General features: G+C 59.2%; 45 protein-coding genes, 4 rRNA genes, 4 pseudogenes and 1 riboswitch (2 of these 54 cut by a window edge). Of the genes and pseudogenes, 37 read left to right on the forward strand and 16 right to left on the reverse strand.

The genetic code is table 11. From position 1 onward, the window contains the following. The 3 genes in view from DXT74_RS12395 to DXT74_RS12405 are tightly spaced (each overlapping or abutting the next) and all read left to right on the forward strand, a layout consistent with a single transcriptional unit that may run on beyond the window. On the forward strand, positions 1–1,566 hold the 3' portion of the coding sequence (locus tag DXT74_RS12395; RefSeq protein WP_194426104.1) for a Mu transposase C-terminal domain-containing protein. Its footprint begins 465 nt before the window's first position; the window shows 1,566 of its 2,031 coding nt (coding positions 466–2,031); its start codon lies off the left edge, out of view; its stop codon occupies positions 1,564–1,566. Further along, positions 1,559–2,545: a TniB family NTP-binding protein gene (locus DXT74_RS12400; protein WP_194426105.1), complete on the forward strand. Its 987-nt coding sequence runs from the start codon at positions 1,559–1,561 to the stop codon at positions 2,543–2,545. The genes DXT74_RS12395 and DXT74_RS12400 overlap by 8 nt, the downstream gene beginning before the upstream one ends. Beyond that, positions 2,542–4,803 carry a TniQ family protein gene (locus DXT74_RS12405; RefSeq protein ID WP_194426106.1) on the forward strand — a complete coding sequence of 754 codons (2,262 nt, stop codon included), beginning with the start codon at positions 2,542–2,544 and terminating at the stop codon, positions 4,801–4,803. The genes DXT74_RS12400 and DXT74_RS12405 overlap by 4 nt, the downstream gene beginning before the upstream one ends. A 65-nt stretch (positions 4,804–4,868) precedes the next feature. Here DXT74_RS12405 and DXT74_RS12410 read toward each other — a convergent pair whose 3' ends face one another. Together DXT74_RS12410 and DXT74_RS12415 are read right to left on the reverse strand one after the other, a co-directional pair. Then, positions 4,869–5,693: a hypothetical protein gene (locus DXT74_RS12410; RefSeq protein ID WP_194426107.1), complete on the reverse strand. Its 825-nt coding sequence runs from the start codon at positions 5,691–5,693 to the stop codon at positions 4,869–4,871. A gap of 249 nt (positions 5,694–5,942) precedes the next feature. Beyond that, a pseudogene (locus DXT74_RS12415) lies at positions 5,943–7,077 on the reverse strand (IS3 family transposase). A 141-nt stretch (positions 7,078–7,218) separates the two neighbouring features. Between DXT74_RS12415 and DXT74_RS12420 the strand changes: the two are divergent. The 4 genes and pseudogenes from DXT74_RS12420 to DXT74_RS12440 all read left to right on the forward strand — a co-directional run. Beyond that, a complete protein-coding gene (locus DXT74_RS12420) occupies positions 7,219–7,476 on the forward strand; it encodes a hypothetical protein (protein WP_194426108.1) in 258 nt (85 codons plus the stop codon). Between the two features lie 87 nt (positions 7,477–7,563). Beyond that, positions 7,564–8,246: pseudogene (locus tag DXT74_RS22875) on the forward strand (IS3 family transposase); the annotation flags it as partial. Between the two features lie 514 nt (positions 8,247–8,760). Beyond that, positions 8,761–10,002 (forward strand): group II intron reverse transcriptase/maturase, encoded by a 1,242-nt coding sequence (gene ltrA, locus DXT74_RS12435; RefSeq protein ID WP_194426111.1) that lies wholly within the window; start codon positions 8,761–8,763, stop codon positions 10,000–10,002. A gap of 79 nt (positions 10,003–10,081) precedes the next feature. Beyond that, a pseudogene (locus tag DXT74_RS12440) lies at positions 10,082–10,534 on the forward strand (IS3 family transposase); the annotation flags it as partial. A 987-nt stretch (positions 10,535–11,521) separates the two neighbouring features. On the opposite strand, the gene DXT74_RS12445 reads toward DXT74_RS12440, so the two are convergent. From DXT74_RS12445 to DXT74_RS12460, 4 genes are all read right to left on the reverse strand, one after another. Next, positions 11,522–12,400, reverse strand: coding sequence for a hypothetical protein (locus DXT74_RS12445; RefSeq protein WP_194426112.1), 879 nt, complete (start codon positions 12,398–12,400; stop codon positions 11,522–11,524). A gap of 267 nt (positions 12,401–12,667) precedes the next feature. Beyond that, a complete protein-coding gene (locus DXT74_RS12450; protein ID WP_081556785.1) occupies positions 12,668–13,690 on the reverse strand; it encodes a magnesium transporter in 1,023 nt (340 codons plus the stop codon). Between the two features lie 82 nt (positions 13,691–13,772). Continuing rightward, positions 13,773–13,946, reverse strand: a riboswitch (M-box (ykoK) riboswitch). A 551-nt stretch (positions 13,947–14,497) separates the two neighbouring features. Next, on the reverse strand, positions 14,498–16,084 hold the full coding sequence (locus DXT74_RS12455; protein ID WP_194426113.1) for a PAS domain-containing methyl-accepting chemotaxis protein: 1,587 nt from the start codon (positions 16,082–16,084) through the stop codon (positions 14,498–14,500). Between the two features lie 97 nt (positions 16,085–16,181). Further along, entirely contained in the window at positions 16,182–16,343 is a 162-nt protein-coding gene (locus DXT74_RS12460; protein WP_194426114.1) for a hypothetical protein, read from the reverse strand. Between the two features lie 80 nt (positions 16,344–16,423). Between DXT74_RS12460 and DXT74_RS12465 the strand changes: the two genes are divergently transcribed. Then, the gene (locus DXT74_RS12465) at positions 16,424–17,629 is read left to right on the forward strand and encodes an EAL domain-containing protein (RefSeq protein ID WP_194426115.1); all 1,206 of its coding nucleotides are present in this window, start codon (positions 16,424–16,426) and stop codon (positions 17,627–17,629) included. A gap of 9 nt (positions 17,630–17,638) precedes the next feature. On the opposite strand, the gene DXT74_RS12470 is transcribed toward DXT74_RS12465, so the two are convergent. Beyond that, positions 17,639–18,838: an NnrS family protein gene (locus DXT74_RS12470; protein ID WP_194426116.1), complete on the reverse strand. Its 1,200-nt coding sequence runs from the start codon at positions 18,836–18,838 to the stop codon at positions 17,639–17,641. Between the two features lie 84 nt (positions 18,839–18,922). Then, positions 18,923–20,251: a PAS domain-containing methyl-accepting chemotaxis protein gene (locus DXT74_RS12475; RefSeq protein WP_043639012.1), complete on the reverse strand. Its 1,329-nt coding sequence runs from the start codon at positions 20,249–20,251 to the stop codon at positions 18,923–18,925. 270 nt (positions 20,252–20,521) lie between these two features. Between DXT74_RS12475 and DXT74_RS12480 the strand changes: the two genes are divergently transcribed. Continuing rightward, positions 20,522–21,226: a glutathione S-transferase N-terminal domain-containing protein gene (locus tag DXT74_RS12480; RefSeq protein WP_194426117.1), complete on the forward strand. Its 705-nt coding sequence runs from the start codon at positions 20,522–20,524 to the stop codon at positions 21,224–21,226. 61 nt (positions 21,227–21,287) lie between these two features. On the opposite strand, the gene flgA is transcribed toward DXT74_RS12480, so the two are convergent. Next, a complete protein-coding gene (gene flgA / locus DXT74_RS12485; protein WP_194426118.1) occupies positions 21,288–22,004 on the reverse strand; it encodes a flagellar basal body P-ring formation chaperone FlgA in 717 nt (238 codons plus the stop codon). Positions 22,005–22,139: 135 nt separating this feature from the next. Here flgA and flgB point away from each other — a divergent pair, with 135 nt between their 5' ends. The 17 genes from flgB to rrf (DXT74_RS12570) all read left to right on the forward strand — a co-directional run bounded on the left by flgB (position 22,140) and on the right by rrf (DXT74_RS12570) (position 38,579). Next, the gene (gene flgB / locus DXT74_RS12490; protein ID WP_039755772.1) at positions 22,140–22,499 is read left to right on the forward strand and encodes a flagellar basal body rod protein FlgB; all 360 of its coding nucleotides are present in this window, start codon (positions 22,140–22,142) and stop codon (positions 22,497–22,499) included. A 3-nt stretch (positions 22,500–22,502) separates the two neighbouring features. Beyond that, a complete protein-coding gene (gene flgC, locus DXT74_RS12495; protein WP_194426119.1) occupies positions 22,503–22,928 on the forward strand; it encodes a flagellar basal body rod protein FlgC in 426 nt (141 codons plus the stop codon). Further along, complete coding sequence (locus tag DXT74_RS12500; protein WP_114154373.1) at positions 22,925–23,611, forward strand: flagellar hook capping FlgD N-terminal domain-containing protein; 687 nt, start codon at positions 22,925–22,927, stop codon at positions 23,609–23,611. The genes flgC and DXT74_RS12500 overlap by 4 nt, the downstream gene beginning before the upstream one ends. A gap of 37 nt (positions 23,612–23,648) precedes the next feature. Beyond that, positions 23,649–24,827, forward strand: coding sequence for a flagellar hook protein FlgE (locus DXT74_RS12505; RefSeq protein WP_043638901.1), 1,179 nt, complete (start codon positions 23,649–23,651; stop codon positions 24,825–24,827). A 16-nt stretch (positions 24,828–24,843) separates the two neighbouring features. Continuing rightward, entirely contained in the window at positions 24,844–25,575 is a 732-nt protein-coding gene (locus DXT74_RS12510) for a flagellar basal body rod protein FlgF (protein WP_043638898.1), read from the forward strand. Between the two features lie 64 nt (positions 25,576–25,639). Continuing rightward, positions 25,640–26,428 carry a flagellar basal-body rod protein FlgG gene (flgG, locus tag DXT74_RS12515; protein ID WP_081556778.1) on the forward strand — a complete coding sequence of 263 codons (789 nt, stop codon included), beginning with the start codon at positions 25,640–25,642 and terminating at the stop codon, positions 26,426–26,428. After that, positions 26,425–27,075, forward strand: a complete 651-nt coding sequence (flgH, locus tag DXT74_RS12520; RefSeq protein ID WP_043638891.1) for a flagellar basal body L-ring protein FlgH — start codon at positions 26,425–26,427, stop codon at positions 27,073–27,075. Before flgG ends, flgH begins: the two co-directional genes overlap by 4 nt. Before the next feature lie 119 nt (positions 27,076–27,194). Beyond that, positions 27,195–28,295: a flagellar basal body P-ring protein FlgI gene (locus DXT74_RS12525; RefSeq protein ID WP_194426120.1), complete on the forward strand. Its 1,101-nt coding sequence runs from the start codon at positions 27,195–27,197 to the stop codon at positions 28,293–28,295. After that, a complete protein-coding gene (locus DXT74_RS12530; RefSeq protein WP_194426121.1) occupies positions 28,295–28,741 on the forward strand; it encodes a flagellar biosynthesis protein FlgJ in 447 nt (148 codons plus the stop codon). Before DXT74_RS12525 ends, DXT74_RS12530 begins: the two co-directional genes overlap by 1 nt. An 8-nt stretch (positions 28,742–28,749) precedes the next feature. Further along, positions 28,750–30,117, forward strand: coding sequence for a flagellar hook-associated protein FlgK (gene flgK, locus DXT74_RS12535; protein ID WP_043638888.1), 1,368 nt, complete (start codon positions 28,750–28,752; stop codon positions 30,115–30,117). Positions 30,118–30,127: 10 nt separating this feature from the next. Then, positions 30,128–31,036 carry a flagellar hook-associated protein FlgL gene (flgL, locus tag DXT74_RS12540; protein WP_194426123.1) on the forward strand — a complete coding sequence of 303 codons (909 nt, stop codon included), beginning with the start codon at positions 30,128–30,130 and terminating at the stop codon, positions 31,034–31,036. A gap of 11 nt (positions 31,037–31,047) precedes the next feature. Next, entirely contained in the window at positions 31,048–32,085 is a 1,038-nt protein-coding gene (locus DXT74_RS12545) for a hypothetical protein (RefSeq protein WP_194426124.1), read from the forward strand. A 156-nt stretch (positions 32,086–32,241) separates the two neighbouring features. Then, complete coding sequence (locus DXT74_RS12550) at positions 32,242–33,147, forward strand: ion channel (protein ID WP_043638877.1); 906 nt, start codon at positions 32,242–32,244, stop codon at positions 33,145–33,147. Between the two features lie 285 nt (positions 33,148–33,432). Next, positions 33,433–34,968 (forward strand): 16S ribosomal RNA (locus DXT74_RS12555). Between the two features lie 302 nt (positions 34,969–35,270). Beyond that, positions 35,271–38,159: ribosomal RNA gene (locus DXT74_RS12560) — 23S ribosomal RNA — on the forward strand. 122 nt (positions 38,160–38,281) lie between these two features. Continuing rightward, positions 38,282–38,396, forward strand: a 5S ribosomal RNA gene (gene rrf / locus DXT74_RS12565). A 68-nt stretch (positions 38,397–38,464) separates the two neighbouring features. Further along, positions 38,465–38,579, forward strand: a 5S ribosomal RNA gene (gene rrf / locus DXT74_RS12570). The 16S, 23S and 5S rRNA genes sit together here, the layout of an rRNA operon. Before the next feature lie 62 nt (positions 38,580–38,641). Here rrf (DXT74_RS12570) and DXT74_RS12575 read toward each other — a convergent pair. Further along, entirely contained in the window at positions 38,642–38,995 is a 354-nt protein-coding gene (locus tag DXT74_RS12575) for a DsrE/DsrF/TusD sulfur relay family protein (protein ID WP_194426125.1), read from the reverse strand. A gap of 307 nt (positions 38,996–39,302) precedes the next feature. Here DXT74_RS12575 and putA point away from each other — a divergent pair, with 307 nt between their 5' ends. Both putA and DXT74_RS12585 read left to right on the forward strand, forming a co-directional pair. After that, complete coding sequence (gene putA / locus DXT74_RS12580) at positions 39,303–42,905, forward strand: trifunctional transcriptional regulator/proline dehydrogenase/L-glutamate gamma-semialdehyde dehydrogenase (protein WP_194426126.1); 3,603 nt, start codon at positions 39,303–39,305, stop codon at positions 42,903–42,905. A gap of 390 nt (positions 42,906–43,295) precedes the next feature. Next, complete coding sequence (locus DXT74_RS12585; RefSeq protein WP_043641487.1) at positions 43,296–44,519, forward strand: branched-chain amino acid ABC transporter substrate-binding protein; 1,224 nt, start codon at positions 43,296–43,298, stop codon at positions 44,517–44,519. Between the two features lie 59 nt (positions 44,520–44,578). On the opposite strand, the gene DXT74_RS12590 is transcribed toward DXT74_RS12585, so the two are convergent. After that, positions 44,579–44,839 (reverse strand): GlsB/YeaQ/YmgE family stress response membrane protein, encoded by a 261-nt coding sequence (locus DXT74_RS12590; RefSeq protein ID WP_043641489.1) that lies wholly within the window; start codon positions 44,837–44,839, stop codon positions 44,579–44,581. Positions 44,840–44,979: 140 nt separating this feature from the next. Continuing rightward, positions 44,980–46,128: a branched-chain amino acid ABC transporter substrate-binding protein gene (locus tag DXT74_RS12595; RefSeq protein ID WP_081557054.1), complete on the reverse strand. Its 1,149-nt coding sequence runs from the start codon at positions 46,126–46,128 to the stop codon at positions 44,980–44,982. 177 nt (positions 46,129–46,305) lie between these two features. On the opposite strand from DXT74_RS12595, the gene DXT74_RS12600 reads away from it, so the two are divergent. From DXT74_RS12600 to DXT74_RS12615, 4 genes are all read left to right on the forward strand, one after another. Beyond that, complete coding sequence (locus DXT74_RS12600) at positions 46,306–46,680, forward strand: cysteine-rich CWC family protein (protein ID WP_081557053.1); 375 nt, start codon at positions 46,306–46,308, stop codon at positions 46,678–46,680. A gap of 151 nt (positions 46,681–46,831) precedes the next feature. Further along, entirely contained in the window at positions 46,832–48,028 is a 1,197-nt protein-coding gene (macA, locus tag DXT74_RS12605) for a macrolide transporter subunit MacA (RefSeq protein WP_231138173.1), read from the forward strand. Next, on the forward strand, positions 48,025–49,962 hold the full coding sequence (macB, locus tag DXT74_RS12610) for a macrolide ABC transporter ATP-binding protein/permease MacB (protein WP_194426128.1): 1,938 nt from the start codon (positions 48,025–48,027) through the stop codon (positions 49,960–49,962). The genes macA and macB overlap by 4 nt, the downstream gene beginning before the upstream one ends. A 4-nt stretch (positions 49,963–49,966) precedes the next feature. Next, positions 49,967–51,340 (forward strand): efflux transporter outer membrane subunit, encoded by a 1,374-nt coding sequence (locus tag DXT74_RS12615; protein ID WP_194426129.1) that lies wholly within the window; start codon positions 49,967–49,969, stop codon positions 51,338–51,340. Between the two features lie 37 nt (positions 51,341–51,377). On the opposite strand, the gene DXT74_RS12620 is transcribed toward DXT74_RS12615, so the two are convergent. After that, positions 51,378–52,223 (reverse strand): hypothetical protein, encoded by an 846-nt coding sequence (locus tag DXT74_RS12620; protein ID WP_194426130.1) that lies wholly within the window; start codon positions 52,221–52,223, stop codon positions 51,378–51,380. 26 nt (positions 52,224–52,249) lie between these two features. Beyond that, positions 52,250–53,074 carry a hypothetical protein gene (locus DXT74_RS12625; protein ID WP_043641499.1) on the reverse strand — a complete coding sequence of 275 codons (825 nt, stop codon included), beginning with the start codon at positions 53,072–53,074 and terminating at the stop codon, positions 52,250–52,252. A 273-nt stretch (positions 53,075–53,347) separates the two neighbouring features. Here DXT74_RS12625 and DXT74_RS12630 point away from each other — a divergent pair. Continuing rightward, positions 53,348–53,518 (forward strand): annotated as a pseudogene (locus DXT74_RS12630) (transposase); the annotation flags it as partial. Beyond that, positions 53,497–53,799, forward strand: coding sequence for an ankyrin repeat domain-containing protein (locus tag DXT74_RS12635; protein WP_194426131.1), 303 nt, complete (start codon positions 53,497–53,499; stop codon positions 53,797–53,799). The pseudogene DXT74_RS12630 and the gene DXT74_RS12635, both read left to right, overlap by 22 nt. Before the next feature lie 78 nt (positions 53,800–53,877). Here DXT74_RS12635 and DXT74_RS12640 read toward each other — a convergent pair whose 3' ends face one another. Continuing rightward, the gene (locus DXT74_RS12640) at positions 53,878–54,711 is read right to left on the reverse strand and encodes a hypothetical protein (RefSeq protein WP_194426132.1); all 834 of its coding nucleotides are present in this window, start codon (positions 54,709–54,711) and stop codon (positions 53,878–53,880) included. Positions 54,712–54,828: 117 nt separating this feature from the next. After that, positions 54,829–55,608, reverse strand: a complete 780-nt coding sequence (locus DXT74_RS12645; RefSeq protein ID WP_043641501.1) for a helix-turn-helix transcriptional regulator — start codon at positions 55,606–55,608, stop codon at positions 54,829–54,831. Positions 55,609–55,777: 169 nt separating this feature from the next. On the opposite strand from DXT74_RS12645, the gene leuC reads away from it, so the two are divergent. The 3 genes from leuC to leuD all read left to right on the forward strand — a co-directional run. Further along, positions 55,778–57,184, forward strand: a complete 1,407-nt coding sequence (gene leuC, locus DXT74_RS12650; RefSeq protein WP_043641503.1) for a 3-isopropylmalate dehydratase large subunit — start codon at positions 55,778–55,780, stop codon at positions 57,182–57,184. 19 nt (positions 57,185–57,203) lie between these two features. Further along, positions 57,204–57,341 carry an entericidin A/B family lipoprotein gene (locus DXT74_RS12655; protein ID WP_081544472.1) on the forward strand — a complete coding sequence of 46 codons (138 nt, stop codon included), beginning with the start codon at positions 57,204–57,206 and terminating at the stop codon, positions 57,339–57,341. A gap of 92 nt (positions 57,342–57,433) precedes the next feature. Beyond that, positions 57,434–57,671: the 5' portion of a 3-isopropylmalate dehydratase small subunit gene (gene leuD / locus DXT74_RS12660; protein ID WP_194426133.1), read on the forward strand. Its footprint extends 401 nt past the window's final position; only the first 238 of its 639 coding nucleotides appear in the window; its start codon is at positions 57,434–57,436; its stop codon lies beyond the right edge, outside the window.

Genomic DNA, 57,671 nt, shown 5'->3' on the forward strand with positions numbered 1-57,671 from the left:
AAAGGAAACCGGGAGCGACGATTTCCGGAGGAGGTAATTAGTATTGCTAATGACTCTATAGATATAACTTACTTAACATCGGAGCGGAAAACCCAGCAGGACGCACTTGATCATGCCGAAAATATTGTCAGGCAAGAGAATAAACTGAGGCCTATCAGTAGACAGCTTCCAATTCCAACGCGGCGACTCATACGGTCGTTAATCAGTGAAATACCCGCCTATGATCGTTGTGTCGCTCGCTATGGCAGGGAAATTGCGACCAAGTTATTTCGATCAGTGGAGGCTCATCGAACAACACTTCTTCCTTTGGAACGTGCCGAAATTGATCATACGCGGCTGGATATTATGGTCGTAGATGACGAAACCGGCATGCCACTTGGTCGTCCCTGGCTATCTCTCTGTGTAGATGATTTCACCCGTTGCATCCTTGGGATTCATGTCAGTTTCTCTCCGCCCAGCTACCTGAGCGTAGCCAAGTGTATGCAGCATGCTTTGATGCCAAAAGCAGGATTGAAAGAGCTATACCCCTCTGTTAGCCAAGACTGGTTTTGCTTTGGATTAATGAGGGAGTTAGTGGTTGATAACGGCACTGAGTTTCATAGCAAAAGCCTAGAGTCAGCATGCTTGATGTTTGGCATTGAAATTCATTACTCACCACGAAAGACGCCATGGTTTAAAGGAAAGGTTGAACGAGTTCTTGGGACGCTAAACAGGGGAGTCGCCCACGGTAACCCAGGAACGACTTTCAGTAACATATTTGAAAAGGGGGATTATGATCCCGAGAAACATGCTGTCGCACGACTAAGCGCTCTGCAGGAAGCCATTCATATCTGGGTTGTCGATCACTACCACCAAAAGGAACATCGAATACTAAAAACTCCACCGAAGTTGGCCTGGGAAAATGGGATCGCAGTTGAAGATATTCGTCTCCCTGATAATCCAGACCTTTTCGATGCAATTGTTGGTAAGGCATATCCACGCCGTTTGACTCACAAGGGTATTGAATATAACGGCTTGTTTTACAATTCACCTGAGCTTGCCAATCTACGGCGTAGGCATGGCGAGAAGTTGGATGTTGAAATTCGTGTCAATCCTGAAGACATTGGTTCTATTCATGTTATTTCTCCAGACAAGAGGCAGCTTTTTAAAGTCAATGCAATTGCGAGAGAGTATGCACAAGGGCTGACTGAGTGGCAGCATGAGCTTTGTAAGAAGTATACGGCTCGTCAACTTCACAAAGCACCCGACCCATCGATATGGCTGGAGGCAAAGGAAAAAATCCGCCTGATCTTCGACGCAGAGAAAAAATGGAAGAAAAAGGTTGTGCGCCAACAGCGAGCTTCTGAAAAGAAAGCTCGTAATAGCATTAATGCCCAAGTAGTCAATGCTGAACCAAAGATTTTCCAGGCTGCCCCCCTTCCGCTGGAGATTACCCCGGAGGGTACTCCGGATATCGCTGTCGAACAGAGAGTGGTGAGAGCTAAGCCTATTAAACGATTTTCCCCTATTCAGCAAAATAGAAGCGAAATTACGCTTGCCAAAGAAAGGAATAGTCATAATGAATAATGTAAAAACTATTGTTGAGAACACTCTTGTTCCGCATACGGCTTTTGCCAATGCGACTACACAATTGGAGCAGTGTTTTCTTTATGCCGAAAATGCAATCGAACCTATTTGTATTCCAATTCTTGGCGAATCCCGTACAGGGAAATCTCGCTCCCTTGAGAGTTTTATGATGGAACATGAGAAATCTAGAAGTGAGAATGGTGCAATTATTCCAATCTTTGCAGTAAGAACACCGGCTAAGCCTACAGTAAAGGGATTGGCAGGGATGATGCTACGAGCCCTTGGCGACCCCAAATTTGACAGTGGTACTGAGCAATGGAAAACCCACCGTTTACAAAAATTGATGTCTGAGTGTGGTACTCGCATGGTGATTATCGACGAATTCCAGCACTTTGTGGATAAGGGGTCCGCTAAAATTAGCTACCATGTTGCGGATTGGCTCAAAATACTGATTGACGAATCAAAAGTGGCACTTGTGGTCGCAGGTCTTCCTTCATGTATACAGGTTTTGGAGTCAAATGAACAACTTGGAGGGAGGTTTCTCGCTCCTATTATGATGCCTAGGTTTGACTGGAGGAATGAAGAGCACCGTGAAGAATTTATCGCGATCCTAGATGCCTTTGAGAATAGTTTGTCCTCTCACTTTGATTTCCCCCAGTTTACTTCCGATGAGATGGCATTTCGCCTCCATTGTGCTAGTGGTGGATTGATCGGTTATCTTGCAAAAATATTGCGCACCGCAGTATGGCAGGCGGTTGATGGTGCGAAAAAAATAATCTCTATTGCTGATCTGCAAGTGGCTTTTCATAAGTCTGTCTTAACCAATTCTCTAAACTCAGGCATTCCGGATCCATTCGCAAGTAACTTTTCTGTCCAGCCCACTAGTGAGATTCTTGATTGCTTTGCCAAGTTAGGAACTCGTACTGAACAAGCCACTAATCGGCGTGTTACCTCTCGCCGTAAGAAGGTAAATGAATGAAATTACTTCTTGTAACTCCTGCCCCGAACGTTACTGAAAGTCTTTTGGGGTACGTTCTGCGTCTTTCGGAGCGAAATGGTTATGATACGCCTTGGCATATCCTATCATTTGCCGGATTTAATCAAAGTGAGATGAAAACCGCCGGGTTCCCAATTCAGAAGCTTGCTTCGGTATTGGGACGTAGCACTGCAGAGCTGGAGCCATTGTCCTATCGTGTCCAAGATGGCTCCAAGTCATTCAAGCTGCTTGGGCAGCCATTGGGGGGCTCACTGACGTATCGGCCGCTACGCCTGAGCATGCCGGCATTCTGCCCTGCATGTGTGGATGAACTGGGATTTATTGATGCATTTTGGGATTTGAGAGCTGCAGTAGCTTGCCCAAGACATGGCCACCGATTGCTGGAATCCTGCTCGGTATGTGCTAATCCCATCACGTGGTACCGCCCTGGTTTGTTCCAATGCAAATGCGGAGCAGACCTCCGTGATGTTCCGCTTGAGCCTGTCGAACCTGCGGTAGTGGAGATGATGCAGATCATCGTTTCTAAGGTGCATGGCCATACACAGCTGCCAAATCTTATTAGCCGATTGCCCGTTACAGCGCTGTGGAAGCTTTCCCTTAGATCATTACTGGATTTACTGAACACATTAGGTAACTACGCGATTGCTGGAAATAATTTAGATAAGCTATCTGGTACTTGCATAGTGAGTGCTGCTGTTGCTGTGTTAGACAATTGGCCATTGAATTTCCATACGTTCTTACGTAAATTGGATCAGTCACAGGTGTCGGGTATTGCCAAGCTGACTCTTAGGAAAAGATTTGAGGTGTTTTATGTTTCCATGTTCAAAAAGCGAAAGAGTGCGGTAGATTTCACGTTCCTAAAGAAAGAGTTCATTCATTTTGGCGCTACTGAATGGGGTGAAGGGATCGTCGATCAACGAATGATTGATGGTATGGAAACCAAGCAGCGCTTCATGTCAAAAAGCAAATTGGCTGAGTTTGTTGGTGTCGATAAAAGAACGCTCACTACTTGGGCGAGCCAAGGGAAAATTCAAATTAAATCAGTAAATGTAGGTGGCCAAACGCGTTACATCGCCGATGCCGCGCCACTTGCGTCCCCTTCAATAGTTGAAGGGCGCTACCTTGATGAACGCGCCGCGGCAAAATTTTTGGGGTTACCGGTAACGGCCCTGTCGTACCTGAAGGCCTCGGGGCGCTATGTGGTTCGGCATATGCCGGTGTTCAAGCGTGGCTATCATCAGGCTGATTTGATGTCTTTCCAGGAGGAGCTGTGCAGTAAGAGTGTACTGATTGCACCCATGTCATTGGGGGAAGACACCCTCTCCCTCGAATATGTTATGCAGGAAATCAGGTTTTGGTCGAGAGACGGTAAGGGGGCCTTTATCGCGGCTTATCTTGATGGGGAGATATCATCTCCAGGGCGAACAGGGGATGGTATCGGGACAATCTGTTTTTTGAAAATAGATGTTGTGGCTTTTGCCTCCCTGTTCAGGATGCAGGCCTCTAAGGGGGCCATTTCCCTTCAGGAGGCCGCAAAGATCATCGGTTGTACTTCTCAGGCTGTGAAAGACCTCATTGGGAAAGAGTACTTGGAAAGCAGCCCAGCCCCGGCAGGGTTGCGAGTTACCCGTGAGTCCGTGATGCGTTTTGTAGGAAAATATGCTTGTCTTCATGGCATGGCAGGTGAACACCGTACCACAGTAGCTCGTCTGAAACGGCTCTGTGATCAGTCAGACCTGGATGTGCTCAGTATTGAATGTCAAAATACTAGTCCCTCCTTTTATGTGTTCAAGGGGGGCTGTGCGCAGCTCGAGAATTTGTTGAGCAATGATCGGCCTAAAAAGCAGGTCTCAGCGGTTGAGTCGCTCAAACGTTATTTGGAGAACCTTCAAAAAGATGATGTTTTGCTTCCAAGGAGAGCCGGGTCTCCTAATTTGAAGGCCATTGCAGCCGCATGCAATTTTGAGCGCAGTGTTTTTTATAAAAATCTTGATGCTCAATCAATGTTGTTGGAATTTTCCAAAGGTGAGGCACTGCGTCATCGAATTCGCTTGCAGTGCAGGCCCATTGACGCACTCAAAGCATATCTTGCTAATCTAACGATGACAGGCACACCGCTGCCAAGGCGCGGAGCTCGGCCAAACATGCGTCTTATTGCTGAAGGCTGTGGATTCAAGCGCGATTTACTCTACTCGTCAAGTGAAATGCAAGCGCTGATTGAGGAGTATAGCGGTGATTGATATATGTAGTGGATTTTTTGGGGAAAATTTATTATTTTATTTTCCATCATTTTTGATGGTAATTCTTAAGGATATAAATGTCCTTCCCGAACTGTAACGCCAGTGTATTGGGGATTGGAACCCGGTTTGATGAGGTAGGCTTTTCCACTCGTGGCTAGTTCATAAGGTGCGCCATGCCAAAAAAAGGTAGCCTTGTTGCCAAGATGCTCAAGGAGATGATTGGTTGTGGTTGCGCTCTTCTTGATGTCCAAGCGAACCGGTATGTGTTGATCATCATGAGAAAATGTTTTCTTTGATGTTACAAAAATGTATTGCTTCCCATCACCAATACTTGCCGCACCAAATATAATTTTTCCTTGGTAGTCGAGCTGTGTTACATCATCACTTGCATTAGCAAGAAAGCTGAATGCAGTTTGGTAGGTCAGGCGCTGGTGACCAATCTGAAGCGGGTGCATGGATCGCTCAGGTGATGTCATGGCTACCCATGCACTGATGACTTCTTCAAGGGTGCCTGGGTGCATCAATGGTAATGATTTGGCCTGCCTTGCCAGCGTAAGGAGATCCGCTTTTGTCGGTGTGCTTTTTTGTCGTAAAACTGGCCCGGGGCCAAGAAGTGTTGGAACAGGATCTACTGGTGAGGGGGGGGGCTTGGGCTTGGAAACTTCTGGAACTGGCGATGATTCAACTTTCTCTCCTTCATTCATACAATCAGGCTCATGCCGAGTAGGCGCATAGAAATAAACATTCTTTAGCTTCTTTGGCCGAACTTCAACAAGGCAATTCTCGTCTGGGCAGAAAAAAGTTAGATGCTGTGCCTTATGAGCATATATAGCAGAAATTTTTGCATCTAATTCCCAGCATAGTGCTTCAGTTATGAGTTCTTCGTGCATTTTATTGGCCCGTAGAAATTTTCTATAAGGTTTTAGAGGAAGTCCTGATCGTGACTGCTTTATGCCAAAAGTTTACCCGGAATGATGGACCCTATGACTTGTTGAGTAGGGCCCATCATTGTACTGTAGGGAGTCAGGTTACTATCGAAAGAGCTTCCGCGTGATGTATTGAATTATTACAGAGGCCCCTCAATGACAAGCCACTCTGATCTGCCCCCTCCAGCCATACCAGCGATAAGGAGAGAAGTCCTAGGTTTGCATGGTAGTGGTACTGCTTGATAGTTCGGTGGTCCGCTGCTGGCGATAGCGTGCCGCAAACACTGCTGGTGGTATGCGGCCAATCGAACCGTGGGGCGCACCTGGTTGTAGTCGTCCCGCCAAGCCGCAATGATCTGCCGCGCTTCTGCCAACGAATCGAAGACATGTTCATTCAGGCACTCATCGCGGAATCTGGCGTTGAAACTTTCAACGTAACCATTCTGCATCGGTCGACCCGGCTGAATCAGAATGTGCCGGATACCATGCGTTCGCGCCCACCCCATAAACACACGACTGGTGAACCCTGGCCCATTATCCGTCCTGACTGCCAACGGATAGCCGCGAAATTGCGCCACCTGATCCAGCATGCGCGTGACGTATTGGCCAGACATCGAGAAATCTACCGCAACCTGCACCGCCTCGTGGCTGAAGTCATCGGCTACCGTCAGGCATTTCAAGCGTCGGCCACAGGCTAACTGGTCGCTGACAAAATCCATGCTCCACACCTCGTTCAACTGCGTGGCCGCCTGCAGTGGCGTACGCACGCCAGTGAGCTTGCGCCGGCGGTTGCGTCGCCTGATGGCCAGGCCTTGCTCGCGGTACAAGCGGTAAACCCGTTTGTGATTGATGCCAGGGAATTCGTGACGCAGCAGATCATGTACCCGCCGGTAGCCAAAACGGCGGCGTGTCTGCGCGATCTCGACGATGCGAGCCGTCAGCTGACACGTCAGCGCATCCGCCTGTGGCGGATGTCGCCAGGCATCTCGGGAGAGCCCCACAAGCCGGCAGGCGCGGCGCTCTGAGAGCGCTAATCCACTGCTCAACATCACGCTAATGGCCTGCCGCTTAGCCTGCGGGGCTAACGCTTTACCCCGAAGGCGACCTTGAGGGCTTCGATGTCGAGATGGGCCTCGGCCAGCAACTTCTTGAGACGGGCGTTCTCGGCCTCCAGATCTCGGGCGCGCTGAAGCTCGGCGACATTCATGCCGCCGTATTTACTGCGCCACTTATAGAAGGTGGCCTCGGAGAAACCGCCCTGCCGGCAGACCTCTTTGATGGCCATGCCCAGTTCGGCCTGCTTGAGAAAGCCAATGATCTGTTCTTCGGTGAATCTGCTCTTCTTCATGTCCGTCATTCTCCTTCAGTGACGGACTTCTCTCTACTTTTGATTGGTAAGGCCTAAGGGGAGCAGATCATTGGGAAGAAATTCAATCTTCATGGCTTAAAAAAATACGAGAGTCGTAAAAGAGAAAATCATGAAACAATGATGGAACAGGTTGAACAGGTGTTTGAAGGGAAAATCCCTCCTGCAACCCCGGACAGGGATGCCTATTTTTGTTCAGAGTTTGTAGTGTCTGCCTTTATTCGCATTGGCCTCATAGGGAAAGAGGCAACAGTAGCATTTAGGCCTGAAACATTATCACCAGAAGACATGGCCAAAGATAAGGTTTTTGGTTTTTTTTGTGGCTATATCATCCCATATGCTGGCTATAAAATTCCGGAAGACGACTATGGACTGACCTGACAACGGTAGACACTTCCGGCTTATGAATGGACTGACCTGGCTCCTGTAGGCATTCCTGCCTTATGATTTGAGCATAGGAGGATGTCCATGAGCACACCGCGTTTCACCCCAGAATTCAAAGAGGAAGCCGTCAAACAAGTCACCGAGCGTGGCTACTCCGTGGCCGAGGTTTCCGCTCGGCTTGGGGTTTCTAGCCATAGCCTGTACAAGTGGGTGAAAGCAGTCAGCCCGGATAACTCGGAGAAACAGGCTGCCGAGCTGATCGAGGCCAAGAGCGAAATCCTTCGCCTGAAGGCGCAACTGCGGCGCACAGAAGAAGAGCGCGATATTCTAAAAAAAGCCGCGCGGTACTTTGCCAGGGAGTCCGAGTAAGGTACCGCTTCATGAACGAGCATCGACATACCTGGCCGCTGACGACCATGTGCCGTTTGTTGCAAGTTGCGCGCGCCGGCTTCTATCAATGGCTACACCGCCCAGAATCTGATCACGCCAAGGAAGATGCCAGATTGCTGGCGTTGATTCGCGACTCCTGGCGAGTCAGTGGTGGGGTGTATGGGTCGCGTCGAGTTCTGGGTGACCTGCGCGAGATCGGTGAGGCATGCGGCAAACACCGTGTTGCCCGAATCATGCGGCAACACAATATCAAGGCTCAGCGCGGTTATAAGGCACCACGGCCTATTGCTGGTCGCCCTTCCTTGTTGGCCCCCAACCATCTGAACCGCGAATTCACGACATCACAGCCTGACCAAGCCTGGGTCACGGACATTAGTGTGCCGCAGCAAGCGGCGTAGGAGATGAGGGTATGGCCCCTCGCCATCGGCTTGCAGGAGCGGGTGGCAAACCACCATGAGCGGCTTGGGTCAAAAGCCCCGGTCGTGAGCGTCATGGAAAAGGCGTCGTAAAGACGTCAGGTATGGATTATGGAAGACGAACAACCGTGAACTGCTGTTCAAGTGTCGAAAGTACTCAGATGACATCAAAACCGGGGAGTGATGTTGCCCCGCGATCAGCCAAGACGATACCTGCTTACGGTCCTGGCGGTGTCCGGCATAGAGGCAGCGTCAGCCTGATCCGGGCTCTTACGTTGAACTGCGGGAACCTTCGGTGGCGATGCCAAGCGAAAGGCACAAGCCCTAAAGGCGAGGCCGACAGTAGCGATGTGCCACCAAGGGGCGGAGCAGCTCGTAGTAGTGTTGAAGCCGCTGTAATGGTGGTGGAGCGAAGGGGCTGCGTCATCCCGGTCTGTAGTCGTGTCAACTGCGTGAGCAGGAGGAACACGGCCGCATGACCAAACCGTTTGACATTCCTAAAGCGTTAATCTGGAAAGCATTCCAATGTGTCAAAGCGAACGGCGGCGCCGCAGGCGTCGACCGTGAATCGATCGAGCAATTCGAAAGTCGCTTGGGCGACAACCTGTACAAGCTATGGAATCGACTCTGTTCCGGCAGCTACTTACCGCCGCCGGTCAAAGGGGTCCCCATTCCGAAGAAGTCAGGTGGTGTGCGTATGTTGGGCGTGCCCACGGTTGCTGACCGGGTGGCGCAGACGGCGGTCAAGCTCCTGCTGGAGCCGCAGATCGACCCGATGTTCCATCCAAACTCCTATGGCTATCGACCTGGGCGCTCTGCCCATGACGCGATTGCCTTGGTGAGACGGCGAAGCTGGAAGTACGACTGGGTTGTGGAGTTCGATATCAAGGGTCTTTTTGACAATATCGACCATGATCTGCTCATGCGCGCGCTTAAGAAGCACTGCCAGACCCCATGGGTTCTCCTGTACGTGGAACGCTGGCTGAAAGCGCCAATGCAGACTGCGGACGGGGCTCTTCTGGAACGGACGCGCGGCACGCCGCAAGGCGGCGTCGTGAGCCCGTTGCTGGCCAACCTGTTCCTGCACTACGCCTTTGATGTTTGGGTCGCTCGCAATCTCAGAAGCGTACGGTTCTGTCGCTATGCTGATGACGGAGTGGTCCATTGCAAGAGCTTGGCTCAGGCCAAGCTGGCGTTAGACAGGATCGGCGAGCGGTTCCGCGAATGCGGCCTCGAATTGCATCCGGGCAAGACAAGGATCGTCTACTGTCGGGACGTCAATCGGCGGGCAGCGCATCCTGATGTCCAGTTCACCTTCCTGGGATACACCTTCCGGCCGCGAAAAGCGGTGGACAAGTATCAGCGGGTCTACGTGAACTTCGCCCCGGCGGTTAGCCGTGACGCCCTCAAGGCAATGCGGCAGACTATCCGGGGATGGCATCTGCAACTGATGTGTGACCGCGAATTGGGCGATCTGGCGGCCATGTTCAATCCGATTCTGAGGGGGTGGCAGCAGTACTACGGTCGCTTCCATGGTTCGGCGATGTCGGTGATCTGGAAACACATGAATGACTACCTGGTGCGCTGGATGATGCGCAAGTACAAGACCCTCGCTCGCCATAAAACGCGAGCGAGACACACCCTCGGGCGGCTTGCGCGTCGATTCCCGACTGCCTTTGTGCATTGGGGAATGGGATGTCTTCCTGCGGTTGGATGATGGGAGCCGGATGAGTCGAGAGGCTCACGTCCGGTTCTGCGAGAGGCTGGGGGTGAAATTCCCCCGGCCTACTCACCCGTATATCCGCACACATGAGGGGTGGCTGTACTTGGCGGTGGTGATCGACTTGTTCTCACGCAAGGTGGTGGGCTGGTCAATGAAGCCTACGTTGAACCGCGAACTGGCGTTGGATGCCCTGCTGATGGCGCTGTTGCGGCGCAAGCCTACTGGTCGTGTGCTGGTCCATTCAGATCAGGGCTCGCAATATGGCAGTGATGATTGGCGCCGATTCTGCCTCTCCCACAACCTTGAAACCAGCATGAGTCGACGTGGTAATTGCTGGGATAATGCCGTGGCAGAGTCTTTCTTCAGCAGCCTGAAGAAGGAACGAATTCGCAAGCGAATTTACAAAACCCGCGACTTGGCCAAGTCAGATGTATTCGATTACATCGAAGCTTTTTACAATCGAACCCGCCGCCATAGTCACCTGGGCGGCATCAGTCCCGAGGCCTTTGAGCGGGCCTCGGCGTGAGGCGGGAGTTTGTCTACTGCACCCGGGACAGTCCAGAATCGCCCCTCGTTTGCTAAATACTTATGTGGCTGCTTCCAATGCGAAAGTAGCCATCTTTCATCTGGCATGCGAAGGACCGCTTTGGCCGAGTTGCACGAGTAGGCCGTTAGGCAGTTTTCCTATGAGTTCCGGCGCTGGCGTCGGAGCTGGTCATGTACGGTCCAACGTCAGTGCAGGAGAGACCATCTGATTCGGATGCAAACTGTTCCATTGCTGTGCAGCCAGAGCTTCTAACTCGTGATCTTGCATCCCCATCCGCCTAACTACACCAGGCGCACGGCCACAGTTGTCATGTTGAACGTATGCCGTCCCTGGGTGCGTGCAGAGAGCAAAACCGCTCTTTACGCCGCGGCGAGGACACGGCCCGAGTGAATCCAAAATTTCGCGATTAGTAGACATGACATATGGCTCTTTTCCGGCTATTGGATGATCGGGTAGGTGCGCAACTTTTCTTAATTGAATTTCCGGTTCGGCATAGCATCTAACGATGATGTCATAAAACCCTGTCTTGCCACCTTGGTATGATCCCATCAACATACCTCATTGCTTGCTTGCTTGCTTGGCGAATCTATTGCCTTCATCACAATCACCTGCGCATCAGCTCCCCAACCAAACGACTTGCTTTGTCTTTGTCGATGCACCGTATTACCTCCACCCGTTATCGCTAGTGACTAGAGTCCAAAACTGATATCGACATTTTTGCTAAATTTTTTATTTTAAATCATATGGTTATTGTATTTTTTTGGCAAAAGGATATTTCCCATGGGGAAAATCGCAACTTATGCGTAAATTGCAGGAGAAAATCGCAGCTTTTGCCGGCAGTTGGTAGCAGATTATGCTGACAGGGATGAGAATAAGTTATTGATTTTAATGGATACCTGGTAGCAGCTTATGCTGTCACCCACAGGCCCCGGCGTTTGCCGGGGCCATTGTCGTTTGGAGCAAGCGTCAATACAGCCCGTGTTGAACCGCCTTGCTCCGGCACAGCACATAGGGCAGGCCGTTGGGTTTTCCCGGGAAGGGATAGCTTTCGCCCACCTTGCTCAACATCGCCGCGCTGCTGCTTTTGCGCTGGGTTTTCTTGATCGCGCTCTTGATGGCGGCGGCGTCGCCGTCCACGAACAGGGCCAGGAAACCGCCGTCCGCCTCGGACAACTGCGCCGAGCGAATCGGCAAATCGCCGTAGTCATAGCCGCTGGGCAAGGCCAGCTCATGTTCCCATACCTGGTTGGGCGTTGAGCCGGTGGCGGCGGCCAGCAGTTTGGCGACGCCGTTGTCGCTCAGATTGAGATTGTGGCAGCTCAGCTGCGCCGCCAGGGCCTTGTTCTTGCCGGCGCCGGCTTGGGCGCCAGCGGCAGTTTTGGCCTGGCGATAAACGCCGTCGAAGGGCACATCGCCAAAGGTGCTGGCGCAGCGGTCCATCTGCACTTGCACTGCGGCTGTTTGGGGCTGCACGCTCATCGTGCAGATGCCCTCGCTATAGCGCCACTGCCCGCCATTGGCCTGCAATTGCCCCCTGCCGGAACCGGAGCGCAGTTGGCCGGGTTTGCCTTTTTGCATGACTTCCAGTTCGAACTTGCCGTTGGGGCGTATGGTCAGCGTGCGTTCGAACTGTTTGTCGGAGCCGTCGTAGACACCGGGGGTAAGCGGGGCGGCGGCGCCGTCCGCGGCGGGGTCTTTCTGCAGCGCCTTCTTGATGCCGTCCTTGAGGATGGCGCCCAGGTCGAAGGTTTCGGCGTGGACCGCCAGCGGCAGCGCGGCAGCCAGCGGCAGCGCGGCAGCCAGCGCCAGCGCGGCGGCGAAGCGGTTACGGTTTGAATGGGTCATGAAAGAGGCCGTTTAAGTGGCGTTGCGATGAAATGAGGTGCTGGCGTATGCCTTGATTATTTAAATTTATCAGGACACTAGCATGCTGAATCGCTAAGAACAACTTGGCGGCAGCGTGATAAAAACCACGAAGCGGACAAACTGGCCTAAGTGCGTGTTCAAAGTCTCGCGCACATACGGTGCGCGCCCGGCAAGTCCTCATCCAGAGGATGGGCTTGGCGGGCGCGGTTTGCGGCGGCGCGTGGTAGCGCGCCGGAAGGGGGGCGCTTAGGCCAGGTCGGAAATCACCAACATGGCGATGTTGAAGTAAATCACCAGACCGGTGCCGTCGATGAAGGTGGCGATGAAAGGCGCCGACACCACGGCCGGGTCGATGCGCATTTTCTTCAGCAACATCGGAATAATGGAGGAGACGATGGCGCTCCAGATGGTGATGGCGATTAGCGTCAGACACACCACCAAGGCCACTTCGTTGCCCACCCCCAGCATCCAGGCCCGTATCCAGGCCACTATGCCGATGGCCAGCGCGATCATGAAGGACGTGGTCACCTCTTTGCGCAATACCGTGCCGATGTTGCGCAGGCTGACTTCGCCCATCGCCATCGCGCGCACCAGGGTGGAGGTGATCTGGGTACCGCTGTTGCCGCCGGTGCCGATCAGTAGCGGGATGAAGAAGGCCAGCGCGATGGCGGCTTCCAGCTGTTCTTCAAACACTTGCAGGATGGTGCTGGTGTAGGCTTCCGCGAAGAACAGCAGCAACAGCCAGGGCAGGCGCTTTTTCCACAAGCTCCATGGGGAGCTTTCCAGGTAGGAGGTTTCCAGCGGCAGGCTGGCGCCCTGGCGTTGAGCGTCGTCGGTGCCTTCGTCGCGGATCAGCGCGGCGATTTCCTTTTCGTAGAGGGCGCCCAGCAGTTTGCCGCCGCTGACCACCGGCGCGAGATCCACGCCCTTGTCTATCAGTTCCGGCACAATGTCGCGGCGCTGTTGGTTAGGCTCGACGACAAAGGAGGTGGGGCCCATCAGCGCGGAAACCGACAGATTCAGGTCCGTTTCGGTCAGCAGGCGCTTGACCGAGAGCTGACCATGCAGGAAGCGGCTGCCGTCTATGACGAAAATCTGGGCGGGAATGTCTTCGTCGCGCAGCTGTTTGAGCATGTGCTCGCGCGCTTCGCTGACTTTCATGTCGCGGCTGAGGGTGATCAGCGAGTCGCTCATGTAGGAGGCGACGGTTTCTTTCAGATTGACTTCGTTTGCCTGAGCGGTAGGCAGGGTGATGCTTGCAAAAGACATTTTGAGGTATTCCCCGTTAGCTGTTTTATAACCACAAACAGTTGTCACAATGGGGGCGTAAACCAGAAGAGAGAGTGCAGAAAAGCTATCTCCGCGTCTAAGTTTTGGCACTATGCAACGTATCCCGCTTGCATGCGGGAAGTCACTTTGGGCTATACCTTAATCCGATAAAGCCTGTCCTAACCTTGGGCGTCTCTCGACGTCGTCAGATCAGTGACCTGTGTTTGCATAGGAGCCTCGCCGAACGAGACACTGCATCTGAGAACCGTTGATTTTTGCCCGCAGGCCGTGTGGCGGCTTGGGCTGGATCATGTATGCGGCTCTGAATGGAAGGCCGGGCTTGCTGCCGGGCGGTTCCTGCGCCGGACTCGACACCGCTCTAGTGGCGGCGCGTCGCGTTGGGCGCGGTTTTACTGGATGATCACCTCCCTGTTTTGTAGAACCACGGTTTAGAACCTGTTCAATGCCAGCCGCGCTTCGTGAGACATGGCACGGTGAGTGCAGTACCGAAATGCAGATGTACCGCATGTGCATTCCGCTTTTTCAGCCACATCGCCTTATCTCGTTCCTGCTCAAGAGACTTTGAACACGCTTTATAGGGAGCGCGGGCGGGCGGCGTGCGCCGCCTGCCTGCGCCGTCTTCGTCGCGACGGGTGTCATGGTGCAGTGCAATAGCGCCGCGACGAATAACGGTTATGAAAGAATGGTTATCAAGTAGTTCCGTAATTTTTCACAGTTTGTGTAATAAAACTGGTTTGCATGGAAATTTTCCACAAACATGCCATGCGGCCGCAGGTCTGATGCCAATTACATGTGTTTTTCAAATTGGCTGACCAGGCGGCGCAGATCGCTGGCGGTGGTCTGCAGCTTCTGCGCCACCTGCAGGGTAGCGGCAATGCTGTGGCTGTTTTGTTCGGTGAGCGTGCTCATGGTTTCCATGTTCTGAGCCACTTCGGTGGAAGCGGATGACTGCTGTTGCAGCATATTGGCCACGCTGGAGGACGACTCCGCCACCTTCTCATTGGCGTTGCGGATTGCCTCCAGCCCTTGGGCGGCGGCTTGTATGGTTTCCTCGGCGGTGTGGACTTTGTTCACCGCGGCCTTCACTTCTTCCAGCGCCTCCTGCGAGCGTTCGCGCAGGAAGGACACCGATTGTTCGATCTCCAGCGTGTTGCCGGCGGTGCGTTCCGCCAGCTTGCGTACTTCGTCGGCCACCACGGCGAAACCGCGGCCTTGCTCGCCGGCGCGCGCCGCTTCTATCGCCGCGTTCAAGGCTAATAGATTGGTCTGGTTGGCGATGTCCTTGATCACGCCGGTGACGGTGTTGATCGATTCCACCGATTGCTCCAGCTTGATGATGATGTCGCGCGTGCAGGACACCTCGCTGACCACCGCCTGAGCCGCCTGACGGGTGTCGCTCATCTGAGCTTCGCCCTGGCTGGCCAGCTCGGTTGCTTGGTCTGCGAACTCGGCGCCGGTGCGGGTGGACTGCGAAATCTCGTTGACCGACACGGACAGCTGCTGCAAGGCGGCCGCCACCCGGGTGATGCCCTCCAAAGTGGTTTCACCGCGGGCGTTCAACGATTCGGCTTCGGCGTGGGTGGCTGTGGCGGCCTCGCTGACGTCCTCGGCGCCGGCGACGACATCGGCGAGAATGGCGCGCAAATGGATGCGCAAGGTTTCCATTTCATCCAGCACCGCGCGGGGTTCGCGCGGGCCGGAGGCCGGTATCTGGGTACTGAAGTCGCCTTCGGCTAGCCGCATCAGCGCGTGCCGCGCCGCGTCTATCGGCCGTGCCAGCCAACGCCCGGCCAAGTAGGCGGCGGCCAAGGTCCATGCCGCCGCCAGCGCCAGCAGCGTCAGGCGCAAGGCGCCGTCGCTAGCCGCGCCGCTCAGGATCAGGGCCGCTGAGGGCAATTGCGCGCATAGTAAAAGCCAGGCGGTTGCCGGCGGGGCGGCGTGACGAGTTTCCGGAAACGCTTGGCGGCGCTCGCGGACACGGGCGTAAAGTTGTTCGGCGTCGATGGTCTGTTGTTTGGACGGCGCGCTGCGCACCGACATATAACCCACCGGCCGGCCGCCTTCGCAGATCGGCGTGACGTAAGCTTCCACCCAGTAGAAATGCCCTTGCTTGGTGCGGTTCTTGACCAGTCCCTTCCATGGGCGGCCGGACTTGATGGTGGTCCATAGGTCGTCGAAAGCGGCTTGCGGCATGTCCGGGTGGCGCACGATATTGTGCGGCTGCCCAATCAGCTCTTCTTCGCTGAAACCGCTAATGTCGATGAAGGCGCGATTGGCGTAAGTGATCTGGCCTTTTAGATCGGTCTTGGTGACGATGGGGCGGTGGGGCAGCAAGAATACCTCGGTGCCATCCACGGGAAGGTTGTTTCTCATTGCCGGACCTCCTGCTTGACGTAGCCGGAAAACGGCGCGGGAGGCGGATCGGCGTGACGGTCCGCCAGCGGCGCCGGTGGTGATCATTCAATTCGGGTCAACCCAGGCGAAATCCGTTGTTTGCCGCGCTATTTGATTGATTGAGATGAAGTTTCGCCTTGGCGGCCCCCAATGGTGATATAGAACAAAAGCGCAGCGTCATGCGGCAAAGTTTGATGCGGTTTTGATAAAAGTGAAAATCCATGTCTGAAAATTTCATGGCAGATTCAGCATCTTCCTATTTCTTTCGCTGGAGCCGGCTGAGGAGAATAGCGCTCCAACTGGGACAGAGAACATGCCATGGAATCTATAAGCTCCAAACCCGGCCCGGCGCCGATGCGGGTCTTGATCGTGGACGATCACGACGTGCAACGCTGCGCCCTGAGCCAGGCTTTGCGCCATGTGGGAATCGAGCGCATCGATGAGGCGTGCGACGGCGCCGGCGCGCTCGAACAGCTCAAGCGGCATCGCTATGATTTGATGATCAGCGACCTCAACATGCCGGGAATGGACGGCATCCTGCTGCTGCGTCATCTGGCCGACTTGCAAGCGGTGCCGCCCATCGTGTTCAACAGCTCGCTGTCCAAGGACATGCTGATGGGCGCTTATCGCGTGGCGGCGTTTCACAATCTGCCGGTGATAGGCAGCTTGAACACCCCTTTGTCCATGGAGCAATTATGCAAGCTGTGGCTGACGGTGGCGCGGAAGCCTGCATGGGACGGCGTTACGCCGAGGTTTGACCGGCAGGAGCTGGAGCGGGCGCTGCGGCGTGGAGAAATCCTGCCCTGGTATCAGCCGCAGGCGGACCCGGGTTTGTTGAGAGTGATGGGGGTGGAGGCGTTGGCGCGCTGGCATCATCCCGAGTTGGGCTTGCTGGAGCCGTCCGCGTTTTTGCCCGGTCTGGAGCATTATGGCCTGGACGAGGACTTGTTTTTCGCTATTTTCCGCTTGGCGGCGGAAGATTATCGTCGTTGGAGCGGGCAAATGGCCTTGTCCGGTTTGAGGGTCTCGATCAACCTCACCGCCAGCCAGTTCTGTAACCCTGAACTACCGTCCAGCCTGGCCGAGGCGGCGGAAGAATTGGGCATGGCCCCGGCCCTGTTGACCTTGGAGCTGACTGAAACCCAGCGGCTCAAAAACATCTATCAGGCGCTGGAAAACGTGATACGGCTGCGCATGGCCGGTTTTCGCGTTTCCTTGGACGATGTGGGCTGCGGTTACAACGGTTTGGAATATCTGCGCGAGCTGCCGGTCAGCACGATCAAGATAGACCGCGCGCTGGTGGCCGGCGCTGCCGGCGACAGCGTGGCGAGAGAAATCCTTGAATCCACCATCCGGCTGGCCAAGGACCGCAATATCCAAGTTGTGGCGGAAGGCATTGGCGAAGAGACGGATTTGCGATTGATGCTGCGCTTGGGGGTGGATTACGTACAGGGCTATCTGCTGGGCTGGCCGATGCCGGCAGACGAAGTGCCCGAGTATTTGCGTCGACGCGGACAAGGTTAGTTCAGAGGATCAACCCGGTTTGCCGTCGGCTCGCCGCCGCCAGTAGCTGGGCATGAAAGCGCGGCCCCAGGCCGCCAGCGTCAACAGCCAGCCCATGGCCGCCGCGCCGTACAGCCAGCCGGACCAGACGCCGGGCAGCATTTCAGTGGCTACCCGGGTCAGCGCCAACCAGTGCGCGGCCAGGTAGAGCCGCCACAAGCCGGGGCCGGCTTGCAAAGGCTGGCCGGAGTGGCCCAGCGTCACTCGCGACACAAAGGCGATCATCATGGTCAGAAAGAAGCCGACGGTGACGGCGTGCAACGCCGCCAGCGCCAGGCGCGGGGAAGCCAGCCAGCCGTTGAGCGCGTACAGGCCGAAAGCGATAGGCAGCCAGGCGAAAGCCAGATGCAACATGCCCAGCAGCCGCACCCGCAGCGCGGCCGCCAGCCGCCAACGCCAGCTGACATAGGCGAACAGTACGGCCAGCGCCGCGTCCAGCGGCCAACTGGGCAGGCCGAAGCCGTCCAGCAGGCCATGGCCCAGGGAGCCGGCCAGCATGGCGGCTAGCAGCCAGCCCGGCCGCCAGGGCTGATACTGCGGCAACGCGTTGGCGGAGAAGAAGGGCAGCATGCGGTGGCAGACGGTGAGGAACACGGGCAACAGAAAACCCCACAAGGCCAGATTGCGCATCCACAGCCAGGCCTGACCATCCTGAAAGATCAGCCAGTAAGCGCCGGCCAGCAACGCCAGGGTGCCGCAGAGCAGGGCGGCCAGCACCGCGCAGGCGTGGCGGCGGTCCTGCTGCGGGCTGGCCAGCAGCAGGCAAGCGAAAGTCAGCGCCAGGCCGCTGAAGCCCAGTGTGTACAAGGCGTGCCCGGTCAGCGTCCAGGCCATGCCCCGCCACAGTCCGGCCAACCACAACAGCAGCCCGCCGACCATCAGCGCCGGCACGCCGACGAAGACGATGCGGCCGGGCGGTTCCACGCCCAGCCAGCGCGGGCCGGCGGTGAATAGAAAACCCGTCATGAACAGCGGGAAGAAACCGAACAGCATCAGGAAGCCGTGGGCAAGCGAAGAGGGCACCGCCAGCGCGGCGTGGACGCCGAGCAGGCGGCTGACCAGTTCGGCGCTCCAGGCGGCCAACAGCAGGATGGCGAACAGCATGCCGGGCAGGAAGGCGGCGCGATGCGGCGCCTGAACCAGCATCGCCGCGGGGCGGGGGTGTTTCATCGCGAACTCGGGAAAGGTGTGGGCGCCTCAGTATCGCCGCGCCGGGGCCGGCGCGGACATGATTTGGATCAAGGCTTTCCCGGCTCAAGCCCGCTGCTGCAGCAGCTCCGATACATCGCGCACCACTTGCACCACTTCCTTGGCGCCGGCTCGGATCTCGGCGATGGAATCGCGCGCCTGCTCGGACAACTGCAGGCTGGTGTCGGCCAGGCCGCGCACCTGTTGCATGGAGGAAATGGCGGACTTGGAGTCCTCCTGGATGCTGCGCACGATGCCGGATATCTCGCCGGTGGATTGGCTGGTGCGCTCGGCCAGCTTGCGCACCTCATCGGCCACCACGGCGAAGCCGCGGCCCATCTCGCCGGCGCGCGCCGCCTCGATCGCCGCGTTCAAGGCCAAGAGATTGGTTTGGTCGGCGATCTCGCTGATGGTGCTGATGATGGTGCCGATCTGACCGGAGCTGTCGCCCAGCTTGGTGATGATGATGGAGGAGCTTTCCACGCTGGACGCCACTTTGGTGATTTCGGTGGCGGCCTGCTCCAGCACCGCGCTGCCCTTGACCGATAGTTGTTCAGTGTTGACCGAGACTTCCACCGCCGATTGAGCGTTTTCCGCCTGGGCCTGCAACTGCTGTACCCGACGGGTGATGTCCTGGGCGAACTTGACCACCCGCACCGGCTTGCCGTTAAGGTCGTATACCGGGTTGTAAGTCGCCTCCAGCCAGATGGTTTGCCCGTTTTTGCTCAGGCGCTTGAACTGGCCCTGGAAAAACTTGCCCTGGCGCAGCTGGCGCCAGAACTCCGCGTAGTCGGGGCTGGCGGCGTAGTCGGCGTCGCAGAGCATGCGGTGGTGCCTGCCGCGGATTTCAGCCAGCGTATAACCGAAGGTGTTGAGGAAATTCTCGTTGGCGTCCTGGATGTTGCCGTCCAGATCAAACTCGATCTGAGCCATGGAGCGGCTGATGGCCAGGCGGATGGCCTGATCGTTCTGCTCTCTGTGCACTTGTTCGGAGATATCGGACGCCACCTTGACCACGCCGCAGACCTGGCCGTCGCTGGATAGTATCGGTGTGTAGCTGGCTTCCAGCCAGATTTCCTCGCCGTTCTTCGCAAAGCGGCTGAAGCGGCCGTTGACCGGTTCGCCGCGCTTCAGTTTTTGCCAGAACTCGGCGTAAGCGGGACTGGATACGTAGTTCTTGTCGCAGAATATCCGATGGTGCTTGCCGATGACTTCCTCGCGCTGGTAAGCCATGGTGCGCAGGAAGTTCTCGTTGACGTTGGTGACGATGCCGTCGGGAGTGAACTGTATCATCGCCATCGAACGGTCGATGGCGGACAGCATGCCGCGCAGGTCGTCCAGCTGGCCGGTCAGCTCGTTGAGCTGCTCCTTGAGTTTTCCAGAAAAAAAGGGCATGGCTGCCTCCATAGTAATTGCCATCCAGGAGTGCCAGTGGAGCACGCCAAGCTCATTTCAAACTAATACATTCCATATCATTTGGAAGGGAAATTTATTTTTGCATGAATGTTTTATCGCTGGGCGGTGTTAGCCATGGACACGGATGAACGGTGTATCCAGCCGTGGCGTCAACAAGGTCTCGCCATTGATTAATGGCTGATTTAAGACAAATGCAAAAACCGGGCTTATCATGGGCGCGCAAGCCACCCGCCAACTCATGGAGCGCGTATGAGTGATTTATCCGCCTTTCCCATTACCCGAAAATGGCCGGCGCAATATCCGGACCGTATCCAACTGTATTCGCTGACCACGCCCAACGGAGTCAAGGCGTCCATCATGCTGGAAGAAACCGGCCTGCCTTACGAGGCGCATCTGGTCAGCTTCGACAGCAACGATCAGTTGTCGCCGGAATTCCTGTCGCTGAACCCCAATAACAAGATTCCCGCCATTCTCGATCCGGCCGGCCCGGGCGGAAAGCCGCTAGCCTTGTTCGAATCCGGCGCCATCCTGCTGTATCTGGCGGAGAAGAGCGCCCGGCTGTTGCCATCCGATCCCGCCGCGCGCTACGAGGCCATACAGTGGCTGATGTTCCAGATGGGCGGAATTGGTCCGATGTTTGGACAAGTGGGCTTCTTCCATAAGTTCGCCGGCAAGGATTACGAAGACAAACGTCCGCGCGACCGTTACGTGAACGAGGCGCGCCGCCTGCTGGCGGTGCTGGATCAACGCTTGAGCGGCCGCCAGTGGGTGATGGGCGAGGAGTACGGCATCGCCGACATCGCCATCTTCCCCTGGGTGCGCAATCTGGTTGGTTTTTACGAGGCCGGCGAACTGGTGTCGATTGCGGACTTCCCGCAGGTAACGCGCGTATTGGACGCCTTCCTGGCGCGGCCGGCGGTGCAGCGCGGGCTGACGATTCCTGCAAGATCGTAAGCCGTTTCCAGGGGCGTTCGCCCTCCCAAGAAAAAGCCCCTGTTTGGGGCTTTTCGCGTGTTTAGTCCACCGGGTTGACCTCGCCCGGCTGGCTGGCGCGGGCGCGGATCACCTTGCCGGTGGCGCTGTTGCGCACGCGGATGATTTCGCCCTGGCGGCCGTTGCCCAGCGCCTCGCCGGCGGCGACTACCTCGATGCCGCTATGGCGCGCCACGATGCGCACTTCCTCGCCGCGCTTGACCAGCAGGCTGGCTTCCAGCGCCTTGAGCCGCAGCGGCTGGCCCTGGCGCAGCGCGGTGCGGTTGCTCAAGCCTTCCAGCTTGGTCTTGGCGCCCACCATGTCGGCGGGGTCCAGCACCGGGCGCTCCTGCCATTCTATGTCGCCGGCGTCCAGCAGGCTGCGCGCCGGGATGTCGCGCGCCGCCACCGCCACGCGGGCGCTGATCTCGGCGCGGACGATGAATTCCGCGTCCCAGCCGGCGGCGTCGCAGCGCGCCTGCAGCCGCATGCGGCTGGGCGCGCGTTCATCCAGCGCGGCGACGCGCACCGGTTCGGGGCAGGGCGGGGCGTTGAAGCCGCGCGGCGGCAGCGCTTTGACGTTGACGCGAGCCGCTTCCAGGCCGGCTTTTTCCAGTTTTTTCAGCAGCAGCGCGCGCGCGGTCTGCTCCACCGCGGCGGCGGCCGGATAGGGGGTCGCCAGCGCCGGAACGCTGGTCAGAATGAGCAGCGCAGCCAATAGCGGCGCGGCTTGATGCCGAGAGGGTGTGAAAATTCCCATTAAAGATGACTTGGTAATTATCCCGTATACGCGAGAGGGTGCGGTTATTAGTATCGCTTTTCAATCGAGCGGCCATTTAATGTGAATTAGATAGCCGATGTTTAAACATGGTAGAGAACCGCATGGGTCTAGGCAATGGGTTTGCACCTTGATAAGGCATTGAGCGTCCACCCTGCTGCCTTGCAGTTGAGGGCGGAGCGCACCCGCATTCTGGCGTCCAACATCGCCAACGAGAACACGCCCGGCTATCAGGCGCGAGACATCGACTTCAAAACAGCCTTGGCCGCTTCGGCGGACGACGCGGCGTTTCCGCTGGATTCGCCGTCCGGTGAATTGCAATACCGGCTGCCCAACCATCCCGCGCGCGACGGCAATACCGTGGAACTGGGCGTGGAGCAGGCCGAGTTCGCGCAGAACGTTTCCGAATTCCAGACCAGCCTCGCCTTCCTGAACATGAAGTTCCGCGGGCTGGCCAAAGTGATAGCAGGTCAGTAAGCCATGTCCTTTCGCGATATTTCCCGCATCGCCGGCTCCGCCATGACGGCGCAGACGGTGCGTCTCAACACGGTGGCCAGCAACCTGGCCAACGCAGACACCGCCGCCAGCAGCGAGCAGGCCGCCTATCGTTCCCGCAAGCCGGTTTTCGCCACTCAGTACCGCGGTGGCGACGGCTTCGACGGCTGGCGAGGCGCCAGCGTGGGGGTGTTGGACGTGGTGCAGAACCAGGAGCCGGTGCGCAAGGCGCACGAACCGGGCAATCCGCTGGCCGACGCCGACGGCAATGTTTTCTATTCCAATGTGAACGCGGTGGAAGAGATGACCGACATGCTGTCGGCCTCGCGCGCGTTCCAGACCAATGTGGAAGTGCTGGCCCGAGTCAAGGGCATGCAGCAGGACCTGCTGAAACTGGGAGACAACGCATGAGCGTGAACGCCGCGCAAAACGGACAGCAGAACCAGTCCGCCGCCTCCAACGGCGCCAATCCTCCGGGCGTGGCGCCGGCCGCCGGACAAAATCCCGGCATGGACGATATGTTCATGAAGCTGCTGCTGGCTCAGATCCAGAACCAGAACCCGCTGGACCCCACCGACGCTTCGCAGTTCGTCAGCCAACTGGCGCAGATGAGCCAGATGAAGAGCTCCGCCGACATGCTCAAGCAATTGCAGGGCAACGCGCTGATGTTGCGCGAGCTGCAGGGCGTGTCGCTGGGCTCGCAAGTGGGACGCCAGGTGCTGGTGCAGGCCGATCAGGCGCACCTGAGCGGCAAGGATGCCTTGTCCGGCCGCGTGACTCTGTCCGGCGAAGAGCAGCAGGTGTCGCTGGTGCTGACCGATGCGGGGGGCAAGGAGACCGTGATCGAGCTGGGCAAGCGTCCTGCAGGCGAGTTCGATTTCAGCGTGGACCCAAGCAAGCACGGCCTGGTGGAAGGCGATTACAAACTGGAAGTGCGCACTGCGTCCAAGTCCAAGGCCGGACTTGAAATGCAGGCTACCGTGTCCGGCGTGCGCCTGCCCATCAACGGCGGCGAGCCTACGCTGACACTGGCCGGCCTGGGCGAATTCCCCGCTTCAGCCATTACTCGTTTGCTGGGCAAGACCCAGGCCTGAAGCGCCGATTCAAGACACCTAAAACTTTGGAGCGACCATGAGTTTCGACATTGCTTTGTCCGGCATCAACGCCGTCAACAACCAACTGGGCAATATCAGTAACAACATCGCCAACACCGGCACCTACGGCTTCAAGTCCAGCCGCACCAGTTTTTCCGCGGCCTACGCCGGCGCCCAGCCGATGGGGGTGGAAGTGGTCGGCCACAGTCAGAACATGGCGCGCAACGGCAACACCGTGCGCACCGGCCGTCCGTTGGACGCCGCCATCGACGGCCGCGGCTTCTTCGTCAGCCGCGATCTGAACGGCGGCATGGCTTATTCGCGCGTCGGCATCTTCACCGCGGATAAGGATGGCTACCTGGTGGACGGATTCAACCGTCGCGTACAGGGCTACGGCAAGGCCGACGGCAACGCGCTGGGCGCCTTTGGGGACATCAAGATCCCCAACGGCAACATCCCGGCCAAGGCCAGCGACAAGCTGCAATACGTCGGCAATATGTCGGCCGGTTGGAGTGTGCAGACCGTGCCGTTCGACAAGTCGCAGAACACCTTCAACAGCTCGGCGGTGTCCACGGTTTACGATTCCCTGGGCAACAAGCTCAACCTGACCCAGTACTTCTGCAAGACCGGGCCGAACACCATCACCGTGCACTACACGCTGGACGGCAAGGATCAGCCCACCACCGCAACGCTCACATTCGACACCGACGGCAAGCTGACCAGCCCCACCGCGCCGGTGGCGCTGGACCTGGGGACGCCTCCCGGCGCCTCCCCGCTGGCGGTGAACCTGGATTACACTGGCACCACTCAGTTTGCCGGCGAAAGCAGCCAGACCCTGAACGCCAGCAACGGCTACGCGTCCGGCTCGATGACTGGCACCAGCCTGAACGACAACGGCGACGTGGTGGCGGCTTACAGCAACGGCCAGAAGCAGGTGGTGGGCACCTTGGCCATCGCCAACTTCCCTAACGAATCCGCGTTGCAAGCCACCTCGCAGACCAGCTGGGTGGAAACCGCCGGCTCCGGCACCGCTGTCTACTCGCGCCCGGGCGCAGGCCTGTCCGGCAATTTGCTGGCTTTCACCCTGGAGCAGTCCAATGTGGACATGACCTCCGAACTGGTGGATCTGATGACCGCGCAGCGCAATTACCAGGCCAACACCAAGGTGATTTCCACCGAAAACCAGACCATTCAGGCGCTGATGCAGGCGGTGTAAGGCGGAGCAAGAGTAAATGGACGCACTGATCTACACCGCGATGAGCGGCGCCGACCGCATGCTCAAGGCGCAGCAGATTCACGCCAACAATATCGCCAACGCCGAAACCGGCGGTTTCCGCGCCGACATCGGCGTCAGCACCAGTCAGACCGTGCCCGGCTACGGCTACGACGCCCGTCACCTGAGCCAGAACGGCGCCAACGCGGTGGATGTGCGCAGCGGCGCGGTGGTGGAGACGGGGCGCGATCTGGACGTGGCGGTGAAGGGCGACGGTTTCTTCGCCGTGCAGGGGCCGGACGGCAACGAGGCCTACACCCGCGCCGGCGCCATGGTGGCGGATGTGGACGGCAAGTTGAGCGTCAACGGCCATCCAGTGCTGGGCGACGGCGGGCAGATTACCTTGCCGCCGGACTACGTCAAGTTGCACATAGGCAGCGATGGCGTGATCTCGGTATTGGCCGCCGGCGAAAGCGAAATGCAGCCCATAGACAAGCTCAAGCTGGTCAAGCCGCTGCCGCAGGACATCGCCAAGGACGCCAACGGCCTGGTGGTCAGCCGCCAGGGCGGCGCGCTGGCCGCCGACGACACCGTCAAGGTGCAGGGCGAGCATCTGGAGCGCAGCAATGTGTCCGCGGTGGAGGAGATGGTGGCCACCATGACGCTGAACCGCAATTTTGAAATGCAGATGCGCTTGTTCAACTCCGCCAGCGACATGGTGGAGGCGGGCAACCGCCTGGTGCGCGCCTGATCCGGCATTCCAATAACAGCGCCGCGGCCAAGGCCGACGGGGCAAACCATCGGGGAATCGAAACATGAATCCAGCAATGTGGGTGAGCAAGACCGGCATTCAGGCGCAGGACGCGCGTCTGACCGCCATCGCCAACAACCTCGCCAACGTCAACACCGTCGGCTTCAAGCGCGACCGCATGGTGTTCGAAGACCTGTTCTACCAAGTGGACCGTCAGCCGGGCGGCAAGACCGACCAAGACAACGCCGCGCCGCTGGGCGTGCAGTTGGGTAACGGCACCCGCTTGGTGGGCACTCAAAAAGTGTTTACCCCGGGCTCGCTGACCACTACCAATCAGTCCTTGGATCTGGCCATCGTCGGTCAGGGCTTTTTGCAAGTGAAAATGAGCAACGGCGAAACCGGCTACACCCGCGCCGGCCAATTGCAGCGCAACGACCAGGGCGCCATCGTCACCCCGCAGGGCCTGCCGCTGGAGCCGTCCATCACCATCCCGGCCGACGCCTCCTCGGTGACGATCAGCGAAACCGGCACCGTCAGCTACACCCGCGGTAGCGGCAGCACGCTGGAAACCGCTGGTCAGATCGAACTGGCCAGCTTCGTCAATCCGGCCGGCCTGTTGGCGCTGGGCGATAACCTGTTCCAGAAAACCGCGGCCAGCGGCGAAGCCACCACTGACGCGCCGGGCTCCGGCTCCTTGGGCAAGCTCAAACAGGGTTCGCTGGAGGGTTCCAACGTCCAGGTGGTGGAGGAAATGGTGGACATGATCGCCGCTCAGCGCACTTACGAGATGAACACCAAGGTGTTGAGCGCCGCCGACAATATGATGCAGTACCTGGCGCAGTCGGCCCGATGAAGCTGCTGGCCCTGAGCTTGTTCGCGCTGCTGTTGGCCGGCTGCGCGCAGCCGATCCCGCCGCGGACCACGCAGGAATTCGCCTTGCCGGAATTGCTGCAGCAGCCGCAGCGCGGCAAGGGCGGCGGCGTGTTTACCGTGGCGGGCGCGCAATCGCTGACTTCGGACAGCCGGGCTTTCCGTCCCGGCGACGTGCTGACCGTGGTGCTGGAAGAAACCACTCAGGCCAGCAAGAAGGCCGGCACCAGCTTCGGCAAGAAATCCGGCGCCAACATCGCGCCGTCGCTGCTGGGCAATACCACCTTCCGCGCGCAAGTAGGCGTGGACGCCGGCCGCGACTTCAACGGCTCCTCCACGTCTACTCAGCAGAACATGTTGTCCGGCGCGCTGACCGTAGTCGTGCACAAGGTGCTGGGCAACGGTCTGCTGGAAGTGAAGGGCGAAAAGCAGCTGGTGCTGAACCAGGGCGAGGAATTCCTGCGTCTGGCCGGCTATGTGCGGGTGGAAGACATAGACACCGACAACCGCGTGTCCTCGCTGCGCATCGCCAACGCCCGCATCGGCTATTCCGGGCGCGGAGCCTTGTCGGACGCCAACGAGCCCGGCTGGTTGATGAAGTTCTTCGCCAGCCCGCTGATGCCGTTCTGAGCGGCGGGGCGGCGAGGAGTCCGGGCGGGACAACAGGCGGGCGCTGACAGGCGTCCGCCGTTCGCGTATGCGGCCCTTGGGGCGAGCATGCGCAATCACAGAATCATTCAGGGCGGATCATGCACGGTTTTATCAAGCAAATAATGGGATGGACGCTGCTGCTGACGGCGACGCTGGCGACGGCGTTGCCCTTGCGCAATCTGGTGACGGTGGAGGGCATCCGCGAAAACCAGTTGATCGGCTACGGCATCGTGGTGGGTCTGGACGGCACCGGCGACAACTCCCAGGTCAAATTCTCCGGCCAATCCGTGGCCAACATGCTCAAGCAGTTCGGCCTGAAAATGCCGGAACGCACCGATACCAAGGTCAAGAACGTAGCGGCGGTGATGGTTAGCGCCAGCCTGCCGCCGGGCTATGGGCGCGGCCAGACCATAGACGTCACCGTATCCTCGCTAGGCGACGCCAAGAGTCTGCGCGGCGGCACTTTGCTGCTGACCCAACTGAAGGCGGCCAACGGTGAAATCTACGCCTTGGCCCAGGGCAATGTGGTGGTGGGCGGCGTATCCGCTCAGGGCAAGAGCGGTTCCAGCGTCACCGTCAACACGCCCACCTCCGGCCGCGTCCCCAACGGCGCGTCGATCGAGCGCGAAATTCCCAGCGATTTCGAAGAAGGCGACAGCGTGCGTCTCAGCCTGCGCCGGCCTAATTTCGAAACCGCCACCAATATCGTCAAGGCCATCAACGCCAGCTTCGGCCGGGTGGCCAGCACGCGCAACGCCACCACCATCCAGGTGCGCGCGCCGCTGGATCCCACCGAGCGCGTCGCCTTCGTCGCGCGGCTGGAACGAGTGAACGTCGGCGTGGGCAGCGAAGTGCCGCGAGTGGTGTTCAACTCGCGTACCGGCACCGTGGTGATCAGCCAGGGCGTCACCGTGCGTCCGGCGGCGGTGTCCCACGGCAGCCTGCGCGTGGTGATCTCGGAAAACCCCAGCGTCAGCCAGCCCGGACCGTTCAGCAACGGCCAGACCACGACCGTGCCCAACTCCACCGTCAACGTGGATCAAGGCTCCGGCCGCATGTTCCAGTGGCCGGCCGGCGCCAGCCTGCGTGCCATCATCGACACCGTGAACAGCACCGGCGCCACGCCGGACGACATCATGGCGATACTGCAAGCGCTGGATCAGGCCGGCGCAATCGACGGCGAACTGGTGGTGATCTGATGGAAAGCAACAAAATACAAGGCGCGCTGGCGATGCCGGCCGACGCCAAGGACGAGCCGGCGGTGCAGCCGGCCTCGCCGGAATATCGTCGCAAGGCCGGCGCGGCGGCGGAGCAATTCGAGGCCCAGTTTGTCCGCGAGATGTTCAAGCAGATCCGCAAAACCACGCGCGAGATCGCCGGCGAAGACAGCATCTTCGCCAACTCCATCAACGGCGACATGATGGATTTCGCCGACGGCGCGGTGGCCGACCAGTTGGCCAAACAGCGAGTGTTCGGCGTGGCCAACGCCATCCTGCGGCAACTGCTGCCGGAGCAGGGTGGCAATATTCACCTTAAGAACGGCGGCGCGCCGGTCGCAAGCGATAAACAGATCCCCGGCCCGCTGCCGGACGCGCAGGGCCTGGCCGCTTTCGCTCCGCCCCTGCTGCCGCTGAATAAAAGGTAAGAACCGCCATGCGCATGATAGACAACGCGCTGACCGGCGCCGTCGCCTCCCAGGCCGCGCTGAACGCCGTCAGCCAGAACATCGCCAACCAGATGACCCCGGGCTACTCGCGTCAGGGCGTGGTCTTGACCGCGCTGATGCCCGGCAGCGGCGACCCATACAGCGCCGGCTCCGGCGTGGTGGTCAACGCGGTGCGCCGCTTCAACGACGATTTCAAGAACCTGCAACTTTGGCAGGCGGCTTCCAATCAGGGCGAGCTGGTGGCGCAGAATCCTTACTTCGGCCAGTTGGAGCAGGTGATGGGCCGCGACGGCAGCAGCCTGTCCGCCGGCTTTGATCAGTTTTTTCAGGCGCTCAGCGCCGCCAGCCTGTCAGGCGACGCGATGCGCGACCCGGTGATCCGAAGCGCCGAAGCCTTGGCTCAGCGTTTCAACAATCTGGATAAAGTGTTCGGCTCGCAACTGGCCGCCATTGCCGAGCAACGCTCCGCCACGGTCACGCAGATCAACAGTTCAACGTCCAATATCGCCGATCTCAACGCCAAGATCGCGGCCGGCAAGGCCGTCGGCACCAATACCTCCGGCTTGGAGGATGAGCGCGACCGTCAGATCGATGCGTTGTCCACCCTGGTGGAAGTGCGGGTGGTGTCGCAGCCGGACGGCAGCAAAAACGTCAGCCTGAAGAGCGGCCTGCCGCTGGTGGCGGACACCCAGGCGGCCACGTTGAGCAATACCAGCCAGCCGGACGGCAGCCAAGTGCTGACGCTGAACTTCGCCAAGGACAAATACACCCTGGCCGGCGACGGCCTCGGCGGCCAGTTGGGCGGGCTGAATCAATACGAGCTGCAGACGGTGCGCCCGATGCGCGCCCAGGTGAAAACCCTGGCCAGCGAAGTGGCTCAGCGCATCAACGACCAGTTGGCGCTGGGCTACGACAGCAACGGCCAACCGGGTAAGCCGCTATTCGTCTACGACGCTTCCGGCGTCAACGGCATTTTGAAAACCAGCGGCATCACCTCCGTTGAATTGGGCTTCTCCGGCGATCCGGCCAAGCCCGGCGACAATAGCAACCTGCTGGCGGTGATCGGACTGCAACAGCAAAAGATCACCATGCCCGGCGTCGGCGCCGTCACCATTGGCGACGCTTACTCGCAAATGGTGGGCAAGTTGGCGGTTAGCAGCAAACAGAACAAATCCGGTCTGGAAAGCGCCAAGGTGATCCGCGCCGAAGCGGAAAAGAGTTGGCACAATACCAGCGGCGTCAATCGCGATGAAGAGGCGATGAACCTGCTGGAGTTCCAGAAAATGTACCAGGCCAATATGAAGGTGATCAGCGTGGCGAACCAGCTGTTCGAAAGCACCTTGTCCATCTTGTAAGGAAGACAGCATGCGCGTTTCCAGCAATCAATACCTGTCCACCATGCAATTGGCGATGCAGACCAGCAACTCCGCGCTGGCCGAGTTGCTGCAGCGCATGTCCAGCGGCGATCGGCTGCTGGCCCCGTCGGACGACCCCATCGCCAGCGTGCGCCTGTTGCGCTTGCAGCGTGAAGAAGCCGCGCTGGACCAGTATCAGCAAAACATCGGCGCGCTCAGCTCCGCGCTGTCCAAGAACGAATCCATCCTGGATAGCATCAGCCTGGACATCCGCGACGCCAAGGACCTGCTGACCGCGGCCGCCAACAACCCGCCGGAGGACGATCTCAAGGCGATGGCGACGCCGCTGCGCAGCCTGCGCGAAAGTCTGTTCTACTCGGCCAATACCAAGGATGCCGAAGGCCGCTACATGTTCTCCGGCTCCAAGCCGGCTGTGGCGGCCCTCGCTTACGACGAGACTAAGCCGGTGGGCAGCCGCTACAGCTTTACCGGCAACACGGATAAGCAGCAAGTGGTGGTGGGCGACGGCATTACCCAAGCCTCTAACGTCACCCTGGAAAACATGGCGGACATCCTCAATCAGCTGGACAAAACCATAAGCCGGCTGGAAGACCCCGCGCTGGACAATAAGGATCCAACCGTCGCCGCTGACATCCGCAGCGCGATGAACGCCAGCGACAAGGCGCTGGAAGGCATCTCCAGCAAGATCGCCCAACTGGGCGGCACGCAGAACATCATGAAAACGCTGGCGCTCAATCACGATAACGTCAGCCTGTCCAATAAACAGACCATGACCAAGTTGGGCAGCCTGGATTACGCCGACGCTTTCATTCAAATGAACGGCTACACCATGGCGCTGCAAGCCAGCCAAAAAGCCTATGGCCGCGTCAGCCAGTTGTCTTTGTTTGACGTGATTTGATCGAGAGCGGCATGAACACCCCGATTTCCTCCGTCAACGTCAAACAAAGCGGCAAACGCTGGGGCAAGGACGCCGGCGCGGTTGCCGCCGCCAGCGTGATTGAACGCGCGCCCGCGTCGCAGGCGCAACCTGCCGCGCAAGTGCGCGGCGCGCCGGCCTCGGGTTGGCGCTATAGCGCTCAGCTCAACGAGCAACTGACCTCGGCGCAGCAGGCATTGTCCTTTGTCGATGGCCTGATCGATCAGCTGGAAGGCGTTAAGTCCGGGCTCAGCCGCGAACTGACTCAGCGGCAGCTGAATCAAGGCGATTTGCAGCGCCAGTTGGAGCAACTCAACGAACAGTGGCGCAAGCGCCAGACCGTTAGCGGCGGCAGCCTGGACGGACAGTTGCGTTTCCATCTGGCCGCCGACGCGCGCCAGAGCTTCACCGTCAAAGGCTTGGAACTGGCGGCCTTGTCCGGCGGGCAAGCGGAAACCCTGGTGTTCTCCACCGGGGAGTCCGGCGTAGCCCCGGCGTCGGTGCAAGTGGGCGGGGCGTCCGGCGAAGAAGATATTCTGCGTCGCTTCAATCGCGGTCTCGCCGCCAGCGGCGTGCGCGCTGAGCTGAATGAAGATGGGCAACTGGCGTTCAGTGTGCCGGAATCGCAATGGGAGGCGCTCAGCGAGCGCATGACCGTGCGCGGCGGGGGCGTTCGTTTCCCCGGCGGCATTCCGCAGCGGCTTAAACTACAGCCCGAGGCCGAGGCTTTTCAGCCGGAGCGCTGGAAGGTAAACGATCACGCCCAAGTGCGTCAGGCTTTGCAAAGCGTGGTGCGCTCCATCGGCCAACTACAGCAAACCCGCGCGGCCATCAATGGCGCGATCGCAGAGGCGCAACACTCCATCGAGCAGTTGTCGCATATGAATGAACAGAGCTGGGCTAGCCAGTTCGTTTCCGACTTCAACGCCCGTCTGAATCAGCCGGATGGATATCGCAACTTCTATGAGTTGGTGCCGGCCCTGATCGGCGTCAGCCGCTACCGGGTGGTGTCCCTGTTGTCGCTGAGCTAGGGGAGCGTTTCATGTCCGCCGCGCTTGGCAATATATAGAAGCGATGCCCGGCGGACAGCGCGTTCCAAGGGCTCCGACGATTGCCGGGGGCATTGACTCCGGTTCGCGATCTTCACACAATCAGCCATTCCCACCTCAAGAACGGGTTGGCCATTCATGACTTCCCGCGGTAACAAGCCGGCTCGGCGCGTAGAGGTAGGGGGTCGCAGCGTCTATCTTCACAGCGTGCCCCGCCACTCCCTGCAAGACCTCTACCATTTCTGCATGACCATCAGCTGGCCGCGCTTCTATCTTTTCATCGCCGCTGCTTTCATCGCGCTGAATCTATTGTTCGCCGGCCTCTACCAGGCGAAGGCGGGCGGCATCGCTAATCAATATCCGCCGGGTTTCCTTGGCGCCTTCTTCTTTAGTGTCGAAACGCTGGCCACGGTGGGCTACGGCGATATGCACCCGCAAAGCCTTTACGCCCACTGGGTTTCGATGCTGGAAATCTTCATTGGCATGATGAGCATCGCGCTGATCACCGGCGTCACCTTCGCCCGCTTTTCGCGGCCCAGGGCGCGTATCGTTTTTACCCATAGTCCAGTTGTGCGCTTGTTGGACGGCAAACCCGCGCTGATGCTGCGCGCGGCCAATGCCAGAAATAATGTGATCATCGACGCCAGCGCCCGCTTGCGCTTGTTGCAGCATGAAGTCAGCGCAGAAGGCGTGAGCTTCCGCAAGCTTCATGACTTGGAGCTGGTGCGAGACGAGCATCCTATGTTCGTGCTCGGCTGGACGCTGGTGCACAAGCTGGAGGAGGGGAGCCCCTTATATGGGCACGACGCCGAATCGTTGGCGGCTGTTCGCGCGCAGCTGATTCTGTCCATCAACGGGATCGACGAAACTACCGTCCAACCGATGGTGGCGCGCCATACCTTTTCGCATCAGGACATCCGCTGGAACCATGCTTTCGCCGATCTGATCTATACCGACGCGGAAGAAAACGATCATGTTGACTACCAGAAGCTGCAGGAAGTGAGGCCGCTGCCGCCGGGTTCCGACCGGTTTGGCTCAGGCTGAGCGCTTGCAGTTGTTGGCGGTGTTATTGAGATTCAATGACTTAGCTGAAAGCGGTGGTTTTTTGTGTAGAAAGGTGTTGACGGGTTTAGGGGCGTGACGTATAGTTCGCCTCCTCAGCAGACAACGCAGCGACGGAAACGAAACGCAGCGATCTGCACCGATCTTTAACAGAACGAATAACCGATAGGTGTAAGTGCTCGGTCGATGACCAAACACTTGCACTGCAAGACGAGAAATGTCTCGATGTTTCTTTGATCTTGCGTGCCAGAAAATTTGCTTGGAATTGAACTGAAGAGTTTGATCCTGGCTCAGATTGAACGCTGGCGGCATGCTTTACACATGCAAGTCGAACGGTAACAGGGTGCTTGCACCGCTGACGAGTGGCGAACGGGTGAGTAATGCATCGGAATGTACCGTGTAATGGGGGATAGCTCGGCGAAAGCCGGATTAATACCGCATACGCCCTGAGGGGGAAAGTGGGGGACCGTAAGGCCTCACGTTATACGAGCAGCCGATGTCTGATTAGCTAGTTGGTGGGGTAAAGGCTCACCAAGGCGACGATCAGTAGCGGGTCTGAGAGGATGATCCGCCACACTGGGACTGAGACACGGCCCAGACTCCTACGGGAGGCAGCAGTGGGGGATTTTGGACAATGGGCGCAAGCCTGATCCAGCCATGCCGCGTGTCTGAAGAAGGCCTTCGGGTTGTAAAGGACTTTTGTCCGGGAGCAAATCCCAGTGGTTAATACCTACTGGGGCTGAGAGTACCGGAAGAATAAGCACCGGCTAACTACGTGCCAGCAGCCGCGGTAATACGTAGGGTGCAAGCGTTAATCGGAATTACTGGGCGTAAAGCGTGCGCAGGCGGTTGTGCAAGTCTGATGTGAAAGCCCCGGGCTTAACCTGGGAACGGCATTGGAGACTGCACGACTAGAGTGCGTCAGAGGGGGGTAGAATTCCGCGTGTAGCAGTGAAATGCGTAGAGATGCGGAGGAATACCGATGGCGAAGGCAGCCCCCTGGGATGACACTGACGCTCATGCACGAAAGCGTGGGGAGCAAACAGGATTAGATACCCTGGTAGTCCACGCCCTAAACGATGTCAACTAGCTGTTGGGGGTTTGAATCCTTGGTAGCGAAGCTAACGCGAGAAGTTGACCGCCTGGGGAGTACGGCCGCAAGGTTAAAACTCAAAGGAATTGACGGGGACCCGCACAAGCGGTGGATGATGTGGATTAATTCGATGCAACGCGAAAAACCTTACCTGGTCTTGACATGTAACGAACGCTGCAGAGATGTGGCGGTGCCCGAAAGGGAGCGTTAACACAGGTGCTGCATGGCTGTCGTCAGCTCGTGTCGTGAGATGTTGGGTTAAGTCCCGCAACGAGCGCAACCCTTGCCATTAGTTGCCATCATTAAGTTGGGCACTCTAATGGGACTGCCGGTGACAAACCGGAGGAAGGTGGGGATGACGTCAAGTCCTCATGGCCCTTATGACCAGGGCTTCACACGTCATACAATGGTCGGTACAGAGGGTCGCGAAGCCGCGAGGTGGAGCCAATCTCATAAAACCGATCGTAGTCCGGATCGCACTCTGCAACTCGAGTGCGTGAAGTCGGAATCGCTAGTAATCGCAGATCAGCATGCTGCGGTGAATACGTTCCCGGGTCTTGTACACACCGCCCGTCACACCATGGGAGTGAGTTTCACCAGAAGTGGGTAGGCTAACCGTAAGGAGGCCGCTTACCACGGTGGGATTCATGACTGGGGTGAAGTCGTAACAAGGTAGCCGTAGGGGAACCTGCGGCTGGATCACCTCCTTTCTAGAGAAGGTTGTTGATCGAGTACTTACAGCCTATCGGTTATTCGCGAGTTTGAGTATCGCGATCAGAGTGCTTAATGAGTACTGTGATCGCGTTGTTTAAACGCACTGATCTTTAACAAACTGAAGAAGCCGAATATATAAAGACGGCGAGAAAGACGATGGAGTTAAGTCTTCATTGGCTGGATCGTCATCTTGGGTATTTGATTGTATCTAGGCTACGTCGCCATATCAAAAGGGGCGGTGTAGTCGTCGCACAAACACAACTTGTTGTTTTAGTGATCCAGGTTACTGAAATGATAGGGTCAAGCGACTAAGTGCATCTGGTGGATGCCTTGGCGATCATAGGCGAAGAAGGACGTGTAAGCCTGCGAAAAGCGCGGGGGAGTTGGCAATAGAGCTTTGATCCCGCGATGTCCGAATGGGGAAACCCCTCCGCAAGGAGATCCCGTGCTGAATACATAGGCACGAGGAGGCGAACGCAGCGAACTGAAACATCTAAGTAGCTGCAGGAAAAGAAATCAACCGAGATTCCGTTAGTAGTGGCGAGCGAACGCGGAAGAGCCTGTACGTGTTATGGATTGTGTTAGTGGAAGGTTCATGGAAAGGACTGCCATAGTGGGTGATAGCCCCGTACACGAAAACGCATTCCAAGGACTAGGCGTACGATAAGTAGGGCGGGACACGAGAAATCCTGTCTGAAGATGGGGGGACCATCCTCCAAGGCTAAATACTCATGATCGACCGATAGTGAACCAGTACCGTGAGGGAAAGGCGAAAAGAACCCCGGGAGGGGAGTGAAATAGAACCTGAAACCGGATGCATACAAACAGTGGGAGCGGACTTGTTCCGTGACTGCGTACCTTTTGTATAATGGGTCAGCGACTTACGTTCAGTAGCGAGCTTAACCGAATAGGGGAGGCGTAGGGAAACCGAGTCCGAATAGGGCGATTTAGTTGCTGGGCGTAGACCCGAAACCGAGTGATCTATCCATGGCCAGGATGAAGGTGCGGTAACACGCACTGGAGGTCCGAACCCACTAGTGTTGCAAAACTAGGGGATGAGCTGTGGATAGGGGTGAAAGGCTAAACAAACTCGGAGATAGCTGGTTCTCCCCGAAAACTATTTAGGTAGTGCCTCATGTATCACTTCCGGGGGTAAAGCACTGTTATGGCTAGGGGGTCATTGCGATTTACCAAACCATGGCAAACTCTGAATACCGGAAAGTGCGAGCATGGGAGACAGACGGTGGGTGCTAACGTCCATCGTCAAGAGGGAAACAACCCAGACCGCCAGCTAAGGTCCCAAATGATCAGTTAAGTGGTAAACGAAGTGGGAAGGCCTAGACAGCCAGGATGTTGGCTTAGAAGCAGCCATCATTTAAAGAAAGCGTAATAGCTCACTGGTCGAGTCGTCCTGCGCGGAAGATGTAACGGGGCTCAAACTGATAACCGAAGCTGCGGATTTGCACGTAAGTGCAGATGGTAGGGGAGCGTTCTGTAGGTCTGAGAAGGTGTCTCGTAAGGGATGCTGGAGATATCAGAAGTGCGAATGCTGACATGAGTAGCGATAAAGCGGGTGAAAAGCCCGCTCGCCGAAAGCCCAAGGTTTCCTACGCAACGTTCATCGGCGTAGGGTGAGTCGGCCCCTAAGGCGAGGCTGAAAAGCGTAGTCGATGGGAAACGGGTTAAAATTCCCGTACTTTTATGCAGTGCGATGTGGGGACGGAGAAGGTTAGGTCATCAGACTGTTGGAATAGTCTGTTTAAGCCGGTAGGCTGGGGAGGTAGGCAAATCCGCCTTCCCTTAAGGCCGAGACGTGATGACGAGGGTCTACGGACCTGAAGTGACTGATACCACGCTTCCAGGAAAAGCCACTAAGCTTCAGCTGCATAAGAACCGTACCGCAAACCGACACAGGTGGGCAGGATGAGAATTCTAAGGCGCTTGAGAGAACTCAGGAGAAGGAACTCGGCAAATTGATACCGTAACTTCGGGAGAAGGTATGCCTCTTAGAGTGAATCCCCTGCGGGAGGAGCTTTGAGAGGTCGCAGAGAATCGGTGGCTGCGACTGTTTAACAAAAACACAGCACTGTGCCAACACGAAAGTGGACGTATACGGTGTGACGCCTGCCCGGTGCTGGAAGGTTAAGTGATGGGGTGCAAGCTCTTGATCGAAGCCCCAGTAAACGGCGGCCGTAACTATAACGGTCCTAAGGTAGCGAAATTCCTTGTCGGGTAAGTTCCGACCCGCACGAATGGCGTAACGATGGCCACACTGTCTCCTCCTGAGACTCAGCGAAGTTGAAGTGTTTGTGAAGATGCAATCTCCCCGCTGCTAGACGGAAAGACCCCGTGAACCTTTACTGTAGCTTTGCATTGGACTTTGAACAGACTTGTGTAGGATAGGTGGGAGGCTATGAAGTGGGAACGCTAGTTCTCATGGAGCCGTCCTTGAAATACCACCCTGGTGTGTTTGAGGTTCTAACCTTGGTCCGTGATCCGGATTGGGGACAGTGCATGGTAGGCAGTTTGACTGGGGCGGTCTCCTCCCAAAGTGTAACGGAGGAGTTCGAAGGTTACCTAGGTACGGTCGGAAATCGTGCTGATAGTGCAATGGCAAAAGGTAGCTTAACTGCGAGACCGACAAGTCGAGCAGGTGCGAAAGCAGGACATAGTGATCCGGTGGTTCTGAATGGAAGGGCCATCGCTCAACGGATAAAAGGTACTCCGGGGATAACAGGCTGATACCGCCCAAGAGTTCACATCGACGGCGGTGTTTGGCACCTCGATGTCGGCTCATCACATCCTGGGGCTGTAGCCGGTCCCAAGGGTATGGCTGTTCGCCATTTAAAGTGGTACGTGAGCTGGGTTCAAAACGTCGTGAGACAGTTTGGTCCCTATCTGCAGTGGGCGTTGGAAGTTTGACGGGGGCTGCTCCTAGTACGAGAGGACCGGAGTGGACGCACCTCTGGTGTACCGGTTGTGACGCCAGTCGCATTGCCGGGTAGCTAAGTGCGGAAGAGATAACCGCTGAAAGCATCTAAGCGGGAAACTCGCCTGAAGATGAGACTTCCCTGAGGGCTTGACCCTCCTGAAGAGTCGTTCGAGACCAGGACGTTGATAGGTCGGGTGTGGAAGCGCTGTGAGGCGTTAAGCTAACCGATACTAATTGCTCGTGAGGCTTGATCCTATCATTTGAGTGGCTTGGGAGACTGAGCGACGAGATGTGGGTGTGCGACACAATTGAATACCGAATATATGTGGGCTGATCAAAGATCAGCCTAGGCTTCTTCTAGTTTGTACCAGTTTATGTCTGGTGGCCATAGCGAGGTGGTCCCACGCCTTCCCATCCCGAACAGGACCGTGAAACGCCTTAGCGCCGATGATAGTGTGGCATTCGCCATGTGAAAGTAGGACACCGCCAGACGCCCTATACGATAACGCCAAGTCCAAGACTTGGCGTTTAGCTTCCCAAGGGAAGCAATACAGTTTATGCCTGGCGACATTAGCGGGGCGGTCCCACGCCTTCCCATCCCGAACAGGACCGTGAAACGCCTTAGCGCCGATGATAGTGTGGCATTCGCCATGTGAAAGTAGGACATTGCCAGGCGCCCCATGTAAAAGCCCAGACCAATCGGTCTGGGCTTTTTGCATTTGCCTTGCGGTAGGCGTTTAGAAACTGAGCGTTTTGTCCGCGGAGAGTGTCCACTCCGCCAACTCCGGCATGGTGCCGATCTTGACTCCCGTCAGCAGCAAGTCCTCGTGAATTCCCCTTGCATCGGCGCAAGTGCGGCAGACTCGCGCCTCTGCGCCCAGTTCCACCGCTTCGGCCAACATGTCTCCCAGGGTGGGCGCTTGGGCGGTCTTCTGATTTTTCAACGCGGTGACTACGGCGTCGGACAGCAGGAATAGCCGCACTCGGCAGCGCTCGGCTTGCTGCGCCAGCGCAAGCGTCAGACGTAGCGCGGAGAGCGCGCGTTCGTCGCCATAGGGGCTGGCGTTCAAAGTGATCAGCACGGTTTGCATGATGGTTTGCCTATGATGAAGAGGGTTAGGGCGGCATTGTGGCACGTTGCGACGGTCTTGGCATGTGCGGTATGGACGCTTGGCGGCGATTCTAAGTTGTTGGCATGCAACAGTGAGATGGGGGCGATGGCGGAGTCGAGGGGGCTAACTACTTGTTCGAGTTGAATTTGTTTGTAATGAGATTGTGGACTGAAAAGTTTCCTTCACATTGTCCAGCAATCTATTTGTATTTGTATACAATAGACAAATTTTCCGGGCACTAATGAAAAGAGATAGCCCGGCGCTGCAAACTACACGGAGATGATTCATGCAATTCGACGCATTTGCCCATGGCCAGTCGGCGCTGCGGGACGCCATTACTTCTGCCTATCGCCGCGACGAGCGCGAGTGTGTGCAGGCGCTGTTGCCGCAGGCGGCGATGAGCGAAGGCGAAGTCAAGGCGGTTCAAGACCTGGCGCGACGTCTGGTGGCGGAGGTGCGCCGCGAGCGCACCAAGTCCAGCGGAGTGGATGCCTTGATGCATGAATTTTCTCTGGATAGCGCCGAAGGCATCGCCCTGATGTGTCTGGCTGAAGCGCTGCTGCGCATCCCTGACCGCGAGACAGCGGACAAGCTGATCCGCGATAAGATTTCGCGTGGTGATTGGAAAGCCCACTTGGGCAATAGCGCCTCCTTGTTCGTCAACGCGGCGGCCTGGGGTTTGCTGGTGACCGGCAAGCTGGTGGCTTCGCACAGCGCGAATGGTTTGTCGGCGGCGATGACCCGTTTGATCGCCAAAGGCGGCGAACCGCTGATCCGCAAGGGCGTGGATATGGCGATGCGCATGCTGGGCAAGCAGTTCGTCACTGGCGAAACCATAGAGGAGGCGCTGGCCAACGGCCGAGAACGCGAGGCGCGCGGCTATCGCTTCAGTTACGACATGCTGGGCGAGGCGGCGATGACCGAGGCCGACGCGCAGCGCTATCTGCAAGACTATGTGACCGCCATTCACGCCATCGGCAAGGCCTCTGCCGGCCGCGGGATTTACGACGGCCCCGGCATTTCGGTGAAGCTGTCCGCCATCCACCCGCGCTACAGCCGCATCAAGCACGAACGGATGATGGCCGAGTTGCTGCCGCGTCTGAAAGGCTTGTTCCTGCTGGCCAAGCAGTACGATATCGGTTTGAACATCGATGCAGAAGAAGCCGACCGCCTGGAAATCTCCATGGATCTGGTGGAGGCGCTGGCCAATGATCCGGACCTGGACGGCTTCGAGGGTATCGGCATTGTGGTGCAAGCCTATCAGAAACGCTGTCCCTATGTGATCGATTTCCTGATTGATCTGGCGTGTCGCACCAATCACCGTTTCATGGTGCGTCTGGTCAAAGGCGCTTACTGGGACGCAGAAATCAAGCGTGCCCAGGTGGACGGTTTGCCGGGCTACCCGGTCTATACCCGCAAGGTCTACACCGATGTGGCTTATCTTGCCTGCGCCAAGAAGTTGCTGTCCGCGCAGGATGCGATCTACCCGCAGTTCGCCACGCACAACGCTTACAGTCTGGCCGCAGTGTTCAACCTGGCATCCGGCAAGGATTACGAATTCCAGTGCCTGCACGGCATGGGTGAAACCCTGTACGACCAAGTGGTGGGCAAGGACAAACTGGGCAAGGCCTGCCGCATCTACGCGCCGGTGGGATCGCATGAGACCCTGCTGGCCTACCTGGTGCGCCGTCTGCTGGAAAACGGCGCCAACAGTTCCTTCGTCAACCGCATCGTGGACGAGGCGGTATCCATAGACGAACTGGTGGCGGACCCTGTGGCCGAGGCCGCGCGTCACGGCGGCCAGCCGCACAAGAAAATTCCGGCGCCGCTGGAGCTGTATGGGCAGCAACGCAAAAACTCCAAGGGCCTCGATTTGTCCAGCGAGCACGTGCTGGCCACTTTGCAACTGGGCCTGCAAGCGTCCGAGAAGCAGCAGTGGGGCGCCTTCCCGATGCTGGGCGACGGCGACGTCACCGACGGGGAAGTGCAGCCGGTGCGCAATCCGGCCGACCACGACGATCTGGTAGGCCGCGTGATCGAAGCGAGCGCGGCGGATGTGGACCGCGCGCTGAACCTGGCGCAGCAGGGAGCGGCCGATTGGGCCGCCACGCCGGTGGCCGAGCGTGCCGCCTGCCTGAAAAGAATGGCCGACCTGATGGAAGACCAGATGCCGGCGTTGATGGGCCTGGCGGTGCGCGAGGCAGGCAAGACCTTGGCCAACGCGATTGCCGAGGTGCGCGAGGCCGTGGACTTCTGCCGTTACTACGCGGCGCAGATCGAAGACGAATTCGACAACGCCAGCCACCGTCCGCTGGGCCCGGTGGTGTGCATCAGCCCGTGGAACTTCCCGCTGGCCATCTTCATCGGCGAGGTGGTGGCCTCGCTGGCGGCCGGCAACGCAGTGCTGGCCAAGCCCGCGGAGCAGACCAGCCTGATCGCCGCGCATGCTGTGCGTTTGTTGCACGAAGCCGGCGTGCCGCGCGCGGCGCTGCAATTGCTGCCGGGCCGCGGTGAAGTGGTGGGCGCGGCGCTGACCGCTGACCCGCGCGTTCAAGGGGTGATCTTCACCGGTTCCACCGAGGTGGCGCAGATCATCAACCGCACGCTGGCCAAGCGCGGCGGCGATCCGGTGCTGGTAGCCGAAACCGGCGGCCAGAACGCGATGATCGTGGACAGCTCGGCGTTGCCGGAGCAGGTGGTCACCGATGTGCTTAGCTCCGCTTTCGACTCCGCCGGCCAGCGCTGCTCGGCGTTGCGCGTGCTCTATCTGCAGAACGACATCGCCGACAAAGTCATCGCCATGATCAAGGGCGCGATGGATGAATTGAAGGTGGGCAACCCGGCCAAGCTGGATGTCGATGTCGGCCCGGTGATCGACGCCGAGGCTCGGGCCGGCCTATTGGCTCATATCGAAAAAATGAAGGCCAGCGCCCGCGCCACTCACCAGATCAAGCTGGACGGCAGCTGCGCCAACGGCACTTTCGTGGCGCCCACCCTGTTTGAAATCGCCGATCTCAAGCAACTGAAGCGCGAAGTGTTCGGTCCGGTATTGCATGTGTTGCGCTTCGAGGCCAACGAGCTGGACAAAGTGGTGGCCGAGATCAACGCCACCGGTTACGGCCTGACGCACGGCATCCACAGCCGTATCGATGAGACCATCGACAACATCGTCAGCCAGATCAAGGTCGGCAATGTCTATGTCAACCGCAACATCGTTGGCGCGGTGGTGGGGGTTCAGCCCTTTGGCGGCGAAGGCAAGTCCGGCACCGGCCCCAAGGCCGGCGGCCCGTTCTATTTGTATCGATTGAGCCGCGCGGCCTGGACGCCGAAACTGGCGGCGGAAACCTTGCCCTTGTCCTTGCCGGCGCTGGACGCGCTGGCGGCGGCCGGCAGCGGCCTGGGCTTGGCTTTGGAGTCCGCTATCGCCGCAGCGCGGAAGGAGAGCGCGCTGACCTGCCTGGTAGATCTGCCGGGCCCCACCGGCGAGCGGAACGCGCTGCAATTCGCGCCTCGCGGGAAGGTGGGATGCCAAGCCGCCACCGCGCAAGCGCTGGCGGAACAACTGGCGGCGGTTTTCGCCACCGGCAACCGCGCGGTGCTGCCGGCCAATGAGGCTGGCCAAGGGCTGGCCGCCAAGCTGGGCGCTCTAGTGGAGCTGGACGCCGATGTGCTGGCGGCGGATGTCGGCGCGGTGCTGTTCTCCGGTTCCGAAGCCGAGGCCGAAGCCGCTCAGCGTGTGTTGGCGGAGCGCGACGGCGCTCTGGTGCCGCTGCTGCGCGCCGACGCGCAAGGCCATTACAATCTGCACCGTCTGGTGGTCGAGCGCGCGGTTAGCGTGAATACTACCGCGGCGGGCGGCAACGCCAGCCTGATGAGCATCGGAGACTAAGACCGGCTAAGCCAATCCCTGATCCAGCGTTGCGCCGCCTTGTCGTACTACGTGTACTGCCTGCGCCGGCGCGCCTTGGTTCAGGTTCTCTGCGAGCTTTTGTTAGCAGTTCTAAAGGCAAGGAGGGTTTCGATGACGAAAGCCCTCCCTCCTTGCAAAACCGCGTGTTAAACGAATTTTCCCATGCGTCGGCGCGCATGGGGCGGCAGGAGGCTTGTCCAACAAGCCACTTGCCACAAGCTGGCGGCCTTGAAATAATGCCGCCAGCCGCCGCTCTCGCCTCCCTATGCGGATAGGGCGGGATGTACATAACAACATTACACAGGTTCCGCAAACTCCCATTCCTGATGATTGACGGATGGGGATCTCTGGAGAAATAGAGGAAACATGATGCAAGCAAACAAACTGACGACTCTTTCCCTGGCCGTAGCCGCTGCTGTCGCCTTGTCCGCATGTGGCAAGAAAGAAGAGGGCGCGGCGGGAGCCGGAGCCTCCGCCGGAGCTCAAGCCGCCGCGGGCGGCGTGGTCAAGATCGGCTTCGCGGCGCCGCTGACCGGCCCGCAGGCGCACTATGGCGAAGAATACAAAAACGGAGTGACCCTGGCGATCGAAGACGCCAACGCCGAGAAGCCCACCATCGGCGGCAAGCCGGTGACCTTTGAACTGGAAGCCCAGGACGATCAGGCCGATCCCAAAACCGCCACCCAACTGGCGCAGAAGTTCGTCGACGAGAAAGTGAACGGCATCATCGGCCACTTTAACTCCGGCACCTCCATCCCGGCTTCCAAGATCTACTCCGATGCCGGCATCCCGATGATCGCGATGGCCACTTCGCCGGCCTTCACCGCGCAGGGGTTCAAGAACACCTTCCGCTCAATGACATCCGACACCCAGCAAGGCTCGGTGATGGGTAAGTTCGTGGTGGAAAAGCTGGGCGCCAAGAAAGTGGTCATCGTTGACGACCGCACCGCATACGGTCAGGGCCTGGCCGACGAATTCGAAAAAGCCGCCAAGGCCGCCGGCGGCAATGTAGTCAAGCGTGAATTCACCAATGACAAAGCCACCGACTTCGCCGCTATCCTGACCTCGATCAAGGCCGCCGCGCCGGACGTGGTGTTCTACGGCGGCGCCGACGCGCAATCCGCGCCGATGGCCAAGCAGATGAAGCGCTTGGGCCTGACCGCGCCGTTGATCTCCGGTGAAATGACCAAGACCCCGACCTTCCTGCAACTGGCTGGCAAGGAAGCCGACGGCACCATCGCTTCGCTGGCCGGCCTGCCGCTGGATCAGATGCCCAAGGGCAAGGACTACGAAAGCCGCTACAAGGCGCGTTTCAAGATGGACGTGGCCACTTACTCGCCGTACGGTTACGACGCCACTCGCGCCTTGATCCAGGCGATGAAAGACGCCAACTCCACCGATCCCAAAGTCTATCTGCCGGTGCTGGCCAAGATCGCGCATTCCGGCGTGACCTCCAGCAGCTGGACCTACGATGCCAAGGGCGACCTGAAAGACGGCGGCATCACCGTCTACAAAGTGGTGAACGGTGAGTGGAAAGTGCTGGAAACCGTGGGTGGCGGCGCTGCGTCCAAGGACGCTTCCGCGGCCAAATAAGCCGGTTTGGCGCTAGGCAACAAGGCGACGCTTTCTGCGTCGCCTTTTTCTTTGCCCGTTCAACGCAAGAGGCCGATCTTCTTCAGCAAAAAAATCAGGATGGCGGCGCCGGCAATACCGAAGGCCAGGCCGGGCAGCGAGAAAGAGCCGGCGGCCGAAGCGGAGGAAATGCCCAAGAGGCGGCCAAACAGCCAATGGCCCAGTGCCGAACCGATGATGCCGATGATGATGTTGGCGATGACGCCTTCGCTGACGCCCATGACCTTGCCAGCGAGCCAGCCGATCAGGCCGCCGGCCAACAGTGAAATGAGTAATCCCATATCCTCTCCTTATGTTAGTTTGTGGATAAATAGTTATAGCCATTTATTTAATATGGCGCCATGTTTTTTGGAGCTCCGCTGCGAAAAACAAAAACCCCGGCATGCGCCGGGGTGGTGAGGGGAGGCGGGAATGCCGGTGTTTACAGGCCTACCCACTGACCTTTGCGCAATTGATACAGCGACACGGTGCCATGCTGAATGTCGCCTTTATCGTCAAAACGGATCTCGCCGGTTACACCCTTAAAGTCGGTTTTGGGGAGTTCGCCCAGGTACTTGGCCGGATCGGCCGAGCCGGCGCGCTTCATCGCGGCGATCATGACCCGTGCGGCGTCATAGGTGTAGGGAGCGTAGGCCTGGATGTCGGCGTTGAATTGCTGTTTGTACTTGCCGTTGAACTCGGCGAAGCCCGGCATCTTGTCTTTTTGCGCGCCGGCGCTGGAGGCGTAACTGCTTTCCGCGCTGTCGCCGCCCAACTTGGAAAACTCCGGCGTATTAATCCCGTCCGCGCCCATGAAGGCGGCTTTCAGACCCAGCTTGTTCATCTGCTTGACCATGGGCGCGGCCTGCGCGTCCATGCCGCCGTAGAACAGCAGGTCGGGCTTCTGCCCTTTGATCGAGGTGAGGATAGCCATGAAGTCGGTGGCGCTGTTGCTGGTGAACTCGCGTTTGACCACCTTGCCGCCAGCCGCTTCCACCGCCTTGGCGAAATCGTCGGCCAGGCCCTGGCCGTAAGTGGTGCGGTCGTCGACGATGGCGATGCGGCCGGCTTTCAGCGTCTCTATCGCGTATTTTGCCAGCGCTTCTCCCTGCTGGCGGTCGTTGGCGATGATGCGGAAGGTATTCTTGAAGCCCTGCTGGGTGAAGCTGGGGCTGGTTACCGAGGCGGCGATCATCGGAATGCCGGCTTGGGAGTAAATGCGCGAAGCGGGGATGGCCGCGCCGGAGGTGAGGTGGCCGATGATGCCCGCCACCTTGCCGTCCACCAGGCGTTGCGCTACCTGGGCCGCGGTTTTGGGGTCCGCCTGATCGTCCTCGGACACCACTTCGAAAGTGACCGGCTTGCCGTCCAGAGTGAGCTTTTCGGCATTGGCCTCCGCCACGGCCAGCTTGACGCCGTTGTCCGCGTCGCGGCCCCAGTGGGCAAAAGGCCCGGTCAGTGGGTTGGCGGAGCCGATTTTCACCACAACAGAGCCGGCCTCGGCCGGCGCGCTGCCGGCGCTTTGTTCGGATTTGCCGCAGGCGGTCAGGGCCAGGGCGGCGCAGGCGATGAGGCTAAGATGCGTTTTCATGAGTTTCTCCTGATTTCTCTTTGTCTATTTAGCTTTGTCTATTTGGATATTCGCCTCAGGAATAAGGCGGTGGCCCATTTTTGGTGCATAAACGGATTAGCGTCAACCCCGGCGGCGTCTCGGCGGCGGCTTTGCGCTAAAATGGCGGACTGATTTCGCGATATATATGGATTTTTAATGACAAAAGGGTATCCGGCTCCCGCATCGCCCTGTGTCGGCCTTTGCCGTCTCGACGAGGGCGGCGCCTATTGCCTGGGTTGCCTGCGCACCTTGGATGAAATTGCCGGCTGGTCCGGCTTTGACGACGAGCAAAAGCGCGCGGTGTGGCAGCGGCTGATCGCCTTGCGGCCCAAGGTAAAGGACAAGCGCTGCGAGCGTTGCGGCGCGGTGTTCCGCTGTGGAGAGGGCGGCGCCAACGGCGCTTGCTGGTGCGTGGATCTGCCGCAGGTGCTGCCGCTGCCCTACGGTCACGGCGACTGTCTGTGCCCGGAGTGTTTGCGCGGTCATCTGCGAGAAAGCTATTTGGCGCGTGGGTTGACGCCCCCTATATAGCGCTCAGACATGCGCGAACGCACTGAATGTCAATTGCGTATTATCGCCGCGAGGTGCAACCAAAGACCATGACTCGCGGTCCTAACGTCTTTTCCTCCTTTCCGGTTCGGCTCCTAACCTCATGACTCTTTGGAAGCGTTGGATTCGTAAGTTGTTGTTGCCCTTGTTTTTGATTGGCTCGTTGCGGGGTCGAGGCCGCGTCAGCCTAGGCCGGAGGCCGTGGCGCAACGGCATCGCGCTGGCCGCGGTTTTGGCGTTGGCCGGCTGGGGGCTCTGGCTGTGGCTGGCGCCCAAGCCGGCGCCTCAGGTGCTGACCGCGGAAGTCACGCGAGCGGACCTGGAAGACGTGGTGCTGGCCAGCGGCGTGCTGAAACCGCTGCGGCAGGTAGATGTAGGCGCCCAGGCCAGCGGCCAGCTGAAAACGCTGAATGTGGAGGCGGGCGACCGCGTCACAAAGGGCGAGCTGTTGGCCGAAATTGATCCGGAAAACAGCCTCAACGACCTGAAGGCTTCCGAGGCGCAATTGGAGTCCCGCGTGGCCCAGCTGCGCAGCAAGCAGGCCACGCTGCGCCAGGCCGAGCGCGAACTGGCGCGCCAAAAGCAGATGATGGGCGAAGGCTCGACCTCGCAAAAAGACCTGTTGACGGCGGAAACCAACTATCAAACCCAGACAGCGGAGCTGGACGACCTGCAAGCGCAGATTCGCCAGAACCGTTTTCAGATCGACAAGAATCGAACCACGCTGGGCTATACCCGCATCACCGCGCCGATGGATGGCGAGGTGATAGAAATCGTCACCCAGCAGGGCCAGACCGTGATTGCCAGCCAGACGGTACCGGTCATCCTTAAGTTGGCGGACCTGAGTACGATGACGGTGCACACCCAGGTGGCCGAGGCCGATGTGATTCGCGTCAAGGCCGGGCTACCGGTGTATTTCACCGTGCTGGGCGCACCGGATCGGCCTATCCGCGGCAAGCTGCGCGCGATTCTCCCCACGCCGGAAAAAATCAACAATGCCAACTTCTACAAGGCGCTGTTCGATGTGAAGAATGTCGACGGCAAGTTGCGCGTGGACATGACCGCGCAGGTCAGCATCGTGCTGGCGGAGTCCAAGCAGGCTTTGAGCATCCCGCTGAGCGCCTTGGGCGCGGCCGGCAAGGATGGTCGTTACAGCGTCAAGGTGCAGGGCAAGGACGGTCAACTGCATGAACGGCAGGTGCGGATCGGTTTGAAGACCGCTACCCGGGTGCAGATTCTGGATGGTTTGAAAGCCGGCGAGAAAGTGGTGACCAGTGAAGGCGGCGGCAAGGAAGAAGAACCCAGCGGCGGCGTGATGGTGAGCGCATGAGCGGAGCCAGCTTGACGTTGTCCGGAGTGTGGCGGCGTTTTCCGTCCGGCGACGAAGAAGTGGCGGTGCTCAAGGACGTCAGCCTGGATATCCGCGCTGGCGAGATGGTGGCCATTATCGGCGCCTCCGGTTCCGGAAAGTCGACGCTCATGAACATCCTGGGCTGCCTGGACCAGCCCTCCGCCGGCCACTACCAGGTGGGCGGGCGCGATGTGGGGACGCTGGACAAGGACCAATTGGCTACCTTGCGTCGTGAGCACTTCGGCTTCATCTTCCAGCGCTACCACCTGCTGCCGCATTTAAGCGCCATAGACAATGTAGCGATGCCGGCCGTATACGCCGGCATGACGCAAGAAGCACGGCGCGAGCGCGCGGGCCGTTTGCTGGCACGGCTGGGCCTGGCCGGCAAGGAAGACTACCGCCCGGGCCAGTTGTCCGGCGGTCAACAGCAGCGGGTGTCCATCGCGCGGGCGCTGATGAACGGCGGCGACATCATCCTGGCCGACGAACCCACCGGCGCGCTGGACAGTCATAGCGGCGAGGAAGTGATGAATATCCTCAAGGAGCTGCACGCCGCCGGCCACACCATCATCATTGTGACTCACGACCCGTCCATTGCCGCGCAGACCAAGCGCATCATCGAAATCCGCGATGGCGAGATTCTGTGCGACAGCGCCGCCGACGCATCGCGCCCGGCTGCGGACGCGAGCGAGCCGCGGCGGCCCAAGCCGGGGCCGGCCTGGCGTGAACGCATGAGCGAAGCCTTCAAGATGGCCATGCTCGCCATGCTGGCCAACCGGCTGCGCACCGTGCTCACCATGCTGGGCATCATCATCGGCATCACCTCGGTGGTATCCATCATCGCGGTGGGCGAGGGCGCGCGCAATTACGTGTTGAACGACATCCGCTCCATCGGCACCAACACCATCACCGTGTATCGCGGCAAGGATGGGGGCGACGACAAGGCTGACGGCGTGCGCACCTTTCTGCCTAGCGATCTGGCGGCGCTGAGCGAGGAGCCCTATGTCGACAGCGTGTCGCCGGTTACCACCAACAGCCTGCGCATCCGCTACCGCAATGTTGACGTCAACGCCTCGGTGTCCGGCGTGGACAGCACCTTCTTCCGTGTGCGCGGCTTGAAGCTGGTCGCCGGCCTCGGCTTCAGCCGCGACGATGTGCGCATGCAGCGCCAGGTGGTGGTGGTAGACAACTACACCCGCCGCAAACTGTTCGCCGATGCGGAAGCCATCGGCCAGGTGGTGCTGGTGGGTAGCGTGCCGGCCACCGTCATCGGGGTGGTGGAGACCAAAGACAACGGCTACGGCGGCAAATCGCTGCAAATGTGGATGCCCTACAGCACCGCCGGCAGCCGTTTGTTCGGGCGGGCCTATTTTGACTACATGGTGGTGCGCATCAAGGAGGGCCAGCCCACTGCGCTGGCGGAGAAGGCGCTCAGCCACCTGCTGACCCTGCGCCACGGCAGCAAGGACTTCTTTACCGTGAATATGGACGAAGTGCTGAAAACGGTGGAAAACACCAGTCGCACGCTCGCTCTGCTGTTGACCTTGATCGCGGTGATTTCACTGGTGGTGGGCGGCATTGGCGTGATGAACATCATGCTGGTGTCGGTGACCGAGCGTACCCGCGAAATCGGCATCCGCATGGCGGTGGGCGCGCGTCAGTCCGACGTGTTACAGCAATTTCTGACCGAGGCGGTGCTGGTTTGCCTGGTGGGCGGAGCCATCGGCATCGGCCTGTCCTACGGCATCAGCTTTGTGTTCGCGCTCTTGGTCAGCAAATGGAAAATGGCGCTATCGCTGAAAGCCATCGCCCTGGCGGTGGCATGCTCCACCACTATCGGCGTGGTGTTTGGCTATCTGCCGGCGCGCAGCGCGGCGCGTTTGAATCCTATCGATGCCTTGGCTCGGGAGTAAGTGTTTGACGCTTTGGAAATCCAATCTCACTGTTTTGGGTCTGGCCCTGTCGCTTGCCGCTTGTCAGAGCACGCCTTATCAGCGCCAGGCGCTGGAGACCCCGGCGCAATGGCACAGCCCCACGGCTCAATCGCAGACGGACATGAGCCGCGAGCGCTGGTGGCAAGGTTTTGGCGACGCGGGCTTGCTGGCGGTGCTGGAACAGGCGCGCAGCCGCAACCCGGATTTGAGCATTGCCTTGCTCAAGTTGCGCAAAGCGCAATTGGCGGCTGGGCTGGAGCGTAGCGAGGCCTTGCCCTCCTTGAGCGGCGATTTGAGTGCCGGAACCAAGCGCACGCTGGGCGAATCCTCGACCTGGAGCCGCAGCAGCGGCGGCAGCTTGAGCACCAGTTACGAGTTGGATCTGTGGGGGCGGGTGGACGCGCGCTTGCGCGCGGCGGATCAGGAGTTTCGCGCCAGCGCCTATGATGAAGCCGCCGCCAGGCTGCTGTCGGACAGCGCCGCCGCCGGCTTGTACTGGGACATTGCCGCGCTGAAGACACGACAGAGGCTGGGGCAGGCGGACCTGATGGACCTGCGCCGGATTCAGGCGTTGGCGGAAACTAAATGGCGTGCCGGCGCCACGAGCGAGCAGGATGTTACTCAGGCGCGGAGCGCGGTGTTGAGTCAACAGACGGAACTGCTGACGCTGGCAGACGAACTCGGGCAAAAGGAAAACGCGCTGGCCTTGTTGCTGGATCATCCGCCCGGCGCGGCGCTGCCGCCTATCGCCGAGTTGCCGCTGGAGCCGGCTTTGCCCGCGATAGACGCCGGCCTGCCCAGCAGCCTGCTGGAACGTCGGCCGGACTTGATGGCGGCGGAGGCGCGCTTGCGCGGCCAATTGGCCAAGGTGGATCAGCAGCGCGCGGCCCTCTTCCCCACGCTGAAGCTGACCGGCTCGCTGGGCTCTAGCAGCAGCGTGCTGAGCAGCCTGGTGCAAAACCCGTTGTTGACGCTGGGCGCTTCTCTGTCCTTGCCCTTCCTGGAATGGCGCAAACAAGGCTTGCAATTGAAGAGCAGTCAGGCCGATTACGAGCTGGAAACCGTCAATTTCCGCAAGACCTTATATAGAGCTTATCAGGAGGTGGACAATGCGCTGAGTGCGCGTCAGCGGCTGCAAGGCTCGGCCCGCTTGCAAGCGGACGCGCTGGCGTTGAGCCGGCGCAGCGAGCAACTGGCGGAAAGCCACTATCGTGCCGGCGCGGTGGACGCTCAAACCTGGCTGGACGCCGTCAAGGCGAGGCGTAGTAGCGAGTCCGCGCTGGTCCGGCTGCGCCAGGAGCAATTGAAAAACCTGGCGGACGTTTACAAGGCCCTGGGCGGCGCGCCGGCGGCTTGAGCGGCGAGGGCGCCGATCGGGTTTTTCAGGGACGGGGTTAAGGCTCGAGGTACTCTTCGCAGGCTGGAATCGGCTTGTCCGGCGTGTAGGCGCCGCTCTCCGGCCGCCACGTCAGCAGGCGCTGGAAGGTGCAGGCCCGGTCCACCACGGTGGCGATGTCTTTTTTCCGCAAACGTTTGCCCCGCGAGGCAGGGCCGGGAAAGCTGGTGGCACGGGTACGGTAGATCAGGCGTGGGAAGCCGGCTGTGACGTCTTTGTCCAGCTTGATGTTGGAAGAAAAACGGTACTCGTCATGACAGGCTCTGCGACGGTCGGCGTAATCCCGCTCCGAAAAGCACGCGCGTATCATCAGGGAACTGGCCAGCGGCAGCGCCAGCACCTCGCGCATCTCGAATCCCGCGCCCTTGGGAGAGACCTGCAGCAGGTGCAGCATGCTGAAAGAGCCGCCGCCGCCGGAATACATGGTGCTGACGTCCTCGCTGACGCCCACCAAGATGCCCTGATCGGAAGCGGCGAGCCTTACCACATAAGGCCATAGCGCTAGACCGCGGCGGTTGTCCCACAGCGCGTCGGCCTGTAAATCACGCAATTCCAGCTGTGCGCCAGCGCTCTGGTTGGCGGTGGGCCGGACTTTGAGCATGGGCGGCGCGTCCTTGGTCTGCGCCACCAGCTCAAGACACAGCTGGCGGTCCGGAGTGCAGCCTTGCTCCGACTCCGCCGACTCTGGCCTTGATTCCAGCGTCAAGATCTTGATGCTATTGCCGGCCAGGTCAACATCGGCTGGTCGAGCGGCGGCGGCCGGCTGGATAGAGGCAAGCGCCAAGCAGACGGTGAGCGCCGCGAGCTTGAGTACATGGGAAACGTCATTGGAATGCTGCTTCATGACCTGCTTTTTGTGATGAGAGGGTGCTAGATCACCGCCCACAGCCCGCAGATGGCGAATAGGATGAGCACCCCGGTCAGAATCTGAGCCGTGGTGCGTTCTTTTTGCAGCGCTCGTTTCAGGTTGTCGTGCACGCTTTCCAGTTTTTCCAGCCGCTGCTCCAGCTCGGCGCGGGTTTCATCCTGCCGCGCCAGGGATTGCAGCATCGCTTCACCGCCCACCTCGGTGATCAGCTCCTTGTTCCATACCCCCAGCAGCTTGTTGACCTTGTCCTTGAAGTAGAGCGCGGAACGCTGATTGGCGTCCTGCCATTCAAACTCAAAACCCTGGCTGGCGTAGAAGGCGTTGCGTTGCAGCCGTTCTTCTTCCGAAGAGGTCTGGCTCATGCTGATCATGCCGGGGCTGATGGCGTGATCCGGACAAATCCCCTTGGCCCATGAGATGACGCTGGCGAACAGAAAAGTGTCCAGTCCGGTGCCGACAAAGCCTGGACTGGCTTGCACGCCGCTTTTGGGGCCGAAGGTGACGGTACGGCTGGGCCGGTCCACCCGCACCCAGGCGCAGTTGTGGGCTGCTTGGAAATGGCTGTCCTCGCCTTCGAACAACTGCCAGCGGTGACCGTCGGCTCGGGCATAGCCGCGGAACTGCAGCCGGAAGAAGTCGGATTGTTCCGTCATGGCCCGGCTGCGCTGCAAAATGCCATAGATGGGCGTGCCGTTGGCGGTCAGCGTCAGAATGGTTTCGCCCAGCGGAATAGCCAGCGTGGCCAGGGTATTTTCGTTTTCCGGGGCGCGGAGCACCGGTTCTTCGGCTGTAGGCGCCGGATTGGCTGCCTGGTTCGGACTGGTCATCTGCTGCCTATATTTGGGGGGATTCTTAGAACCTGTTCAAAGCTTGCTGCGCTTTAGCGATACGGCGTTGAAAACCAGCTCAAAATGCTCATGTACCACTTGACCATTCCGCTTTTTCGCTCGTTTTCGCCTTGTCTCGCCCTTGCTCGCGAGACTTTGAACAGCCTCTTAGCGCCTGTTCAAAAGCCGCCGTCATGCGGCTGCTTATTGTACCAATCTAGACGGCTGGGGGAATCCTTGCTCGCATGTCCTGCGACATTTGCACAAGTGGGCGCTAGCCCAGGCCGGGGCAGAGAGGTCATCCAGTTTGGTTTGAGTATTAAATGCTTGCTCAATCTATCGTTGCGGCAGGCACTGGGCATGGTGCAGAGCCTGCTGAAATTGGCCGAGCTAGACTGGGCAGTACCGGATCACACCACCGTTTGCCGCCGCCAGCACACCTTGGCAAGACGCCGCTGTTCTACGCGGCGGAGGCGCGCAATGCGCCGGCGGCGAAGTTGCTGCTGGAGCATGGCGCGGATGTGAATGTGTCGACGCGTTTTTCGCAGATGTCGCTACTGATGGCGGCGGTGTTGAGCGGTGTGCCGCAGCTGGCGGCCGACCTGATCAAGCACGGCGCTTCGCTGGAGGACAGGGATAAGTACGATCAGTCGGCGCAGGACTATGTGGCCAAGCTGCCCAAGGCCCAGCGGCCGGCTATGCTGCGGGCGCTGGGCCGGGCGTGAAGTCCTGTTCAAAGCCCGTTGCGCGTCGTGAGGCGTGACGGAGTGAGTGCCGTACTTTGAACAGGCTTTTGGCCGCGCTTAGTTAAAGCCGGTCAGCCGTTTGAAATTGATCTGGCGCGAATCGCGGTGAGACTTGAACCGGGAGCTCTTGCCGCGCCGGAGAAAGGCTTCGGCCTGCGGCAGCGGGGCGAGGCTATCCTGTTCCAGCTTGGGCGCGGCGTGTTCGGAGATGCCATGTTCGGGCGCGTGGCTGCGAAGATAGTCGCAGCGGGCTTGTTCCAGCGTGTCGCGCAGCGTCAGCGGGCTGAGCTGTTGCAGTCTGTTGGAGAGCTGGGCGGCACAGTGTTCCACCAGTTGTTTCAGCGCCGCCTGATGCTGCGGGTTTTTGTCATTCAGCCCGACCTTGGTGCTGATGGCCCTGAGGTGGTTGTTAAGCAGGCTGGGGCCGGCTTGTTTGCGAAAGTACTCCGCCTGGCTGGGGAAGCGCGCGGCGGCGGTATCAATGATGAAGGCACGGTAATGTTTGGCCTGTTCCGCCAAGCGGCTGCTGGGCGCTTGGGGCAGGCATTGCTTGACGGTGGCCTCGGCGCTGTTGTCGATATGATCGTGCACCATGGAGGTGTAGTAGTTGCGCAGCAGATTGTGAGCGTCTTCCTGTGTTCGGCTGGCCAGCCACAGGCTGAACTGGCGCTGCGATTGCGCCAGAGCGGCTTGCAGTGTGTCCGGAGCCAGGCGGCGCAGCGCATCGGCCGGTTGCGCGTCGCGCGGGGTGGCGCGGCCGACGCTGGACGGTCGCTCGCTATTATTGGCCGCGCTGCGGATGTCCGCGGCCAGCGCGGTTTGCGGCGGGGTGTCCGGGTCGGCGCAGCCGCGCGGGTGGATGCGGCTGAGCATGTCGTTGGTTATTTTCATTGGGCGCTCCTGAGCAAGGGAGGCGGCGTCAGGCGCCGCCGTGGTTGGGATGCGGCGCAGTGTGCCCAAGCCTGGGAATGCTCAATATAAAGAATTGGTCATGTCAAATGCATGGCGTCACAGCAGCATCACCAGTTTATACTCTGGCGCCTGGGCCAGTTTGAGGGTGATTTGCTGGTGTTCGATGCGGCCGGCGCTGGGGTGGTGGAACACGCGGCTGCCGCCTTCGCGGCCTTGCACGTCTTGTTGCTGCCAGTATTGGCGGAATTCCGGACTTTTCGTTTCCAGTTCCGCAATCATCCCGGCCACGGCGGGCTGGTTCAGCCGCGGACTGAGGTCGGCGCGCAGTTCTGCGACGATGCGGCCGGCGCGTTCCTCCCACTGATCGATGAAGCTGCGCGCTTCCGGCGCCAGGAAGATGAAGTCCAGCAGGCTGCGGCTGGCGTCCGGCCGGCCCAGCCAGTCCCGGAACAGCCTCTGTGCCGGCGGGTTCCAGGCCACGGCGCGCCATTCGGCATCCAGCACGTAGGCGGGGGAGTCGATATGGGCGGTGGCTTGTTTCAACAGGGCTTTTGCCTGTTCGGACGGGCCGCGCCATTCCGGTTCCGGGTCTTTGAGCCCCGCCAGATTGAAAAGGTAGTCGCGCTCGGCGGCGGTGAGGCGCAGCGCCTCGGCCAGACGGGCCAGGGTGGGCGCGGACACGGATTGGGTGCGGCCCTGTTCTATCCAGGTCAGCCAGGTGGTGCTGATGTCGCACAAGGCGGCCACTTCTTCGCGGCGCAGGCCTTTGGCGCGGCGGCGCTGGCCGGGCGGCAGGCCGGCTTGTTCCGGGCTCAGGCGCTCGCGGTGGGCGCGGATGAATTGGCCCAGCGGCGCGCTGTCTTTGCTGGCGGTCATGGGGTAGGGCTATGGGTATTAGTATCGCTACTAGTATAAGCAACTGGCTTGTTGCCGGGAAAGTTTGGCTCCAAGATAAGCCCACGGAGCAGAGCCTTGTGACCGGCGCGCGGAAACCCGCGGCGTCGGCGGCAGTCTCAAGTTGAATAACCGGATTCGAGCAAACACCATGACCGCACAAACCTTGTACGACAAATTATGGAATAGCCACGTGGTGCGCCAGGAAGCGGACGGCACGGCTTTGCTGTACATCGACCGACACCTGGTGCACGAGGTGACCAGCCCGCAGGCGTTCGAGGGGCTGAAGCTGGCGGGCCGCCCGCTGTGGCGCGTGGATTCGGTGGTGTCCACAGCGGACCACAACACGCCCACTGATCATTGGGACGAGGGTATCAAGGACCCGATTTCGCGCCAGCAGGTGGAAACCCTGGACGCCAATATCAAGGCCTTCGGCGCGCTGGCGTATTTCCCGTTCAAGGACAAGGGTCAGGGCATCGTGCACGTGATGGGGCCGGAGCAGGGCGCCACGCTGCCGGGCATGACGGTGGTGTGCGGCGACAGCCACACTTCCACCCACGGCGCTTTCGCCGCGCTGGCCCACGGTATCGGCACGTCCGAGGTGGAACATGTGATGGCCACCCAGTGCCTGGTGGCCAAGAAGTCCAAGAATATGCTGGTGCGGGTGGACGGCCAACTGGGCCGCGGCATCACCGGCAAGGATGTGGCGCTGGCCATCATCGGCAAGATCGGCACCGCCGGCGGCACCGGTTACGCGATCGAGTTCGCTGGCGAGGCCATCGAGAGCCTGTCTATGGAAGGCCGGATGAGCTTGTGCAATATGGCGATTGAGGCCGGCGCGCGTTCGGGCATGGTGGCGGTGGATCAGAAGACCATCGATTATGTAAAAGGCCGGCCGTTCGCGCCCAAGGGCGAGCATTGGGAGCGAGCGGTGGCGTATTGGCGCACTTTGCGTTCCGATCCGGGTGCCGTGTTTGACGCGGAAGTGGTGTTGCGCGCCGAGGACATCCGGCCGCAGGTGACTTGGGGCACCTCGCCGGAAATGGTGGTGGATATCGACGGCGCGGTGCCGGACCCGGCGCGGGAAAGCGATCCGGTCAAGAAAAGCGGCATTGAGCGCGCGCTCAGCTATATGGGCTTGCAGGCCAATACTCCCATTCACGACATCGCGGTGGACATTGTCTTCATCGGCTCCTGTACCAATAGCCGCATCGAGGATTTGCGCGAGGCCGCCAGCGTGGCCAAGGGCCGCCATAAGGCCGCCAACGTGAAGCAGGTGCTGGTGGTGCCGGGCTCCGGCCTGGTGAAGGCGCAGGCGGAGGCCGAGGGGCTGGACCAGGTGTTCCTGGCCGCCGGCTTCGAGTGGCGCGAGCCGGGCTGCTCGATGTGCCTGGCGATGAACGCGGACCGTCTGCAGCCTGGCGAGCGCTGCGCGTCCACGTCCAACCGCAATTTCGAGGGTCGTCAGGGGCAGGGCGGCCGTACGCATCTGGTCAGTCCGGCGATGGCGGCGGCAGCCGCCGTCACCGGTCATTTCGTCGATGTGCGTTCGTTGTAACCGTTCCAAGGAGAGAATCATGCAAAAACTGCTGTTGTTGGTACTGGCCGCGCTGACCCTGAGCGCTTGCAATACGGTGAAGGGCGTGGGCCAAGACGTGTCCAAGGGCGGGCAGGCGATTGAAAATGCCGCCAAGGACGTGTCCAACAAAATGTGATGCGGCGGTCCGCCCCCGGCGTCCGCCGGGGCGGTCGTCTCCTCGCACTCTCTAATGAAGGCGGGCGCTAGCGCCCGGAAACGGCATTGACGATGAAAGCATTTACCACCTTGACCGGTTTGGTCTGTCCCTTGGATCGCGCCAATGTGGATACCGACGCCATCATTCCCAAGCAGTTCTTGAAATCGATCAAGCGCTCCGGCTTTGGTCCCAATCTGTTCGATGAATGGCGTTACCTGGATCACGGCGAGCCGGGCATGGACAACAGCAAGCGGCCGCTGAATCCGGACTTCGTACTCAATCAGCCGCGCTATCAAGGCGCGCAGGTGT

The organism is Chromobacterium sp. Rain0013, from assembly GCF_015291765.1.
GTDB lineage: Bacteria > Pseudomonadota > Gammaproteobacteria > Burkholderiales > Chromobacteriaceae > Chromobacterium > Chromobacterium haemolyticum.

Coding starts and splice junctions, on each gene's coding strand:
- DXT74_RS12545 (WP_194426124.1), top strand. CDS start 31,048: ATGAACACCCCGATTTCCTCCGTCAACGTCAAACAAAGCGGCAAACGC.
- DXT74_RS12480 (WP_194426117.1), top strand. CDS start 20,522: ATGAGTGATTTATCCGCCTTTCCCATTACCCGAAAATGGCCGGCGCAA.
- DXT74_RS12640 (WP_194426132.1), bottom strand. CDS start 54,711: ATGAAAATAACCAACGACATGCTCAGCCGCATCCACCCGCGCGGCTGC.
- DXT74_RS12445 (WP_194426112.1), bottom strand. CDS start 12,400: ATGACCCATTCAAACCGTAACCGCTTCGCCGCCGCGCTGGCGCTGGCT.
- leuC (WP_043641503.1), top strand. CDS start 55,778: ATGACCGCACAAACCTTGTACGACAAATTATGGAATAGCCACGTGGTG.
- flgG (WP_081556778.1), top strand. CDS start 25,640: ATGAATCCAGCAATGTGGGTGAGCAAGACCGGCATTCAGGCGCAGGAC.
- DXT74_RS12470 (WP_194426116.1), bottom strand. CDS start 18,838: ATGAAACACCCCCGCCCCGCGGCGATGCTGGTTCAGGCGCCGCATCGC.
- DXT74_RS12400 (WP_194426105.1), top strand. CDS start 1,559: ATGAATAATGTAAAAACTATTGTTGAGAACACTCTTGTTCCGCATACG.
- DXT74_RS12595 (WP_081557054.1), bottom strand. CDS start 46,128: ATGAAAACGCATCTTAGCCTCATCGCCTGCGCCGCCCTGGCCCTGACC.
- DXT74_RS12455 (WP_194426113.1), bottom strand. CDS start 16,084: ATGAGAAACAACCTTCCCGTGGATGGCACCGAGGTATTCTTGCTGCCC.
- DXT74_RS12600 (WP_081557053.1), top strand. CDS start 46,306: ATGACAAAAGGGTATCCGGCTCCCGCATCGCCCTGTGTCGGCCTTTGC.
- flgA (WP_194426118.1), bottom strand. CDS start 22,004: ATGGGAATTTTCACACCCTCTCGGCATCAAGCCGCGCCGCTATTGGCT.
- DXT74_RS12510 (WP_043638898.1), top strand. CDS start 24,844: ATGGACGCACTGATCTACACCGCGATGAGCGGCGCCGACCGCATGCTC.
- putA (WP_194426126.1), top strand. CDS start 39,303: ATGCAATTCGACGCATTTGCCCATGGCCAGTCGGCGCTGCGGGACGCC.
- DXT74_RS12450 (WP_081556785.1), bottom strand. CDS start 13,690: ATGTCTTTTGCAAGCATCACCCTGCCTACCGCTCAGGCAAACGAAGTC.
- flgB (WP_039755772.1), top strand. CDS start 22,140: ATGGGTTTGCACCTTGATAAGGCATTGAGCGTCCACCCTGCTGCCTTG.
- DXT74_RS12405 (WP_194426106.1), top strand. CDS start 2,542: ATGAAATTACTTCTTGTAACTCCTGCCCCGAACGTTACTGAAAGTCTT.
- flgC (WP_194426119.1), top strand. CDS start 22,503: ATGTCCTTTCGCGATATTTCCCGCATCGCCGGCTCCGCCATGACGGCG.
- DXT74_RS12525 (WP_194426120.1), top strand. CDS start 27,195: ATGCACGGTTTTATCAAGCAAATAATGGGATGGACGCTGCTGCTGACG.
- DXT74_RS12655 (WP_081544472.1), top strand. CDS start 57,204: ATGCAAAAACTGCTGTTGTTGGTACTGGCCGCGCTGACCCTGAGCGCT.
- DXT74_RS12625 (WP_043641499.1), bottom strand. CDS start 53,074: ATGACCAGTCCGAACCAGGCAGCCAATCCGGCGCCTACAGCCGAAGAA.
- DXT74_RS12550 (WP_043638877.1), top strand. CDS start 32,242: ATGACTTCCCGCGGTAACAAGCCGGCTCGGCGCGTAGAGGTAGGGGGT.
- DXT74_RS12575 (WP_194426125.1), bottom strand. CDS start 38,995: ATGCAAACCGTGCTGATCACTTTGAACGCCAGCCCCTATGGCGACGAA.
- DXT74_RS12475 (WP_043639012.1), bottom strand. CDS start 20,251: ATGCCCTTTTTTTCTGGAAAACTCAAGGAGCAGCTCAACGAGCTGACC.
- DXT74_RS12620 (WP_194426130.1), bottom strand. CDS start 52,223: ATGAAGCAGCATTCCAATGACGTTTCCCATGTACTCAAGCTCGCGGCG.
- DXT74_RS12460 (WP_194426114.1), bottom strand. CDS start 16,343: ATGAAATTTTCAGACATGGATTTTCACTTTTATCAAAACCGCATCAAA.
- DXT74_RS12590 (WP_043641489.1), bottom strand. CDS start 44,839: ATGGGATTACTCATTTCACTGTTGGCCGGCGGCCTGATCGGCTGGCTC.
- flgH (WP_043638891.1), top strand. CDS start 26,425: ATGAAGCTGCTGGCCCTGAGCTTGTTCGCGCTGCTGTTGGCCGGCTGC.
- ltrA (WP_194426111.1), top strand. CDS start 8,761: ATGACCAAACCGTTTGACATTCCTAAAGCGTTAATCTGGAAAGCATTC.
- DXT74_RS12410 (WP_194426107.1), bottom strand. CDS start 5,693: ATGCACGAAGAACTCATAACTGAAGCACTATGCTGGGAATTAGATGCA.
- DXT74_RS12530 (WP_194426121.1), top strand. CDS start 28,295: ATGGAAAGCAACAAAATACAAGGCGCGCTGGCGATGCCGGCCGACGCC.
- DXT74_RS12465 (WP_194426115.1), top strand. CDS start 16,424: ATGGAATCTATAAGCTCCAAACCCGGCCCGGCGCCGATGCGGGTCTTG.
- flgL (WP_194426123.1), top strand. CDS start 30,128: ATGCGCGTTTCCAGCAATCAATACCTGTCCACCATGCAATTGGCGATG.
- DXT74_RS12505 (WP_043638901.1), top strand. CDS start 23,649: ATGAGTTTCGACATTGCTTTGTCCGGCATCAACGCCGTCAACAACCAA.
- DXT74_RS12645 (WP_043641501.1), bottom strand. CDS start 55,608: ATGACCGCCAGCAAAGACAGCGCGCCGCTGGGCCAATTCATCCGCGCC.
- DXT74_RS12500 (WP_114154373.1), top strand. CDS start 22,925: ATGAGCGTGAACGCCGCGCAAAACGGACAGCAGAACCAGTCCGCCGCC.
- DXT74_RS12585 (WP_043641487.1), top strand. CDS start 43,296: ATGCAAGCAAACAAACTGACGACTCTTTCCCTGGCCGTAGCCGCTGCT.
- flgK (WP_043638888.1), top strand. CDS start 28,750: ATGCGCATGATAGACAACGCGCTGACCGGCGCCGTCGCCTCCCAGGCC.
- macB (WP_194426128.1), top strand. CDS start 48,025: ATGAGCGGAGCCAGCTTGACGTTGTCCGGAGTGTGGCGGCGTTTTCCG.
- DXT74_RS12420 (WP_194426108.1), top strand. CDS start 7,219: ATGGAACAGGTTGAACAGGTGTTTGAAGGGAAAATCCCTCCTGCAACC.